The following is a 57,671-nucleotide window of genomic DNA, read 5'->3' as shown; positions in this document are numbered from 1 at the left end:
ATGACATACAAAGGAAAAAGACCTGTATAAAAGAAACTGTAACCCAGCTGACTGTAAACGTCCAGTGAAAAGTGCTGAAAAGTAGCCTATCGAGTAAAAACACTGCCCAACTGTGAATCAATTGCCACGATTACCGGGAATCGCTCCACCTCAAGACGGAGCAAAGCCTCTGGTCCTAGATCTGAAAAAGCCACTGTTGTGACAGCTCTTACGGTGGAAGCATAGAGTGCCCCACACCCTCCAAAGGCTTGTAAATACACTGCTTTGTTTCTTTCGATTGCCAAAGCCACCTCATCAGAACGAGGTCCCTTACCGATCATGACCTTGAGCCCCTGGTCAAGCAACAGAGGGCTGAAGGGATCCATCCTTGCACTGGTTGTGGGACCACAAGAACCAATCAGCTTGCCCTCTGGGGCCGGGCTCGGCCCCATATAATAGATAGTCTCACCTTCCAGGGAGATGGGAAGGGGTTTTCCCTGCTGCAGAAGGTCAAAAAGCCGTTTATGGACCTGGTCTCGACCTACATAAAGGGGGCCCGTCAAAAAGACTTGGTCATATGCCTTCAGGCTCGCAATATCCTCTTTACTCATGGGCAAAGCCAATTCACGCATCATCACCCTCCCAGACAATGGTTGCCTTTCGGTCGGCCCAGCAGTTGATTGACACTGCCAAAGGGAGTCCTGCAATATGGGTACTCTCATAGGCGATGGCTACATGGAGGGCTGTAATCATACCGCCAAGTCCTCCGCTGCCAATGCCAAGCCTTTGCAAGCGTGCGAGAATTTTTTCCTCCAATTCGGCATAGCGCTTTTCAGGGTGGGTAACCCGAACATCGCGGAGCAATGCACGTTTGCTCAAGTAGGCTGCCCGGTCCATTGAACCACCGAGGCCAACCCCCACAAAGATGGGAGGGCAAGGCTTGCCACCTGATTCGGATACGATCTCTTCCACTGCATTGATGATTGCCTCTTCTCCCCCAGTGGGATTGAGCATCCTAACCGAACTGCAGTTCTCACTACCAAAACCCTTGAGTAGTATCTGTATGGTCAAACCTCTCCCCTCCACGAGATTCCACCAGATTACTGGAGGGAGATTATCCTGTGTGTTGATCCGTTCGTATACAGGCTCAATCACGACAGAACGTCGAAAATGGGCTTTCTTGACAGCATCTGCACACCCCTCAAGAATCTCAGTCTCTATTTCAGCAAGAGCGAGTGGACATGCTTTACCTACATCCACAAAAACCAGGAACATACCTGTATCCTGGCACATGGGAAGTGATTGTGCCTTTGCCTGCGCAAGATTGTCCAGTATAGCGTTGAGTACAGCCAGACTGGCCTGGCTGCCACGTGAGGCCTCAGCTGCCGCTGATTCGATTGCATGGGCTTCCCGAATTTTCTCCAGAACTCCCTCATCAAGTTCAACTACTGCCTTCTGCAGTTCCTCACTGATTCGCTTTGAGAGTTTCATTCACTTCATCCTCCCAATTAGGGTCATACAGCCAAGGCCTGGTGACAAAGTAACTACCTACAGCTTTCAGCACCAACAGAGCGATAGCAAGCCCCACCACCAATCCCATGAAATCTGCAGCCAAATCCAGCCATTCCCGGCTTCTCTCAAATATCGGCTGAATCAGCTCAATCACGAGACCAAGCAGTGTACCAATTACCAGGGAGGCGATGACGGCACTACCGGACCAGGAGCTGAGGTGGAGTGTTGAATGGGGGACAGTTCCCTGCCTACGGGACTTCCCCGATCCAGGAATCTGCAGGAATGCAAAAAACAAGGAGAACCCAAGCGCAGCGTAAGCTGCCATATGGTCTCCCTTATCTGCAAAGGGAATCCAAGAAATTTCAAGGTATGATTCCTTTGGCATAAAGGATAAGACAAGGATAAAAACCACCACAATTGTGGAAAGGACGATTCCTGTCACTCGAACAATCATCTGTAAGGGAATTCTCTCTCTCATACCAAATCTCCTTGTACCCAGCCTCTCTCTTCCATCGTGCTTTTCAACTGCTGGAGAAATTGATGCTTGTCGGGGAAAGCACGAGGAGCGACAAGTCGATATTCGGGAGTTTCACATACCATGCGCTCTATGACAATAGAAGGATTCAAATGCCTCAAGAACCATATGCTCTGCTCAACATGCCTCCTGAAGGAAGCAGTGCTTACCTCACCCATTTCATACCAATCCTGCAGCCGGGTGCTCTGACAAATATGCAGATTATGGATTTTCACCGCTTCACTACCCACCACATTTACAATGGCAGCAGTTTGGACAATATCCCTGCGGTTTTCTCCGGGTAAACCGAGTATCACATGGGTACAAACACCAATATCGGCCAAATGTAACGAATTTGCTGCAGAAATATAGGAAGACACATCATGGTTCCTCCCAACAAAAGCCAAAGTCTCGTCATTGCCACTTTGCAAGCCCAGTTCAACCCAAACCTTTTTGACCTTATTCTGGTAGCTCTGCAACAAGGTGATTATCTCATCAGTAATGCAGTCAGGGCGGGTTGAGACAATCAACTCGACAAAGGGACCTTCCTCCAAAACTTGGTTGTAGAGCATGGTAAGATGTTCCAAAGTATCATAGGTATTGGTATAAGCCTGGAAATAAAGCGAGTACTGTTCGGCTCGGTATCTTCGCTTTAAAAAGCGTTTCCCATGCTCTATCTGCATCTTGATCTGACTGATTCGCTCTTCAATACTGGCCTGAGAGATTCCAACAAGCCTGTCCTGGGGGTTCTGGTACGCCGCAATGGTGCCGGTACCATCACAGAAAGCGCACCCCCCACTACCGTCACTGTTACGATTTGGACAGGAGAACTGACCATCCACCCCAATACGGTACAATCGTCCTTGATACTCCTCATGGAGATACGTGGCATACGATCTGTAGACCTCACTCATCAATACACTCCCAAGGAGAAAGAAACCTCTCCTTGGAGGCTGGCACCTAACGATACAACCACTTCCCCTATCGGGGTATCGAGACCAACCATGAGAGCCAGTCCCATATCCCAGAGACTGGAACTGAAATAGGCATCATCCACAGGAGGTAATCCACTATAGGGATCATACGTATCATACACTGCTCCATGCAATGAGAGTTTCCCAAACGTTGGATACCCAAGCAGTTCTGCAAGTCGGTGTTGCCAATCCACCCCCAGGTAGGTGATATCGCGACGGAGGAAGAGCGGTCCATAGCTGACCATATGATCTATTCCTCCCAGGTTTGCGTAGCTATTGATGAAAGGAAATGGTTCCCTCATCAAGGATAGATGGGCTGCATAGCTTATGCTGTCGCGGTATGAGAGCTCAAAGGATTGTTTCCATCCCAAGCGAAGAGTGTGGACCAAGCCTTGTTGATAGCCAAGACGCCCCAATGCTTCGAGACGAAACCCCGAAGTTGCAAAACGGGACTCTAGATTTCCATAGGAAAAAGTACCTTCTCCCACCGGGTATGCATAGAACTGCTTGGAGTAGGTAGTATCATTCACGGAAACAAGCAGATAGCTCCCCTGCAGGGTAGCTCTTCCGTACTTGCCGAACTTGAAGCGTAAGCTGGCATCCCCATCAAACATATGATCCAAAGGAGCACTTCGTCCCACATTGATTATCGCTGAAAGTGGTGTCAACGCTCCCGTTGCATAGCTGGCTTGCACCACTGCTTCGATAGTCCCTTTGCCCCCACTGAGCAGAGGATAGGAAAAGCCAAGAGTCATCCCTGAACGCTGGCCGAGCGTAGCATTAACGGAGAACGTGGAAGCCTGCTTCTTGCCCAATCCACCAATGGACGCATCAAGATATGCATCAGCACGATACCAGACAAATCCTGAGGGCAAGGCAGTCGAAAAGCCTGTATCAGCAGTAAACCCCATGTTGATGCTTCTATCCCTTCTCCCGAAGCTCCGAGCGTAGATGATCAGTTTCCCTTCGTTTGCCATTTCATAGCTGAGCGTAGTCAGATCATATGCGTTCTTGATTTCACGAAGTTTGAGATTTAACTCCCTTGCAGTTTGCGCATCAAGTACCCTACCAAGGAAATCAGAGAATAGAGAAGATTCAGGAATGATTGAACCGGGTTTCAACGAGATGTCTCGCACCTCTATTTGTAGAATTTTTGGGGAAGAAAGAAGGGAATAGGGGCCAACCCGTTTTTCGTCCATCACCGTGAGGGGACGAACCAAAGAGAGGGTATCCACAAGTTCATTGAATGATTCCTCCTGCTCATGCACGGCATCCCACCCAGCCTCGATAATCTCCTGATGTGCTGAGAAATCCAAGGTAAACGTACCTTTCAGCTCAGGCAGCACCAGTACATCAGCCGAGGGATGCTGGGCAGTAGCCTTTTCCTGGGTGAGCAGTACTATTGTCTGCATTGCCATTGCAGAGAGGCTCTCCAAGTCACCAACATCCTGTACTCCCTTGGCATTTACATCACTTGCTATGACGTACTCTGCACCAAGGCTGCGGGCAAGATTGATGGGAAGATTGTCCACAACACCTCCATCCACAGCAAGGGTGCCATCTCCTTGCGGATAGGGAGTAAACACGATTGGGATGGAGATACTGCTCCGGATTGCGGTAACCAGGGACCCCTGACTATGGACAATACGCTCTCCTGTAACTGCATTTGCAGACACACAGTAGAACGGGATGGGAAGTTCTGAGAAATCTATGGAATTGGGATATTTTGCAAACAAAAAGCCGAGAAGCTCCAGGATCCGTTGGTCTCCAATCAAGGCAGGGGCATTTCCCAAACCTTGTTCACCGAAACCCAAAGAGAAAACTTGGTTGTTTTGGTAGGAGAATACTTCACTCTCCCGCTCAATCTCCTCAAGAGGAGGAGAGGAGAACAAGCCAGCCATATCATACGTTTCCAATAGATTACGGATTTCCATTGGTGTGTATCCTGCACTGTAGAGTCCCCCGACCAAAGCTCCCATACTGGTACCAACAACCATATCGATGGGTATCCCTTGTGCTTCTACGGCTTCAAGTACTGCAATATGGGCCAAGCCTCGGGCTCCTCCACCCGAGAGGACAAGGGCAACCTTCCCTGTGGTAGCCGACAGCGGTAGAGCCAAGAGCACAAGGAGTGACAACACCACAAAACGTTTCATAATTCACCTCAGTTTGGATCCTAAGAAATTCTGATTACCATTGAGAAAGGACTGCCAATCCATCTCCTTGCGTTTTTCAAGTTGCAGACGTGTTACCCAAAGCAATCCTTCAGAAGTGGTAATGGCAATTCCTTTTTTCTTCTGCTTGGCCACCACGGTCCCTACAGGGACATGAACATCGGAGGGATCTTCTCCTGCTTCATCTAGAGTACCATGGACTCCGGTTATCAAGAGCGTCTGGCCCTGGTAGGTTGTCCTTGCCTTGGGCCAAGGCATCATAGCCCTGATCTGAGCATGCAATGCCTTTGCTGGATTTGAGAAATCCAACTCGGCCATTTCCGGGGTTATCAATTTCGTGTAGGTTGCTTCGCCGCTCTGGGGAGAGAAGACAGCAGTACCATCCTCCAATCTCCTGAGTGCCCTCACAGCAAGGTCAGCAGCTCGCTCTGCTACAAACAACGAGAGACTCCCCGTGGTCTCATCACCATTAAGTGGAAATTGCTCGGCAAGCAACAAGTCTCCGCTATCCATCGCTGAAGCAATCCTCTGGATGCTGATGCCGCTCTCACTGGCTTGGGAGAGTATTGCCCCCTGTATGGGACTTGGTCCACGGAGCAAGGGAAGCAAAGAGGGATGAATATTCAGTTGTTCAAATGGAAAAAGGCTGAGGAATTTTGGACCAAACAACCTACCATAGGCAAAACAGACAAGGGTGTCGCAAGTATACTTGCTGACGGTCTCCCGTGCCTCACGCCCAAGATGGTCAAACTGCAACACAGGAAGCCCCAATTCCTCGGCTGCTACCTTTATCGGTGGGGAAACAAGGGCATTGCCTCTTGCACCCCGCTTGTCGGTACTGGTAAGTACTGCAGCGATTTCATAGTGCTGTGACAATGCCTGTAATGAGGGAACTGCAATTTCGGCAGTACCGGCAAAGAGAATCCTCACCGCATTTTTCTCCTCTGGGATTTGTTTCGTTTTTCGTAGGCTTGTATCATTTTCTCACGTTCCTCATCATTCAGCCGATCGATGAACAAGACCCCGTTGAGATGGTCATTCTCGTGTTGGATGGCTCGGGCAAGCAACCCATCAGCCTTGACCTGGAATACCTTCCCTTCCACATCCTGTGCCTGTACAGTCACCCGGGAAGGACGCTGTACATCATGCCAGACTCCGGGGACGGAAAGACAACCTTCTTCGTCAGTCGAAGTCTCAATAGAGGTCTCAATAATCTGCGGGTTGATATAGGCACGTTTTTCACCACCTCGGATATGAATGACGAATAGACGCTGGGTCACCCCAACCTGGGGAGCTGCAAGTCCCACTCCATCGGCTTCATCCATTGTTTCGAACATTGCATCCACCAAAATCTTCAACGCATTATCAAATTTGGTTACTTTCTGGCACTTCTCTTGTAGTACCTCTTCTCCAAGTGTATATATATCTAACATAATATCAAACTATACCAACACCCTTTGCAATGGTCAACGTTATCACGAATATGTCCGAGGACAAGAGATTCCAATAGTTATTGTATACTGTCTATGAATAAATCTCTAGATGAGTTGCAAAGGATCGAGGTCTACCTCCAGATAGACTCCCCGAGCAGGAGTGTAATCAGAAAGTGCCTTGGCAACCAAGTGATGGGCAAGGGATGCTTGTACCCCAGAAACCAATAGGTGGTAACGCCAGTTAGAAGCTATTTTCTCCAGGGGGCACTCGCTGGAACATAACACCTCTGCTCCCCCATTGACGGTGAGCTGTTCAATATGGGCGGAAAATTTCTGTACCTCTTGCTCCACCTTTTGCTGATTACGGCCTCTAAACACCAGGTTGATCAAGCGACTATAGGGAGGGAATCCTGTTTGTTTTCGGATCTCAAGCTCCTGGGAATAAAACCCCTGGACATCAGAGCGTAGTGCATATTGGATTGCAGGATTCTCCGGGTGATAGGTCTGGATAATGACCCGTCCTTGATCATTATATCTTCCGGCTCTGCCGGAAACCTGAACCAAGAGACTGAAGGTCCTCTCCTGTGCACGGAAGTCAGGTATGTTCAACCCACTATCAGCAAGTACAATGCCCACCAACTCTACGAGGGGGAAATTGAGCCCTTTTGCCACCATCTGGGTCCCAAGGAGAATGTCAATTTCTCCATCTCTGAATGCCTTGATCACCTTCCCCACCTGTCCTTTTTTTTTGGCACTGTCAGTATCCAAGCGTGCAATACGGGCAGAGGGGAAAAGACGACGAACTTCTTCCTCCACCATCTCCGTACCAAATCCACTGTAATTGACATCGAGGGAATTGCACTCAGGACAGACCCTCATCGGCTTTGTACGATACCCACAGTAGTGGCAGACCATCTGTTCCGTCCCTTTATGATAGGTGAGGGCAACTGCACAATGAGGACATCGCAACTCATATCCGCAACTATTGCAGTGGAAGAAATAGGAGAACCCACGTCTATTCAGGAACAGGATGGCCTGCTTCTTCTTGTTCAGTGTCTCCTTGATCCTCTCTTGCAAGGTCTTGCTGATCAGATTTTTCTCATAGGAAAGATTCACCACTTCAATGACAGGCATGGTACCGCCACTGACCCGGTTTCGTAAATGGAGTGAACCTACCTCCTTGTTCTCTTGCATCAATGCCCAAGCTTCCAACGAAGGTGTTGCACTCCCCATGACAAGGGTAGCCCCTTCGCTCTGGCAGCGTCTCTGGGCTACTTGCCGGGCGTGATACCGTGGAGTGTTGCCGCTCTTGTAGCTGTTTTCATGTTCTTCGTCCAAAATAATCAGACCAAGATTGGGGAATGGGGCAAACACGGCACTTCGTGCCCCTATGGCAAGGTCTACCTCGCCAGCGATGATACGCTTCCACTCCTTGAGTCGTTGACTGGGTGTCAGTGCAGAGTGCAGGATTGCCACCCTCTGGGAAAAACGGTTGGTGACTTGCCGTGCCAGCTGGTGCGTAAGGGTAATCTCAGGCACCAGATAGATGACCGTCTTGCCCTCCCTGATGATTGCTTCAGCGGCACGAAGGAATACCTCACTCTTTCCACTCCCGGTAATACCATAGAGGTAGTACATCGGTTTTTCCCGCTTCAGGATGGTATCGATGGCATGTTGTTGTTCATCACTGAGTCTCTCAACCCGCCCAAAGAGAAGATCCTCCTCACTCTCCAATGCAGGAATACTGCTGTCTCTCCTGCCGCCTGGAATCATCATGCTTAACGCTTCTCCCCTGCTGCATAGGTAAAAACGGCTCATCCACTCGGCTAATGCAATGGTTTGTGTATTGTAGAGAGGGGTATCATCGATGACCCGCTTGATTTCCTTGATCGTATAGGTTGCTTCCACCTCATCCAGGGTCTCAACTACATAGCCGGTCATCTCCCTTCGTGCAAACGGGACGACGACCCGGTGCCCTATACGAGCCTTCTCTTCCATACCGTCGGGAATCTGGTAGGTGAAAGACCGGTCGATAGGGAGATCAAGCAACACCTCAACAAATTTGGGCATCACGACCTCCTGGGAAGCTGGATATTCAGATATGCTGCCACTTTCTTGAGGTCTTCCCAAACGGGTCTCCGATACTCAGGATTGCGTAACACTCCTGCAGGATGATAGGTAACCAGCACGGGGATTCCTTCATAGCGATGGAACCGGCCACGTAATTTGCCCACTCCTTCTGGAACATCCAACAGGGAGCGAGCCGCGACAGAGCCGGCAAGCAGGATTATCTCTGGCTTGATAAGCTGGACCTGGCGCTTGAGATAGCCTATGCAGGCTTGTACTTCATCTGGATGAGGATTGCGATTCTCCGGGGGACGGCATTTGACTATGTTGGCGATGTAGACATTGGTGGTACGGTCCATGGAGATGGAAGAGAGCCAGCTATCCAGATACTTCCCGGCCCGCCCTACAAAGGCGCGGCCACAAGCATCTTCCTCAGCACCCGGGCCTTCTCCGATAACCATCAGGCGAGCAGGTACCACACCCTCCCCGAAGACAGTATGAGTACGTCCTTCAGAGAGTCTGCACTTGGTGCACCGACTGACCAAGGCCTCAAGTTGTTTGAGATTTGTACCTTGTATGGAATCCTTGTCAACAGGAAGCGGAAGTACGGTATCAACCACAGAGGAAAAATCCACATGCTCACTATAGGTTACATCCTTGCCGGTGATTACCGCTTCAGCTTCGTCACATAGAGCGAGGAAATCCATCAGAGCGGAAGCCAACTGTTCTCGTCTCTCTTCACGTTCACTCATCATGCTTCTCCTCAAACCAAGCGTACTCGTTTTCATCATAGCTGATCTTGTACAGGTACAGCCCACATGCCTGTGCGGTTCGCCCCACCTTGTGCCGGTCCTTACTGGCAAGGATGGATGAAAATTCCTGCACCGGCATACCTATCTCGGCAAAATCCATCATCGAGCCGACCAAGGAACGTACCATCTTGTACAAAAAGGCATTTCCACAGATGGTATAGGTCAACAGCTGCTTACCCCACCTGTCTGTTTCCATCCGCCAGTAGGATTCATAGATATCACGCCATCTACTGGAAGAGACATCGCCGCTGGCGGTAAAGGTTGTGAAGTCATGGGTTCCCTGAATACAGGAAGCGTACCCATTGAGCAACTCAAGGGCGGGAAATCGTTTCACCTTCGCCACCAGACTCTGGTCGAAGGCTGTCATATCCTGTTCCCTTTTGAAGTAGTAACGATACATTCGTGCCATTGCGGTATAACGGGCATGAAAGGTGTTACCAGTTTCACTACTTTCCAATATTCTGATATCTGGTGGCAGCAAACGATTCAAAGCAAGGGCAAACTTTTCTGCTTTGACTTTCTGGTTCCGGATATCCATGTGACAGACTTGCCCAAGGGCATGCACCCCGCTGTCTGTTCTTCCACTTCCCACAATTTCCACTTCTTCCCCAATCATGGCCTTTACCGTCTCTTCCAGTACCTGGACAACGGTAAGGGCATTGTACTGCCGCTGCCAGCCACTGTAATGGGCTCCATGATACGAAACGGTCATGCGAATACGCCGAATGGAAGGATCGAGCTGTTGCAAGGGAGGTCGTCTCCAATCAGATCGTGGCATCACCAGCTCCTACAAGTACTACCATTGCAATGGCAACGGGGTCGTCATGGCTGATGGAGAGCATTGCAGTTCTCTTCCCTACCAATTCCTGGGCTCTTCCTTTACAGTGAAGTTCCGGCTTCCCGGAGGCAGCCCGTTCAACCCAGATATCCTGCAATGAGAGGTGGGCGAGGCCGATTCCTAGGGCTTTCCCCAACGCTTCCTTTGCCGCAAATCTTCCAGCAAGGAACTCAGCTTGGACTTCCTTTGCCATTGTCTTCGCCTCATCAAGCTCCCTGGGATGGAAAATCCTGGATTTCACATGATCTGAGAGACGTTCCATTCGTTGAATATTCACCACATCAACGCCAATACCACTGACCATCAGCGCGCACTCCCTTCTTTGAAGAGAATTCGATAATATTGGGGATTTGCCTGCAGAGCAATTCCTGCACTCTCAAAAACGTCCTCCTCGTACCTGAGAACCACGGGTGCTGTGGCAATTCCAGCCTTCTCAACTGAAGAAAAATCCAGACTGGCTTTGATGGATTCGGGATTGATGAGGTAGATAATATCCTCATTGCCTTGAATGCTTACCTCAATTGAGGATGGAACCAAGCTCTCTGCTTCCAAGGAGGTGGGTAGGTGCACCTCTATGGGGATGGAAACCACCCTATCCCCCATGGTGGAAAACTGGATGAAGGCATACACCAATATAGCAAGCACCAAGGACAATACCTTGGCAGGCCAGTTGTAGGTCACCGATTGCAGATAATTATTCAGCTTCATCGCTACCAGGCTCCTGTAACAAATCCTCTGGGGTTATATCATGATAACTGAAGAGGGCCAACAACATACGTTTGATCGTACCAGGATCCAGGTCATAGTAGAGGTTGGCATTATACGTCATACTGATTGCCCCGGTCTCCTCACTGACTATCAGGACAACCGCATCAGATTCTTCTGCCAGACCAAGAGCGGCTCGGTGACGCGTACCGAAACTCTTTTTGATATCAGTTTGCTCGCTGAGGGGAAGATAGCACCCTGCGGCCAAGATTCTTCCACCCTGTACAACCATCGCCCCATCATGCAACGGGGTGTCATGGTCGAACACGGTAAGGATCAAACTGGTGGACAGGTCGGCATTCAGCCTCGTCCCACTGTCAATAATGTTCTTGATTCCCAAGCGACGGGGGAACACGACCAAAGCTCCCCTTCGCTTGTTCACCAACACATTGCATGCGTTGAGAATTGAGTCAATCTGGTCACTGCTGGTGGTTTGGGTTCCTATGCGGAACAATCGACTTCGACCACTCCAAAGCTGGGTGAAAGAACGTCTGAGCTCGGGTTGGTAGACGATGCAGATAAAAATAGTCGCTGGAATGGATATATAGCTGAAGAACCAGAGCAATACATCCAACTTGAGAATATAACTCACTGCATAGAAAGAGAACATCACAACCAAGACCTTCACCAACTGCTGGGCCTTGGTCTGGGCTATGGTAATATAAAATCGATAGAACAACCATGCAAGGAAACCGACCTGCAACGCAGGACGGAACAATGAAAGTATGGATTGCAATGCATCGCCAACCAACAACAACTGCTACTCCTTATCCTCGCACTCCCAATCCAGGGTACGGTTCACCGCTTTTTTCCAGAATTGAATCTTCTGCTCACGTTCTTCCTCGCTCATGTTCGCTTCCCAACGCTTGCCTTCTTTCCAGTATGCAGATAGTTCATCAAAATCCTTCCAAACCCCAACAGACAACCCTGCTGCATATGCAGCTCCGAGAGCCGTGGTCTCCACAATCAAGGGTCTAATAACAGGGACACCCAACAAATCGGCCTGGAATTCCATCAGCGGTGTGCTGTTGGTCATTCCTCCATCGACTTTCAAACTAGGCATCACAATATGACTGTCCCCTTCCATGGCCTTATAGATATCATGGACCTGGAATGCAGTTGCTTCCAGAATAGCCCTGCACAGATGTGCCCTATTGACGTACCCGGTCAAACCGGCAATAACGCCACGGGCATCCGACCGCCAGTAGGGAGCAAACAAACCACTGAATGCTGGAACGATGTATACTCCGCCGCAGTCTGGCACACTGCAGGCCAGCTTGTCCAGTTCCTGGGGACTTTTCACCAACTTAAGGTTGTCGCGAGCCCATTGAACCAACGACCCCGCTACAGCAATGGAGCCTTCCAGGGCATATACAGGCCGTTGGCCTCCTATTTGATAGGCAACCGTCGTAAGCAGTCCATGGGTACTCTTGATCAGTTTCTCTCCAGTATTCACCAGCAGAAAGCCACCGGTACCATAGGTGCTTTTTCCCATCCCCTCCGTGAAACACGCCTGCCCAAAGAGGGCAGCCTGCTGGTCTCCTAGAATTCCGCAAACAGGAACCTCCGCTCTTAGCGGTCCACTGGGAGTGGTTGTACCATAGATCATTCCACTGGAAGGAACGATAGTGGGAAGTGCATGCTTGGGTATATCGAACAGTTCGAGTAGTTCGTCATCCCATGTGCAGGATTCGATATTCATCAAGAGGTAGCGGCTGGCATTCGATACATCGGTCACAATTGCTTTACCACCGGTTAGATTCCAGGTCAACCACGTATCCATTGTCCCAAAAACAGCATCCCCTTTCTCTGCGGCATCACGCAACCCTTCAACGTTTTCCAACAACCAAGCTATCTTTGAAGCAGCAAAGTAGGGACTGAAGATCAATCCGCTCCGATCCTGGAGATAGCTCGCTTCGACCTCCTCCTTGAGGCGATCAATCAGCTCTGATCCTCTGAGGTCCTGCCAGACTATGGCATTGTGCCAGACTTTTCCTGTCTTGGGATTCCATGCAACGACTGTCTCCCTTTGGTTGGTGATCCCTATGCCTTCTATATCGCTTCCTTTTAGATTAATCTCTTTGAGCGCCTTGCTGATGCATTCACAACTGTTGTCCCAGATTTCCCAGGGATCATGCTCTACCCAACCGGGTTTGACGAAGTTCTGTTCATGCTCCAACTGATACGAGGAGACAATGCTTCCCCTCTGATCAAAAATGATAAAACGGGTACTCGTAGTCCCTTGGTCCAATGCTCCAATGTAACGCACACCGCACCTCCTTACCAAAGCAGTATAGCCGTTCCGCCTGCTTTTTAAAAGCATTGTTTGTCAGTTAAGAATGAAGGGAGACAAGAAAGTCTCACAGGTGTCTGCTGCGATGGGTTACTACAACGCAACCGTAACGAGTACATTATAGGGGCCAAGCACGGCATACCCATTTCACCTGGAAACAGAGGATTCGGGTGCAGCATAATTACAAAGGGACCAACGGATAAAAGAAGTCGAGCATCTGAAGAACAACATGGGCACCGTGTGGAATATAACAAGCATGATGCCGAGGAGAAGAGACCGAAACAGGGGGTAAGACTGTGTCTTGGTTGAATTGGTGACCCAGTTGGACGTGCATCAGTGAGAAGACCCTGCTTACAGCGGCAAGCGTATCTCCACCAGGCCCAGAGTCGTATGGAACCCAGAATTGCTTGTTTCCCCTTACAGAACACAAGACCCGTTTCAAGATTACCACAGGACAGGAGTACCAAAGCCTTCAGGAAGATTGGTTTTACTTTAGTACAACACCCAAAGGGAAAAGGCTTGATGCAGCACAGAAGGAGCCCGATATGCTTGCAAGGCAACTTGAACCGGTGCTCTATTTCGCCATTGGTTCAGGAGCTTTGCACGCGGGATAAAGGAAAACCACAATGGCATCATCAGACAGTATGCACCATATAGGATTGGCTCAACTCCTTTCCCCGCAATATTCTCAAGGGCATGACCACAAGGATGGCGCCCCAAGCAAAGCTCGGACATAAGCTTTGCTTTCCTAGGATACTGGAGGTACATTACGTGAAAAAGAAAAAGCGTGCAATCTTCTTTAAAAAAGACCCCAAAATTTTTAGTTGCAAAAAATTCTTGACATCCAAAACGTTTTGGAATAGTGTATATCCATACCCAAAACGTTTTGGATTGATATTTTTGGGAGTAAGTGGATCTATACAATAAAGGAGATTTGTATGAAAAAAGCATTCTTGATACTTCTTGTTCTGGCCCTCCTGAGCACAGGGACACTGTTTGCTCAATCAAAGAGTGAGGTCAGGAAAGAAAAACCTGTGGAGATTGAATTTTGGACTACCGAGACACAGTCTGACCGGATGGCAACCATTCAAGTGTTGATTGATACATTCACAGCTTTGAATCCAAACATCAGCATCAATCTGATTCCTGTTAATGAGGACGACCTTGTAACGCAAGCACAGACTGCAAAAGCAACAGGCTCGCTTCCTGCTCTCTTTGAAGGACCAGCAGAAACTGCGGTCTCGTTCGGTGCACAAAACATGCTAGATATTTCGAGTGCAACTGAAATCATACAGGAGATTGGCGTTGATCGTTTTTATAGCGGTCCTCTAAAAGTACTTGAGACCAGCGCAAAGAATCAGTACTATGCGCTTCCCTATCATGGTTGGATCCAGGGTATCTGGTATCGCAGTGACTGGTTCAAGAGAGAAGGACTAAAGGCACCAACAACATGGGATGATGTACTTGTTGCAGCAAAACGGTTCTACAAACCCGAGATAAACCAATATGGAATCTTGGTAGGAACGCTACCTGAGTCCTACACAGAACAATGTTTCACTCCTATTGCCATGTCCAACGGTGCAGCTCTATTCAACGCTGATGGTGAACTGATTTTCAACTCCCCTGAAATGCGTGAAGCAGTGGAATTCTATGCAGAGTTGGCAAAATATAATCCACCAGGACCGCAAACATGGCGTGCTCGTGACTATTACCTGCAAGGAAAGATGGCAATGTTTTTCTACTCTACCTACATCATGGACGACTTAGCTGTCCAAGAGGCTGCTGCAGGTTCTCTAACCAGCGAGTATTTCACCGAACTGAAAGGATCAAGCTTTGACCCTGACCTTGTGAATAAGACAGAAGTAGCTTCCATGGTAAAAAAGAAGGTTCCTGCAGGATATGGCACCGTTGTTTCCTTTGGGCTATTCAATCAAAGCACACCAGAACAAACAGCTGCAGCAAAGGAATTCCTTCGTTATCTCTATACTCCGAATGCTTATATTACTTTCTTACATATGGCTCCCGGTGGTATGAACCCCATGCTGAAGGGAATTGCAACCGATGAACGCTTCCAGAATGATCCTCAAGGATTGTTCAAGCGATATGGTACGCAGAAAATGGCTGATATCATTGACGGTTTGGAAAATGTGCAAACCTTTAGCATCGTAGAAGGCAAACGCATTGAAGCTGCCAGTGAGATAACTGCAAAAATGATTATTCCTCAAATGCTTTACAAAATCACCCAAGAAAAAATGCCCATCGATTCGGCGATGAATTGGGCTGAAGAGGAAATGAGGAAGGTCCTTCAATAATGGCCCTATCCGAGGGGGGGGAGGAGATTACCCCCCCCTCTTGAAAAACCCAAAACATTTTAGAGGTATACAATGCAAACAAGTCCAAGAGCATCTACAAAAGTGAAGGCCCTAAAAACCCGAGCACAACAAGAACAACGCCTGGGATGGTTATTAGTTCTTCCATCGGTAGTAATCATCCTTAGCCTCATTCTGTATCCTATCATCTACAATATGTTTCTCAGCTTGTTTACCTTCGACTATTCAGGGCAGCGTTCTTTTGTAGGATTTGGGAATTACGCAAAAGTCCTTGCAGACCCAGAATTCAGAACAGCTCTGGGTACAACCATATTGTATGTAGTCCTGACAACTCTTGGAACAACGGTACTGGGAGTAGTGGTGGCATTAGCCTTGAACAAAGAATTTCCACTACGGGGACTTGTACGTAGCATCGTACTCCTTCCCTATGTGGCTCCAGTCATATCAGTGGTATTTGCCTGGCAGTTTGTTTTTGATCCCGTAAATGGTATATTCATGGACATCTTTCACTCAAAACTAGGCATCTTCGCTGAGAGGGTCAATATTGTAGGAGACCCCAATACCGCAGTATGGGCAGCGATTGTCTTCAGCATATGGAAAAACTTTCCATTTATCTATCTTATGGTTCTTTCTCGCTTGCAAGCAGTTGACAAAACACTCTATGAAGCAGCTGATGTTGATGGTGCTTCTTCCTGGCAACAATTCAAGGCGATAACCATGCCCGAAATCTATTATGTGGTAAGTGCGCTGATTCTTCTTAGGGTAATCTGGAATTTCAACAAATTCGATGAGGTGTATCTCTTGTCCAGTAATGTGAGAGTACTCTCTGTATATACCTATCTCAAGGCATTTACCGGAAGTATGGACTTTGGACAAGGAGCAACACTCGCAGTTTTGCAATTCTTTATCCTAATCGGCTTTATCCTTTTCTATGTCAAGAAGGTACTCAAATGGTAAAAAAACGAAATATTGTAAAAAGCACACTGTTCTTCCTCTTGATCATGGCAATCCTGTTTTTCTGCCTCTTCCCATTCGCTCAGATGCTGTCCTTATCGCTGAAATACTCCTGGGATTGGGGGAACCCTTCATGGATCCCTTCCAAGGTGAATCTAGAAGCCTACAAGGAATTGCTGAACATCGGGGGGTCGCTCAAGGATGTACCTGAGTCGGTTCGGCTACTGCTTAGCGAATCACCGGACCTCACTGAAACGCAAAAAGAGGCAATCCTTTCCAAATATCAAAGCACAGGGGACGTTTTCCCCTTCCTCAAATATTTTGCCAACTCTCTCATGGTTGCGTTCCTGGCATCATTAATATCCGTATGCCTCTCAATACTGGGAGCCTACTCGTTTAGCCGACTCGTATTCCGAGGACGGTCCGTTGTACAACGGGGCGTGTTGTTTGTGTATATGTTTGGGGGAGTCCTCTTGCTTATTCCTCTCTACCGCATATTTGCAGCATCAGGACTACTCGACACTCCAGCAGGCACCGTTGTAAGTTTGATTATTATCTATGTGGTACAAACCCTCCCTGTCTCCCTGTATATGCTGGGCAACTATTTCCGAACCATTCCCTATTCTATAGAAGAGGCTGCAATGATTGAAGGCCTCGGTAGATTCGGTATTATCATACGTATCATAATTCCGTTGTCCATTTCTGCCATCGTTACTGTATTCATCTACTGCTTCATGATTGCCTGGAACGAATATATGTTTGCATCAATTTTCCTGAAAAGCTACAAAGGCCTCTACACACTACCCATCGGATTAAAAACCCTCTTTGTATCAAAGAATGCTATTTGGGATAGAATAATGGCTGCATCAATGCTTACAGCTATCCCGGTAATGATTCTATTCATGTCCATCCAGAAAAATCTTACAGGAGGACTTGCTGCAGGTGGTGTAAAAGAATGATTAAAAATCGGCATGCATCTCTTTCGATTGGAATGATACACTTCAAGACAGGTGATACAGATGGCGTCTCCCTGGAAATGGACAAGTGGCGTGATGTGTTTCTTTCAGAAGGACACACTGTACATTACTGTTGCGGACAACCGCCGATGCAAGATAATCAGTGCACCGTCCTTCCCTCTCTTTCCTATTTCCGGGAGGAGGCACGTGCATTGAATAGAGGAACATTCGATAATCTCGAGGATTTCGGCAGTGAATCGGCCTATGAAAAAACCATGGAAAATGAGGTACTGACACTAACCAAAGAGCTGCTTTCTTGGATTGATTCCGTCACATTGGATGTCTTGATTGTGGAGAACATTTGGTCAGTGGGATTGCACCCAGCAGCCGCCATTGCGTTGGAGAACGTCATACACGAACGCAGGCTTCATGTGCTTGCTCATCATCATGACTTCTATTGGGAGCGAGTGACCCCTATTAGACTTACCTGTAACTCTGCTATGCGGATAGCTGACCAATACCTTCCTCCCCATGGCGGACAGTATGCACATGTGGTCATCAACTCAAAGGCCCAAAAGGCTCTTGCAGAACGCAAAGGTATCAACTCCAACATCATCCCCAATGTCTTTGATTTCAGCAAAGGCCCATGGGAAATAGATACATACAACAGTGATTTCCGAGAAGCTTTCGGTATCAATGAGCATGATGTGCTCCTGTTGCAAGCTACCAGAGTGGTAAAGCGCAAGGGGATTGAGCTTGCTATTGATTTTGCCCAGATACTGACAAAAAAACTGGAAGCATATAATGGAAAAGCTCTTTATAATGGAAAGATTTTTTCAGAAGCAAGCAAGGTTGTCCTGGTACTTGCCGGTAGCATTGAAAATGATGCGGGAGCGTACCTCGCACAACTAAAAGAAAGAGCTCGTAGCCAACATGTCAATTTGCTTTGGATAGGGGAACATATCGAACATACACGTACAAAAAAGGAAGAAGCCAAAATATACAGTCTGTGGGATGCTTATGCGCATGCGGATATGGTGACGTACCCTTCCTATTGGGAAGGCTGGGGTAATCAGCTGCTGGAAGCAGTGGTGGCAAAACTCCCCATAGTCTTGTTTCCCTATGAAATATACAATAGCGACATTAAAAAATCAGGATTCTCAATGATTGAGCTTGGGGATAGAGAGAGCCTTTCTTGGGATACCCAAGGGCTTGCTCAGCTTCCTTCCGTTCAGATAGAACAAGCGGCTATTGCTGCCTGTACCGTCCTTTTCGACAGACATGCACGATTGGATATGGTAGAATCAAACTTCAAGATAGGTCAGGAATCGTTTTCCTTGGAAACCCTCAGTACGCTTCTTAAACCCTATGTAACAACTTGGAGCAACACACTATGGTAACATTGAAAGATATTGCTGAGCGCTTACATATATCAATAACCACCGTATCCCGTGCACTCGCGGGATATTCTGATGTAAGTCCTGAAACTATTCGCTTGGTACGGAATACTGCAACCGAAATGGGGTACGTACCCAACAGTATCGCCCAACGGCTACAGAAGAAGGTAACTGACACCATCGGCGTCGTTGTTCCCTATTCTGCCAAAGGCTACGGAGAGCCATTCTTCAGTGAATTGCTTGCGGGCATTGGTAAAGAAGCCTCAGAGCAGGGATTAGATTTGCTTGTTGCCTACGCAAAAAGAGAGAAGGAACTTTCATTCTACAAGAAACTGATAGACGGGCGAAGGGTAGATGGATTTGTCATAAGCAGGACATTATGCCACGATGAAAGGATTGATTACCTGTCATCCATTGACTTCCCCTTTGCTTCTTTTGGCATGGTTGAAAACAAACAAGACTTTCCGTTTGTTGAAGAAGACAGTGATTACGCAATGGCTTGCGTGGTAGATCATCTTGCTGGGAAAGGACATACAAGGATTGCTTGTATTGCACCGCCTCTTTCGGTCATGTTCTCTGCTGTTCGCTTACGGGCTGTAAGGAAACATATGGAACTCATCGGGTTATCACTTCCTGATGAGATGGTATGCATCGGTAGTTTTGACCAGAAAGATGGGTATGTACAGGCACACAAACTGCTTGATCTTCCTCATCCTCCGACTGCTATCATTTGCTTCAATGACAGTATTGCATTCGGGGCAATTAATGCAGGAAAAGAGCGAGGTCTTTCCATTGGGACTGATCTTGCCATTACCGGATTTGACGATGTACCCATGGCAGAGCTGTACAGGCCCCCTCTCACAACTGTCCGGCAACCTATCGCAGATATCGGTTCCCTGGTTACTAAACTACTTATCAAGGCTATACAGGAGAAGCATCCAACGTATAGGGCAAAAGCTGATGGCATAGAAAAAATGCAAATTATCCTATGCCCGACACTTATTATCAGAGAGTCATCATGAGTAACATGAATTTGCAGAATTTGGTCATCACCCATTTGACTGAGATATATGGAAAGAGGGAAGCAGAACACTATCGTGATGCATTCATATCATTATTGGAAAAATATCGAGGAGAACTTCAGCAGAAACTCCCAAAACCAGAGATACCACTGGAACAACATACCTCCATTCTTATAACGTATGCAGATTCCCTCGTAGCCGAACCAAACTGCCCAACGCTCCCTCTCCTGCGAGCATTTCTGCATGAGTATATCGGCTCAACCATTTCAACGGTACATCTGCTTCCATTCTACCCTTCCAGTTCAGATGATGGTTTTTCCGTTATTGACCCTGTCGAAGTAGATCCCGTCTTTGGAAGCTGGGAGGATATCCACGCTCTTCAGAAAGACTATCAACTTATGTTTGATTTTGTGGCAAATCACCTCTCACGTGAGAATACTTGGATCCAAGCATCCTTGAAGGATACTGCTCCGTATAAAGACTTCATCATCGAATTGCAGGGCGAGGAGGATATCAGTTCTGTATTCAGGCCACGTGCGTTGCCATTGCTGACCAAGATTGGAGAAAAACTGGTTTGGACCACATTCAGCAGTGACCAGGTAGATGTCAACTATCACAATCCCAAAGTCCTCCTCATGATGACAGAAATCCTGCTCATATACCTGGTACACGGTGCATCGGTAGTCCGCCTTGATGCCGTTGCTTTTCTTTGGAAGGAGTTGGGTACACGGTGCATCCACCATCCGAAGACTCATGCAATCATACAGTTTTTTTCGCAGATTCTTTCTTCTCTTTCACCCGATAGTCTTTTGATTACTGAGACCAATGTACCCCATAAAGAAAACATCTCCTACTTTGGAAATGGACACAATGAAGCCGCAATGGTTTATAATTTTTCACTACCCCCTCTTGTGTTCCATACATTCCTCTCGCAGGATGCTACTGCTCTATCCTCATGGGCGAAAACACTTCTGCTCCCTTCAAGCGAAGTAACATTTTTCAACTTCCTTGCCTCCCATGATGGCATCGGATTGATGCCGGTACAGGATCTTCTTTCAAAAGCTGAAATTGAGGCGATGGCTCAGCATACGCAAAAGGAAGGAGGTTTCATCTCAAGAAGAAATGAAAACGATGGTTCGACTAGCCCGTATGAACTGAATATCAACTACTTTTCTGCCCTCTCAAACATTATTGAGGATGAACCTGAGTCTCTTGCCATAAAACGATTCATTGCTGCTTCTGCAATAATGATCTTCTTCAAGGGAGTTCCAGGTATCTATATCCATAGCTTGATTGGCTCAAAGAATTGGACTGATGCACCATCGCTCTCGTTGAATCCAAGAAAGATTAATCGTGAAAAAATTGAAATACAATCTTTGAGAAATGAACTTTCGGACCCTCATAGCAGACGCTCTGTCATTTTAAAAAGTATGCTTGCACTCTTGGAAATCAGGAAACATGAAGCAGCGTTATCTCCACTTGCCGACCAAAAAATTATAGATACAAACAATCCAGGATGTTTTGCATTCCTTCGTACCGCAAGAAAAAAGAGAGAAAACAACAAACCCTTGGAAGAGATTTTAATTGCAGTCAATATCAGTGCTGTTCCACAAAGCATCCCACTTCATTGGTATGAAACCTCAAAAGAAAAAGAATATATGGATCTGATCACCAATAGGACAAACGCCGTATCAGAATATATACAGCTTGATCCATATCAGGTGATGGTATTACTGCGTAAGAATTAGTTGGATATGAATTTGTTGCATGCATTTGTGTTCAAAGGGAATTATGAGCAAGAATTCCCATGTACCCTATCGTGATACATACTGTCCATGGTATACTCATTCTCATGAAGCTTAAAGATATTATTGCATGTGTAGATGGACACTTGATCTGTGGAGAGTCACATCTCGAAGATGAGATTACACGGGGATTTGCCAGCGACCTGATGAGTGATGTGTTGACCATTCTTGAGGACGACATTCTTCTCATCACAGGACTCTCGAACAACCAGGCGATCAGGACAGCAGAGATGAGCGACATTAAAAACATCCTATTGGTAAGGAACAAGAAGCCAAGCCAGAACATGATCGATATGGCACAGGAGCTGAACATTTCCCTCTCTTACACTTCCTACTCTCTGTTCAAAGCCAGTGCACTGCTCTTCAACGAAGGATTGAAACCGGTATATTGAGATGCATCAAGAGTATACCGTACCAGCCCAAGATTTCTCAGTAGCCGGAGTTGCCTCAAGTAACTTCAAGCGGTTGCTTAAACAGTTGAATCTCCCCCCGAAGGTAATCAAACGAATTACCGTTGCCGTCTTCGAAGCCGAGGTCAACGTCATTGCCCACTCCTATGGGGGCAAGATTGTCTGTGAGCTGAGTGAAAACACCATTACGGTAGAAGTCATCGATACCGGTCCAGGTATCCCTAATCTTGACCTTGCTATGAAGGAAGGGTGGTCTACGGCCACCGAAGAGATCTTGGAGCTAGGGTATGGAGCTGGTATGGGACTGCCGAACATCAAGAAGAGCTGTGACCGGCTCTCAATCAAGACCCAAGCAGGAGGGCATACCCATATAACCATGGGGTTCGACCTGAAGGAGGAGTCATGAGTGACCAGATATTTCATCACGCTATCAGGGTCATCACCTCCTCCTGCAAGGGATGTACCCATTGCATGAAGCGGTGTCCAACCCAGGCTATTCGCATCCACCACGGGAAAGCGGAGATCAGCGGGGAACTCTGTATTGACTGTGGCCAATGCATGGCAGTCTGTCCCAATGACGCCATCAAGGTAGAACAGGACCCCTTCGACCAATTGGAGGACTACCTGGTCCGTGTTGCCATCATCCCTGCCGTATTCTTAGCCCAATTCCCTGACACTATCACGTTTGGCGAAGTGTTAGGGGCGTTGTACGCAATCGGATTTACCCATATCTACCTTGCTGAGACCGGTGTAGATATCCTGGACGTCCTTGAGGCAGAGGAAGGAACACCTGAATTGCCTTTGATAAGCAACTTCTGCCCTGCTGTGCAACGCTTGACCCAGATTCGTTTCCCCCTCTTGGTAGACAACCTGAGCAGGCTGCGTCCCCCCGCCCAAGTAGCTGCCATCTTTGCAAGAAGCGAACTTGCTGAACTATCAGCAAACCCAGGAATATTCTATTTCACCCCGTGTGCAGCAAAGATTGCCCAATTCAAGACTGAGGGTTCAGAAGAGAACCGATTATTTGATGGCATCATCAATATCGATACTGCGTATAATCTGGTAAGCACCTATCTTGCAAAGCATGACCAGGTCCAGGAAGGCAGTTTTACCTTTGCCATGTGCACCAAGCAGGCACTGCTCTGGAGCTTGGTGAAAGGCCAGATTCCCTCCCATGACGGGCGTACCCTTGCAGTTGATGAGATGCATAATGTCATTGAGTTCTTGGAAATTCTCGAAGAAGAAGAACAGACGAATCTGCAATTTCTCGAATTGGAAGCATGTGCTGAAGGGTGCGTGGGAGGAATTCTCACAGTGAGAAACCGATTCCTTGCCTCAGAACGGCTCAAGCACTACTCCCAGCAACTTCCTGAGGTGCTTGATGAACCATTTGTCAATCGTATCCGTAGCCAGGCAGAAGCCTTCCGTGAAAACCCCATGTTGCCTCCTTTTAAAGCAACAACGGCGATGGGTCTCGATGCAGATCGTTCCAGAGCTTTGTATAAACTCCAGAAAGTGACCGATATCTTGAAAGTCCTACCTGGTATCGACTGCGGACTTTGCGGAAGTCCCACCTGTAAGAGTCTTGCAGAGGATATTGCGCGTAACCAAGCAAGCCTCAAACAGTGTGTGGTGCTCAAACTGAGAAACGCACAGACCGCTCCCTCACTTTCCAGAATCTGGGGAGACAAAGCTAGAGCGGAAGACGTATCGAAGGACGATCGAGGATAGGGTGCTTCTCTTTTTCTGCTTCCAGCAGCTGGGCCCCACTGAGCACAACATAGGAGTCTTCTTCCTTTGCAGATCGAAGCAAGGCTTTCGCTCCTTCGTTGAGTTGTTTGCTGTCCAACTGCAACAAATGTTGGCGTCTCATTGCCCTGAACTCATCACTGATATGGTAGAACAACCGCCTGAACGCAAGAATGGAATCCTGGCTGGGTGACAGTGGCTTGAGTTCACTCCCAATGGTTGCAATCAAGGCATTCTCAATATGTCCTGGATCAATATCAATTTGGGCATATTTATTGAGAATCTTGATGAAATCGCGATAGGTACCGGCAATGCGGGGGTCCCTGTAGGTAGAAAATACACAGATTTCTTCCATGACATCAGCATTTGCGGCAACACCGTAGGCACCACCCTGCCCTCTAATGACTTCCCAAAGATCATTTCCCGTCAGGATATTTGCAAGGAGAATCTGGGCGGCCTGCAACACAGTACCCCGTTTCTCAGTTCGCATGGCCCATGCTGCATAGCTGACCGTTGCAGGAAGTCGGTAGAGTTGTACTTCATGAATGGTTCCTTTGCTTACCTCTTTGTATGAGCGTGGTACCGGTTGCACTACTCCCTGGTCACTGAATGCCTTCGTGAATGCTTCATACACTGGAACAAACTCTTGAACCAACGCTTCATCACAGCTGAGATGCAGGAGCAATCTTCTGCGGTTGGAAAGCTTTCGTTGCAACTGTTCCAGTTCCTGGGCAATAGAGGGAAGATCTTTCTCTTCTATCGATTCCAAGAAAAACCACTGATGTAGGCCTGAAAGTTGCTCCCCTTCCCACTGGATGGGGGAAAACACACTTGCAGCACAGAGGCTTGCAAAGCTATGGGCACTGTAGGTAACACTGTCAGCAAAATCAGTTTTATAGTTGTTCAATACCAACTTCAATTGCTTCAGGTCGCCCATATTCGCACCGGTGAGCAGTTCCTGGACGAACTGCATAGCAGGCTCAAAGTCCTCTCTGAGCGTCTTTACCCTGCACATCAGCATCAAAACATCACGTTCGTTGCATGAACTACCCATTTCTGTATAGACGTTGAAATCACCGGTCAAGTGCTTCAGTCTGGTCGCCACCTGTGCATAGGTAAGGTCCCCCAACCCTGTGGTCTGGAGCAATCGGGTATACAAAGGCAACAGGATCAGCTCTCGTTCACTAAGATCCTCCACATTGAACGCGAAATCGGCGTATACAATCTGGTTACAGAACTGTGGTCGGATGTAGAGTGGCTGCCCTGCACACTGCATCGTTTGGTGCGTATTGGGACGAATTGTAGAGGGAAGGTCCTCCAGATGGAGACGTGGGATTGTAGCCAATGCCTCAGGAGTATCTCCTTCCATTTCAAACTGAAGGAAACGCTGGTTCTGGTCTTGCAAGAGCTTGACCCCTTTCTTGTCCAGAGACGCAGTGACCTGTGTTGCATATCGAGCGATGGCATCTGTCTGTCTTTTCTGATGTTCGCCATCTGGTTTTACCGTAACCAAACAACGGTGCGGATTGTCCAGAAGATGGCGTTTGATCCAATTCTCAAAGTAACGAGAATCCTTGTGGAGTGCATCCTCCAAAGCTTCGAGAGGTTTCCCCGACTCAATGGTTGCACAAGGGGATAGATCATAGAGCCACCCACGTAGACTTCTGTTCAAGGCCCTTAGCCCGTTGGGAACACCTCCCGGTATTTCCAGCTGCTTGAAACGAATCCGTTTCAAGGAAGAGGCAACCATTTCAGGTTCCAATCCCTCTTTGACGATTGTCTCCAAAGCTTGCAAGATACATGCTTTTGCATCTTCTGCCAATTCCGGTTTGATCCCCTTGAATCCTACCAGGAACGGCATCTGCCTGAAATCTGCACTCATGCCACTCTCAGGAGAAATGTCGATACCCAGCCCACTATCGAGCAATGCTTTGTACAAGGGGGCTGCCTGATTACCAAGCAGCAGATCAACAAGGGTGGAAAGCGTGATGACCTGCAGAGGGTCACTCACGTCAGTGGTTGCCCAGGAAAGCACTACCGAGGCACTTTCCTTTGTCTGCCCTTCTTCCATGGGACTGGTGAGAGTGACACTTCTCTCCTTCTTCCATGGTTCGGCTACAGGACAGAGGCTGTTCACCTTGAGAGAACCACGTGTTTTCAGGTATTCCTCATCAAGGTATGAGAGATACTCCCCTACCTCAAGATCCCCATACAAGAAAAGCTTGCAATTGGAAGGGTGGTAAAACTGGCTATAGAAGGAGCGAAACTGTTGGTAATCCAACCGAACAATCTGCTCTGGATCGCCACCCGATTCAAAGGAGTACGGGGTGTCGGGAAACAGAGAGCGGATGCTGCCCTTGCCGACGATTGAATCATGGTCAGCACTATCACCCAGCATCTCATTGTAGACCACTCCTTCGAAGTGGCAACGCTCCTCTTCGCAAACCAGGCGTACGCCTTCCTGCCAGAACGTCTCCTCACGAAGCAGAGGAGCAAATACAGCATCTGTATATACATGGAAAAGATTCTCAAAATCCTTCTGTAAGGGACTCGCACCGGGATAGAGGGTTTTATCCGGATATGTCATTGCATTCATGAAGGTATTGGTACTTCCCTTGAGCAGGGTCATGAAGGGATCCCTCACAGGATAGCGTTGGCTACCTGCCAGTACACTGTGTTCCAGGATATGTGCAATACCACAATCATTATTGGGAAGTGTCCGAAAGACATAGCTGAAGAATCGTTCTCTATCAGAATTGATGAGCTGAAAGACCTCCATATTGGTCTCGATATGTCGGAACAAATATCCGGTTCCCTTATACTCATCAAGCTGGGTGATTTCCACCAGTTGGAAGCCCGCGAGCTCATCCCCTAAGGCCCATTGCCGTTGTATCATGCTCTTTCGCTCCTTTGTAAGGTGGACACTATCACGAGTTCTCATGATTGACAACCCTTGCCTCAAGCTCTACCGTTCTCCTATGCATACCATAGGACCACATACCAGTATTGCCGGAGGAGTACACAACGCAGCCATACAGGCAGCCAATTTGGGAGCCAATGCATTCGGGATGTTCACCAAGAACCAACGGCAATGGAAATCCAAGGACTTGGACAAGGAAGCTATAACACTGTTCAAGTCCACGATGGTGGAGAAGGGTTTCACAGCACAACAGGTGCTGGTACACGATAGCTATCTTATTAACCTAGGTAATCCAGACCCTGAAAAGAGAAAGAAGAGCTTGGAAGCCTTCATCGATGAACTGCGACGGGTCGATCAATTGGGCTTGAGCCTGCTCAACTTCCATCCAGGCTCCCATTTGGGACTCATCGATCCCAAGGAGAGCCTCTCTCTGGTTGCCCAGAGCCTCGACATTGCCCTCAGTGAAACAGATCATGTGGTTGCAGTCATTGAGAACACAGCAGGACAGGGCACAAACCTGGGTTCTTCCTTTGAGGAACTTGCATATCTCTTCGAGCAGTGCACGCAGAGAGAACGCATCGGTTTTTGTATCGATACCTGTCATGCTCATGCTGCAGGATACTCCATGAGCAGCCCCGAGGAGTTCAATACAGCCATAGAACAATTCGACACCCTCCTTGGCCTCTCCCATCTCAAGGGGATGCACCTCAATGACGCAAAAAGTAATGCGGGCAGTCATCTTGACCGACATGCAAGCCTGGGCATGGGAAGTATTGGATGGGCCACCTTCGAGTACATTGCATGTGACGCACGATTTGAGAACATGCCTCTGATTCTTGAAACGGTGGATGATACGCTCTGGAAGGATGAGGTTGCCCATCTCAGATTCGGAGGCAGGCGATGAATCGTGTATTCAGCAAACCTCTGCTGTTCGGACACAAAGGCTCATCAGCTGACCACCCAGAAAATACACTTCCCAGCTTTGCTGACTGCCTGGAGCATCACATTGATGGGATAGAACTGGATGTACAACGTTGCAGAAGTGGTGAATTGGTTGTAATCCACGACTATGATCTAATGCGTGTGGCAGGCCACCCAGGCAAGGTAGCTGAACTCTCTTATCAAGAACTCAAGAAGATCGACATCGGAGGGGGAGAGCATATTCCCTTGCTTGCCGATGTTTTTGCCTTGGGAGGCAAGGCTCTTTACTATGATATTGAGATCAAGGCTCCTGGAGCGAAGGACTTGGGACTGGAGCAACTACTGCTGGAGAAAATCTATCAATCTGGCATGGAGTCCCGTTGCTTTGCAAGCTCATTCAACCCAATCAGTTTGCTCAGATTCAAACGCAAGAGCAAAGGGTCCATCCCGACTGCCTTGATCTATGGTGATAATCCTGGGGTACCGAGAATACTTCGCCATGGTTTTGGAAAATATCTCACCCGCCCTTCCTATTTGAAGCCATCCAAGAATCGGATTAAGGAGGCTCAATCCTTCGGTTACCAGCTGTGCGCTTGGACCGTCGATGAGAGAGGAGATGCCGCATCGCTCCTCGCACAGGGGGTGATGGGAATCATCAGTAACAACCCAAAAGCACTACAGGACTTGTTTAGCGTTTGAACAGCCAAGCACTCTGGAGATATGCAGCAATGGAACCAAAACGGGAAAAGGCAACACGCTGTGCCTGCTCACGGGTTTGTCCTGAACCAACTGCCTCCAAGGAGAGTGTGTCAAAGAGCAAGGCTCCGCTATTCAGATCATAGAGGCCGACATTTCCACTAGCTACCACCACCCAATGGTCTCTGACCTGTTGCTGGCTTGCCACCCCGACACTTCCAAGAAAGGCGAGGTCAGCCTCTCCCTTCAACTGGGAGAGCTGATCTTCTGTATCGGTTGGTTTGAGATTGATCTCTTGCACCAGGATATCATCAAGCGCAAGTTCCTGGTTGAACACTTTCAGTGCCTGATCCCCGCTGATAAGAGATCCCTCGAGAGAGAACTCCTGGATTTCACACAGTATGCTTTTGCCGGATAGTGAAGCAGTGAGGGTATAGGGAAAGGTTATGGAGACCTGTGAGACTGCTTCCTGGACTCTTTCAACCTGCTCTTGAGAAAGCGTCTTCTCAAGTTTTGCGATGGTCGATGAGAGATCCAGTGAAAATATGATCTGACCATCCTTTATCAAACCTTGGTTATAAGGGACGAATAAGAAATACCCATCGCTGGCAGTATTGAACTGCAGGAAATCGGTATACGTCTCAGAGATGCTGTTCCTTGCTTGGAATGTCGCATTGATGGGAGCGTTGAGCACCTTTGGGGAGAGCAACCGGCTCTTTCTCCGTAGGTACACAGTTACCTTCGCTTCTGTGCTCACTGGGTTACGGAGACTGAACCGAAGAGCTTCAATAAAGGATATGGCTTTATCCAAGAGTGTTTCAGTCTCATATTTCCTCTCACTGACAGGGCCTTCTGCTGACAGCATGGCAGCTTCCAGATACTGTTTGATAGCGCCAGTATCATCATTGGAACGATAGGCTTGGCCAGCTGTATTCAACATTGCTTCAATGGTCCTTTCCCGTTCTATCATCTGATTGTAGACACTGGTGCGTTTCCCACTGAGCAATGCTTCATCCATGCGAGCAAGCAGATAGACATCGAAACCAGTCCTTCCTTCGCTGACGGTATATTCACTTGCAATGGTCAGATTGAAATCTGCAATGGCATTTGTTGTGGTGAGTTCTCGATAGTACATATCATAGACATCTTCACCTACATATGCTGAAATCTGGTCCAAGATATCCTCATACGCCAACAATCGTGCATTATAGCTGACTGGGGCGGTTCCCTTGCCTACAAAAGCAACTTCCCCACTCCGTTGTTGGGGTGAGTATGCCCAGGAAGGAAGCCCCTCTAGCTGTGCTCGTACCAATGGGGAAAGTGAGGAACAGGAGATAAGCATCAAACTCAATAGGAGCACAAGACATACTCCAAGGAATGGTCGTTTCATAGTGTATAAGTGTACGCTGTTGTGAGCTTGAGGAAAAGCCCTTGTTCAAGAAGCAGGGCTTCACTTGCAGCAACGCGATTTCCAAGCGCTAGGGAGAGTGTCCAGTTGGAGAGGGCACATGCAACGCCGACTTCACCGGAAGCTTGATAAAAACTATCCTGCAATGATGTATCGTAGCCTGCTGAAAACAAGGCTGTAGCATCAAGTGAAAGATTTCTTACCAGAGCATTCTGAGCGGAAGAGAATTGACTGAGTGGGAGCTTCGCCGAGAGCCCTATACTGCCATGGATGCGGCTCGTCAAAGTTGCCCCAAGGCCAAATTGAGCAGAAAAAGGATGCATGGCAAGCGGCCAGGTAAGCATAAGATCAACAGCAGAAGCAAGATTCTTGTTGAGAGAAAAAGAGAGTGCCACACTCTTGTTTCCCTGCTCCTTGAGCTCCATACCCAAGAAGAGCGGTTTTCCCGAAAGCTGGGAGAGCAACAACACCCCCTCCTCTTCAGCAACGCGGGTCACCACCACTACTCCCTGGGCTCTTCCTTTTGCATCCAAAACGGTGAATCGATCACCTTCTTTGTAGGAGTGTTCGTCAACCTTGGCCCCAAATTCACGACCAGAAAAGGAGGTCAGACTGAGCGAGGGCAAGGTATCAAACAGGGAAAGACCATCATAATTGAGCGCAGTAGCAAGGCGTTTTTCATACTCCTTTGCCTCTCCAAGGAGGGTATAGGTAAGTTGCCTCTCTCCATAGGAAAGTACAAGGGAGAACTCCCCCTGTCCTCCGCCTTCCAGTACAGCGCTCAGCACGCCTTCTTCAGGCAATCGCTCCACCAGAGCATCCTCTAGTGCACGCTGTACTCCTTCTACCACCTCCTGGGGCACATCTGCATCATGCGTAAATGCAAGTTGCGCAGAGGAGAGCGGAAGCATGGCAAAGGCAAAGACCAACAGGGAGAGTACCAGCCTCATGTAGCGGCTCCAACTTCGATGATCTTGAGGATCAAGCGAGTTGCATCCTCCATTGCAGGCAAGGCAGCCCACTCAAACTGGGAGTGAAGATTATGCCCACCGGTAAAGATGTTCGGGCAGGGAATATTCCTTTCATTGGCCATGCGAGCCCCATCGGTTCCTCCCCTGATCAAGGTTTGCTCAAGCTTGAATCCCAGCTCATCACCAGCTTTCAGGAGATTCTCCATGGCAAAGGGTTTGTTCTTTGCAACCAAGGCCATATTGTAGTAGATGTGTTTAGCATCAACAGAAACGGTTCCCTTTGGATACAGCGCCTCTGTAGCTGCTGCCAACTGCTTGATCGCCTCAATTCTTCTATCGAGAATCTCCAGATCAAAATCCCTGAGGTATAGGGTCAGGTCAACCTCGGTGTTCGTTCCGCTCATGCTCTGTGCACAATAATATCCATACCGTTCATCAGTGGCCTCCGGACTTTCAGCTTGAGGCAGGGCATTGACGAAGAAGGCGGCCATGGTCAGTGCATTGACAAGCCGACCACGGGCAGCACCAAAGTGGTAACTCACTCCACTGAAGTGAACGTGAAGGGTTGCAGCATTGAAGCATTCGCTTTCAATCTCAAAACGCCTTCCCCCATCGATGGTATAGCAGTAGTCACAGCTGATCTTCTCATATGGAAAGGTATCCATCCCCGCACCGGTCTCCTCATCGCTGGTGAAGATACACTCCACCACTCCATGCTTGAGTTCAGGATGAGTGAGTAAATACGCTGTGGCACTCATGATTTCAGCCACACCAGCCTTGTCGTCACTGCCTAGGAGCGTAGTTCCATCGGTAACAACGATTGTCTCTCCCTTGTAACGCAACAACTCTGGATTATCCTCAACCTTGAGGGTGTACTCTTCATTGAGCGGGATGTCTTTTCCATCATAGGCTTCAATGACCCTGGGTTTTACCCCATTGCCAGGAACATCATCTGCAGTATCTACATGGGCCATGAAGGCCACGGTGGGGACAGCATGGTCAATGTTGGAAGGGATTCTACCGATGACCACCCCATGCTCATCAACCTGGATGTCTGTGATCCCCAGCTCCCGTAATTCTTGTTCCAGCAACCTGAGAAGATCCCATTGGCCATCGGTGGAGGGGTGTTTCTCCCCTACTTTCTTGTCATCACTCATGGTATCTATGACTGCATAGCGCAGAAACCGTGTCAGGATAGTATTTGCAAATGTATTGGGCATTGGCCTCTCCTCTTATTTGAGTATTCCAATGCCCAGTATTTCACAAAGTGGTCTTGCAGGCAACCAAATCCACGCTATTTAGATAGTGAAGTCATAGCTCTTCAACATCGGCTTGACCATATCAACCACATTGTAGAGTGCAAACACACAGATGATGATTCCCGTGACCACAGGTCCTCGCTTGAGGGTCTTCCCCACCGAGATGACACTGGCAGTCATGGCACTGGAGAGTTCCGGCTCAGTGGTCACCGTCTTCAACCAATCACCGAAGGCTTCATCGGGAGTACCTCCAAATTGATAGTATCTCCAGATGGACATGACCGTGGTGGCGACCACTCCGCTTGCAATTGCGATGGCAGTTGCTGCTGAAATCTTTCCCCAGAAGACGGTGTTTGGGATGCAGGCATAGACCACCCCGGCGGTAAAGAGTACCAGTGTCCTGGTCACCAGCTTCTGCATATCCTTCCAGAAAGCAGCACGTTGACTGGGAGCCAAACCACGGGCAAGCGACTCCCCCTTTGCCTGAAGCAAACTCCTCCTTTGGTTCAGCTGTTGGTCTAGTTCAATCTGCTCCTCTTCACTGAGGAGGGTGTGTGCGAAGGAGACCACCGTCTCAACGTCCTCCTCACCCTGTGGGTCACCTACTGCATAACAGAACTCCAGATATTCCCTTCCCTGGTTTTCAGAGAGGGTGTTACTGACAATCTGCTTTCCAGAAGGCTGGCTCGTTCCCAATGCACGACTTACCTCCTCTTCCAGATACGGCCATACAACATCCTTCTGTTGCTCGATCATCTCAGAGACAGCTGGCAAGAGCTGATCATCTGAAACCTTTTGCTTCTCGATTGATTGCAAGCCCATCGAACAACCAGAAAGTTGTACAATGAGCAACAATACCAGAACCTGGGTACCAATGCGTTTTTGTATCATGTTCCTTCCTCCTCTTGGATATCTGTCTGGTCCGTTTTCCTCAGGGGAAATGTCCACCCCACAAGTAATGAGAACCGAATCATGGGAAAGCGGGAAAAGCGCAGCGAAAGCGTGTTGTATGCAGAACTGAACACACCATTGGGGTCACGCAGGATTACTCTCGGTTCAACACGCAATCCCTTGTAGGGAGTGATGGTCCAGCCGAAAGCCATTTCATTGAGAAACGTGAGAGGGTCCTCCTTATCGTCATACCAGTCATTGAAAAGAAACCCAACCTGAATCAGGGAAACAGTGAGATGCAGCCCACAGTCCAAAGGATAATAATCCAGGAAAAGTCCACTTTCCAACAATCTCGGACCTCCTATCTCACGCTCAGCAGCAAGGCTGATCGGGAGACGAAGGGCAAACTGCTCATCGAGGGAAAGTCCTACCTCCACACGAGCGAGCACTGTCTCCTCCCACAGCGCATCAATAAGTGTGCTATCCACAGCGCAGAACAAGCTATGTCCTGCTCCGAAGATGGGGCCGCAAATGATGAGGACGGGAATGAGAATCATCAAGGTACGCACGAAATTCCTCCGTATGCTGAAGCTATCACGGAGAGAAAGGATGGGATATTCACCAGATTGGGTACCAAAGGCGTGTGGGATTCATATCTCTTCATGAGAAAAACAGGAATTCTTCTCATTAATGGGCGTAAGTCATGGTAAACTTGTACACAAACTATGACCTTTATTGTTATAGTTACTGATAAGGAGTCTGTTGTGAACAAGATTTGGTCTGTAGTATTGATTGTCATTGCTGTCCTATCTGTGGCTGCAGGTACCTACTGGTACGTTGAATTCAGGCCTTTGGCTGGACAAAGTGAGACAGAACAAACAACAACCAGTGAGCAAACACAGAAAAGTGAGTCCATCCAGGTCCCACCGGTTTCCTCTGTACAGAAAGATGAACCACCACAAACAGCAGAAATCCCTTCTGAGTCTCTGCAACAATCCTCTGAAGAGCCTCCAGTACAAGAGGTCCCTAGTGTACCTGTGATGAAGGTTGAGGCCCAACAATCTGTGCTACAGGTGACAAAGCCGATGCCACTTCCGGTAGACCCCTTGATCACAAACGGAATCCTCAAACTCCCAAGGCCGAAGGGCCCTGTGGTACAGATTCCTTTCGCACCTCCAATTGTTGCAGAAACAGATCATGCAGGAGAAGGCTTGGTACAAGAAACAACGCCAGTCCTTGATATGGAAGAAGAGCCAAGAAAGAAGGAAGAACAGGAAACTATCCCATTGCCTGAAGAAGAAATACAGACGGTAGTGCTCAAACCGAGTACCCCACCAATAGCTTCCAGCAATGTATCCTTCGACCAAGAGGCTTTCCAGTGGTCAGTCAACTCCTCGGTCTCGTTCCTTGACTATCAGTACCCAGGTGGAGACAAAGGCTTCGACATCCAGGTGGATCTCCTCAAGCATGGGGAAGGAGCCTTCAGGTTTGGAGGAACCCTTGAATATGCGAAAGTCGAAGATGATCATGAGATAAGCGTATTGGGAAAGGTGCAGTGGAACTTGCGAAATGACAAGCCGCTCTCCTTCCCACTTTCGATCTCACTTGGTCCTACGGTTATCATACCGTCCAGTGGCAACAATGAGTTTGGCGTGACCGGGAAGATCCAAGGAGGCATCTCCTATGCGTTGACTGAATGGATGCGTGTCTTCTACGAGGTAGGGGTACAGGCACAGTGGAACATCACTGCAAATGATTTCACCACCCAGCTTGAACCAATGCGCATTGGATTTGGATTTAGTTTTTAGAGATCTTTGAAGGATGGAGCCTGACTGGCTTCTTCTCCTACCCCAACACCCTCAGGAGGCCGACTCCAGCCGAGAGCTGCAGTAAGGGCCTCCTTCTTTTTATGAGCACGAGAGACCACAAACTTGGCTTCGCCCCGACCCTTCGCCTTGAATGTAACCCCACTGCGTACAGAAAGTACCTTCCCAATAGAGAACCCTTCGATATCAGCAATAGCAAGACGATATGCTTCTTTCACCGGTTTACTTCCATCCCTGCGATAGAGAATGATTTCGTCCTCGGCAATAATCAATCTACCTCTCTGCAGATCTCCCTCCCCTAGTGGAGGAACCATTGCACAGAACAGTGAGTAGTGGAAGGGCTCGTCTACAGCCTTACGAACTTCTTTTTCAGATACATAGTAGGTAATTCTGTAGAACAGCCACACCAATAGAAACAAGAGGGGAAACATCGAATAATAGAGCCCCTTCCCGATATACGAGGGATTGATAAAAACCAAGAAGAAGGTCAATGCCAAAAGAATGAGTTTGATGAGAGCTTGCATGACCCCAATGTACTTGCTCAAAGAAAAAAAGAAAAGCCATGAAGCAAAGACTTCCCATCCGCCTCTTCTTTTGTGGAGGCTACTATGAACAGAATATCACAATGTTCACGCTGGCTTTGGATCCCCCTTCTTTGTTGCTGCATGTGTTTTACCTTTGGGGGATGCAAAGAAGAGAGCGCAGGCCGCTCCTCCTTGCATGTAAGCATGGAGAGACGGTCTGGTGCTGAGAAGACCTTGTTGCCAAACGACACTCCCCTGGAAGTGTCTCGTTACGTAGTGGAAGGTGTAGGACCCCAGGATACCACCTTCAGTGTCATGTCCAACACCAGTGCTGTGGATGTGGATGGTCTCTTGATCGGCAACTGGGATATTACAGCTGTTGGACGGAACAGCCAGGGCGTTGATTTAGTCACTGGTTCCGTTTCGGTAAACCTGACAAAGGATCCCTTGGAAACGGTGATCACACTGGATGCGCTCAGTGGGAACGGCATGATGGATATTCATCTCCAGTGGGATGCAAGCAAGATAAACAACCCCAACCTGGAGGTATGGCTTACCGACCCAGAGGGAACCACAATCTCACTCACTCCCACTACAAACAACATGGAAAACGGTTCTGTTGTTTTCAACGGTTCTTATCCTGCAGGCTCCTATTTGCTGAGGGTAAAGCTGTACAGCGGGGCGACAGCAGTCGCTGGATGTGCGGAGGTGATTAGAATTGTGGGCAACAAGACCACCGAAGGAACAGTTGCATTGACGCTGGATAAGTACGCGGATATCCCAGCAACCATTACCTTGGTAGATAACCTGGGAGTGCCTGTCGAGTGCAGCATCCAAGGAGTCAGTGAAGTCATGCAGGCTCAAGTACCCGCAACCGCAACACTCTCCTCTGGGGAGTCAACAGACCTGGAGGTGAGTTGGTACCTTGATGGGGAGGAAGTAAGCAATGCCCTCTCCTGTTCATTCACCCCTGCGAGCGGACAACATCGATTGGATGTCATTGCAAAAGGAGCACTTCTGGCTAGTACTGGGTCGGCCAGCATCACTTTCAAAGCAGCCGTCGAGGGAACCGCAGGAGTTCCCAAAATCGTCGGATTGGTAGAGGACACTACCGGTGGCTTGTATGTCGGAAAGAATGCACATGTTGCGTTCCTGCCCGATGGAAAGTTGGTGCTGGCCAGCAATCAACACCAGACCATTCAAATATGTAGAATTGTCCGAGACACCCTGGAAGTGGTTAACACCTATACCGCTGCTGATGGCTTCAATGCAGTACAAGTGACCGATATCTATGTCGACCCGTTTACAAAACTTGTTGCCATTGCTGATGCAAGCATACCAAGCCTCAGCGTCTACCAGTATGATTCAAAGAATGCAACACTCAGCAAACAGTTTGAACGAAACAACACCTACTACACGAACAGCAGTCCAAGCAAGACCTTTACAAGCTTGCATCATTTGAGCAAGGATGCAACTACTGGAATACTCTACGCCTTGATTCCTGACGCATCCCATGTAGTGGAGACAAACCTGTATGCTCAGACCGCAGAAAGTGCTGATCCCAATGAGTATATATGGTGGTTCTCAGACCCACCAGTCTTTGACACCCTGGCTATCTCTGAAGGAGCCCAGAGTGCAGCTCTGGCAGATACGGCTACTGGATTCCTAAAACTGTGCCGTAAGAATGACATGGGTGCCCTCTTTGCTCAGGATGAGCACTTTCAGAGTGTTGATACACCCTATCTGAACAATATCGCTTCCTTGGAATTCATCAATGATGATCAACTCATCTATGCAACGGATAACGACATTGGAAGGTTTGCCTATACGAGTACCACGTGGGCACAGAAGGAAGTATTTACCTCCTCCCAGAATGATATCGGGGTAATGGAGGGAATCACGCAACTGATCACCAACCAGAATGATACCATGCTCTATGTGCTTGCAAAAAACAGCAAGAACATCATCTCATTCTCGTTAGATGGTTTCGGGAGGCCTCTGTTCCTGAGAAACAGTACCCTTGGGGATTTTGCTCCGGCAAGGATGGCAATCTCACCCAGTGAGGAGCATCTTGCCATTGTCTCAGACACGAGTGACTCCCTGGTACTGTGTGCCATCCCTCAAGTTTGACGCCTATACCGAGCGCACGAGATCGAGACCCGGAATTTGTTCGGGTCTCTTTTACGTGGAAATGCCCGGCCTGTCGGGGGCCGGGCAAATTGGATACTGGCCAACTATCAGGCCTTGTAAACAGGAATCTCCTGATAGGTGGTATGTAAGAGATGATGAGATTTTTTGCTGAGCGGCTTGTCCAGGAACTCCTCGTACAGTTGCTTGATCGATTCGTTCTGGTGTGAACATCTGACCTTGCTCTGCTTGTCATCGGAGTAGAGACCGGCAGCACGCTTTGTACGTAGGACGTCGGTGGCTCCGTAAGGCTGTCCACCTCCGGCAATACAACCACCTCGGCAAGCCATAACCTCGATGAATTCATACGGCGCCTGCTTGCCCTCTGCACGGGCAGCCCTTACCTCATCCAGTACTTCTGCCACATGGGAAAGCCCATGTACTACGGCTACACGAACCGGCGTTCCATCGAAGTCAACCGTGCCCTTCTTGATCTCATCAAGACCACGTACTGATTCAATTTCAACATTCTCCAGCTCTTTTCCGGTAACAACATGGTAAGCGGTACGAACCGCAGCTTCCATGACGCCACCGGTGGCACCAAAGATGGTACCCGCACCAGAGTATTCACCAACCGGATTATCAGCCGCCTCTTCTTCAAGATGGAGAAAATCAATGCCGGTTGCCTTGATCAAGCGGGCAAACTCACGGGTGGTAAGGACAAGATCCACATCCTGATACCCGCTTGAGCGCATACTCTCGTCTCGGTATGCCTCATACTTCTTCGCAGTACAGGGCATGATTGCAACGGTATACATCTTCGCTGGATCCATATTCTGCTTCTCGGCAGTATAGGTCTTCTCTACAGCTCCCACCATCTGCATCGGGCTCTTCGCACTGGAAACCATGTCCAAGAGATCCGGATAGTATTTCTCAACGTAGTCAACCCAAGCCGGACAGCAAGAGGTGAACTGGGGAAGTGCTCCTCCCTTGGTCAAGCGGTGCACCAGTTCGCTTCCCTCTTCCATGATGGTAAGGTCAGCGCCAAAGTTGGTGTCATGCACTGCATCAACGCCAAGTCTGCGAAGCGCAGCATAAATCTTGCCAGTCGTGACGGTTCCAGCAGGAAGGCCGAAGGACTCAGAAAGCCCTACTCGGATTGAGGGAGCAATCTGGACAACCACCTGCTTTTCGGGATCAGCAACTGCTTCCTGGAAGGCAGCAACCTCATCCTTCTCATAAATGGCTCCAACAGGGCAGTGCGCAGCACACTGACCACAGCGAACACAGGGACTATCCTCAAGTTGCAACATTGCAGCAGGAGCCATGCAAGTTCCATCTCCACGCCCAATGAACTCAAGGGCGAAGACACCCTGCAGATCCTGACAAACCTGGACACAGCGTCCACACTTGATGCACTTCTCTGGATCAAGGACGATGGAGGCAGAGGATGTGTCCTTAGGCCTATCGCTCAAACGGACATCAAAGGGTTGCTCACGAATCCCGAACTCTGCAGCCAATGTCTGCAGTTCGCACTCTCCATTACGGATACAGGTAAGACAGCTGGACGGATGGGTACTCAAGATCATTTCCAAGATGGTCTTACGTACCTGGTACAACTCCGGGTCATGGGTAATGATGCTCATATGCTCGGCAGCAGGGGTAGCACAAGCCCTAAGGATTTTGGCATTACCCTCCTGTTTTACGATACACAGACCACATGAGCCAAACGGCTTGAGGTCATCATGGTAGCAGAGGGTTGGGATGGTTACCCCAGCCTTCCGGGCTGCAAGCAATATAGTTGTCCCCGCTTCAACCTCTACGGGAATGCCATTTATCTTTACATGTACGATACTCAATTGATTCCTCCTAACCTGATCCTAGTGGATTTCAACGGCGCCAAACTTACAAGTCTCCATACATACACCACACTTGCTGCAGATGGACTGGTCAATGATGTGAACTTGTTTTTTTCCGCCAGAGATTGCTGCGACAGGACACTTTCGTGCACAAGCCGTACAACCGTTACATTTCTCGGGATTGATCGAGTACCTGACCAACTTCTTGCAGGTACCACTGGGACAGTTCTTGTCCACAATGTGGGCTATGTACTCATCCTTGAAATGCTTGACCGTTGATAGGACCGGATTGGGAGCAGTCTGCCCCAAAGCACACAAGGAACCCTTCCTCATTGCTTCGCCGATGGTCTCCAGTGTATCCAAGTCCTGCAACGTGCCATTTCCGGAGGTAATCTTCTCCAGGATGTTGGTCAAGGACCGGCCACCGATTCTACACGGTGCGCATTTTCCACAGGATTCATCAACAGTGAAGTTCAAATAGAACTTTGCAACGTCTACAATACAGTCATCCTCATCCATGACGATCATACCACCGCTTCCCATCATGGAACCAATCCTTACCAAGGAACCGAAATCAATCGGGGTATCCAGATCAGCATCGGTAATGACACCGCCGGAAGGACCACCTGTCTGTACTGCCTTGAACTTCTTGTCGTTGGCTATTCCACCGCCGATGTCGTAGACAATCTCACGAAGGGTGGTGCCCATCGGGACTTCCACAAGACCGGAGTTGCGAATCTTGCCGGTGAGGGCAAAGACCTTGGTTCCCCTGCTGTCTGGAGTTCCAATCTTGCTGAACCAGTTGCCCCCCTTGGTAAGGATGACAGGGATATTCGCCCATGTCTCAACGTTGTTGATGACAGTCGGCTTGCCCCAGAGTCCCTTTACAGCAGGGAAAGGAGGACGGGGTTGCGGCATACCACGCTTGCCTTCGATGGACTGCAAGAGTGCAGTCTCTTCACCACAAACAAATGCACCGGCTCCAAGGCGGATCTCAATATCAAAATCAAAACCACTGCCCAAAATATTATCTCCAAGAAGACCGTATTCACGAGCTTGCTGCATGGCAATCTCCAGACGATGGATTGCCAAGGGATACTCTGCGCGAATGTAGATGAAACCTCTCGTTGCTCCAATCGCCTTCCCGCAGATGGTCATTGCTTCAAGCACGCTGTGCGGGTCACCTTCGAGCGTTGAGCGATCCATGTAGGCACCTGGATCACCTTCGTCCGCATTACAGACAACGTACTTGACGTCATCTTCTGCCTGGCGGGAGAAGTTCCACTTCATCCAAGTGGGGAAACCAGCCCCTCCACGACCGCGGAGCCCTGCTGTTTTCAATTCTTCGATGATATCCTCGCTTGTCATCTCGAAGAGAGCCTTCTCCAAGCCCTGATACCCTTCACGGGCAATATATTCGTCAATATTTTCTGGATCAATGAATCCACAGTTGCGAAGCACAATCCTGAACTGCTTCTGGTAGAATTTGATATCCTCTACCTTTGCATTCTTTCTGCTTGCTTCTTTGTCATACAACAGTCGGGTGACTTCACGGCCCTTGATGATGTGCTCACTGATAAGCTCTTTTGCATCTTCGGGTTTAACTTTCACGTAGAAGGAGTCTTCTGGCAAGATCTTTACAATCGGTCCCTGCTCACAAAAACCGAAACATCCGGTCTTTACAATCTGTACCTCGTCCGCAACTCCCTGAGCCTTGCACTCTTCTAAGAGGTTCTGGTAAATCTGGTCCGCGCGGCTCGATTCACACGCTGTTCCTCCACAGACCAAAATGTAGTTTCTGAACGCCATTATTTACCCCCATCCTTCTTGATGATGTCAGCTGCAGGACGATCGAACATATGGTCGGTTACCAGCTGCTTCCCGATAATATGCTGCTCAACTATCTTGCGTGCCGTCTCTACATCCACCTTCCCATAGATGACATCGGGCATACCGGGAACGATAACCTCGATGGTCGGCTCCACATAGCACAGTCCCATGCATCCGGTCTGGGTGACCGAGACATTGTCTATTTTCTTCTCGTCGAGGACTTCTAAAAAGGTATCAAGTACCGGCTTTGCACCGGCTGCAATACCACAGGTCCCCATGCCAACGATAATACGGGCATCCTTGCCCTCGATATCGCGCTTCTGGATTTCATTCTGCTTCTTTTCACGGAGCTTTCTCAGCTCTTCAAGTGTCATTTTAGCCATGTTCACATCTCCTGTTGTCTGGAAGGTGACGTATTTCTTCTGTGCATATCCAGCAAATTCTCTTCGCGGTACTGTTCCAGCTCTTCCTCCTGAGAGGAAAGGTACTGCCTGAGCAGTGCCAATGTACCGCTGGTCTCAAATGGTCCAAGGACCGCTTCAAGCTCGCTTTTTCGAAGCGTATACGCCTCTCCGCCCTTCCCTGTTTCCAAACTCCGCTCAATCACCAGCTCTTCACAGAGAGGATGGCTGAGTAGTGCCAGGAAAGTGGAAGCCACATTCCCCATAGGAGGGGCATCTATGTGGTCCAGGCGGAAAGAGAAGGAAACCGTGGTTCCAATCCCCTCTTCCGATTGCAGGGCAAAGGTCCCATCGCAGGCATCGCATGCCTGAGATAGAAACGGTAAGCCCAGTCCGACCTTTCGCTTCTTGTGCTTCTCCCCATCTGAATAGAACGGGTCCAGCACACGTCTCTGGATCTCTGCATTCATTCCCTTTCCGTTGTCTCGTATCTCACAGAAAAGATTGGTTCCCGTCTCAGCAAAGGTGAGTTCCACAAGGGAACTGCCTGCCTCAAACGAGTTCTGTACGATATCCAACAGATAGTCATCGATGCAGATATGCATAGAGAGATACCTCTCTCCTTTATCTGAACTTCGCGATGATTCCGGCAACTTGGTCCTTGGTGACCTTACCGAAAACCTCTCCACCAACGGTCATGACCGGGGCAAGCCCGCAGCAACCGACACAACGTACTGCCTCCAAGGAGAAGTTCCCATCTTCTGTTACTGCTCCTACCGGTAAATGCAGTTGCTTATCCAACTCGTCAATGATCGCCTGACCACCCTTGAGATAGCAGGCCGTTCCCATGCACACTTGAATATTGTGTTTGCCAGGCTTGGTCAGCTTGAAGAAGTGGTAGAATGTTATGACACCCCAGATGGTTGCCAAAGGCACATCAAGCAATTCAGCTACTGTATCTGCCGCTTCGCGGGAGATGTAGCCTTGTTCTTGCTGTACCTTGTGGAGCACCATAATGAGATTACCCTGTTTGGTTTTCCATTCTTTGATGAATGCTACCAATTCGGGTGAGAACGTGACTTTGTTAATGTCCGACATGTAACCTCCAGTACCCAATTTACGTTTTGTGGTATCCTAACACTTTTCTGGAGATTTTGTACATATCTATTTCCTTGTAAATTCTTTTTTTCAAGGTGTTAAAGGATTTTAATTTAAGTATATTGACCATTTTATCGAGTTAATGTACATTATTTCACATAAATAGGAGATTTTACCATGAACAATGACCAGCTGGTACGGATCACAAGATACTATCGCTCCCTTAATCGTCTCAAGACCATCGGACTTGAGAAAGTGTTTGCCCACAACCTTGCCGATGCAGCAGGCGTTTCAGCCGCCATTGTACGCAAAGACTTTTCCCAGTTGGGCATTCATGGCCAAAAACGCGGTGGGTATGAAATCCATGATCTGCTCAAAGGGCTTGGAGAGATTCTTGGAAAAGGGGACAGCCAGAACTGCATCATCGTTGGATGTGGAAGAATCGGGAAAGCCCTGATGCACTACAATGGGTTTGAACCCGATGGCATCAGGATAGTGGCAGGCTTTGACAGCGATCCATTGGTCTACAGCGATGCGTCTCACCCAGTCCCCGTCTACCCCATCAGTAGGATCGATGAGGTTGTTGAGGCTCTCGAGGTAACCGCAGGTATCATCACGGTACCTGAGCAGGCTGCACAGGACAGCTATGAGCGTCTGCTCGCAGCAGGCGTCATGGGAATCCTCAACTTCAGCCCCATCACCCTCAAGTCCCAGAAGCAGGAAGATGGACGTGCTCCAGTGGTCCACAACATCAACATTGCCCTGGAGCTGGAACAGATTTTCTACGAATTGAAGTTCCCCAAAAATAGTTGAGGCTTCTAACGCCGAGTGAGGGTCAGCAATACTGGAAGGTGGTCGCTGACCCCATTTTTTATCCCCAAGTCCCATGCATTTGGAGTCCCATCACTATTCAGTAGGGATGGAAGTGCACAGATGGAGAATGCATCATACTCCCAACCCAATCCATCAAAGAGATAGCCATTGGAGAGTATCAGGTCATAGCGAAGCCACTGCCCTGTCCAACAGCAACTGCCGGAAGGAGAGAGAAACTCGTACTGTGCATCCAAATAGGGCGTATACCAACGGGACGGTCCAACCTTTTCCTGATCACCGGTAACTGCAAGGGAGCCGCTCTGTATGAATTGACTGCTCTCAGGGTGGGAAATATCCACCAAGGCGGTCTGCCTTCCCTCAGAGCCCCATACAGCATCAGGATTCTCATTGAAGTCTCCACAGAGCAGGGTCAGCGTTCCTTCATGATTCTTTGCCGCCTGGGTGAGAGCCCCAGAAAGCGCAATCCGTCTTGCTTCGGTCTCCTCATCCCCTCCAATTCTGCTCTTTGCATGCAGAGCAAAAACCACCACATCTCCCCTGCTGGTTTCGACGGTCGCTTCCAGGAACGGCCGACACCCAGGGGCAGCATGTACAACAGCATTGGAGACAGGATGTCTACTGATTATGGCCACGGCGATGGGACTCTCCTCTCCTTTGCTGACGGCATACCATCGGTATCCCCTCCGGGAGAGATGGTAGGACAAAAGATCATGCACAACAGGAGAACCTTCTACTTCTTGCAGCACAATAATGTCCGGTAACGCAAGAGAAGGGTCCAGGAGGACGTTTGAGAGTGTCTTGAGTCGAAGGCGATAGGAGCCTTCATCCCAGCTATCGGGGTCTTGGTACTCCTCGTATTCAGAGCCTTCGAGTGTTGCGTCAAAGAGATTTTGTACGTTGTATGAGAGCACAGCAAACGTCTTTTCGTCAGGGGAGATGGTTGCATCACAACCAGAGAACAAGAGGATAAAAATACTGAGCAATAAGACTATCATGCCCTATAAGTGCGCAATGTTTCACCATTGCTTCAGTTCTGTGCGTTCTTCCCTAAAGAATAACTGAAGTAGAGCATGGCCACTGCATCCTGTTCGTCAAAAGCCTCGATATCCATCTCCTTCGCTTTGAGCAACCCTTGCTTGAGATTCTCAAAACAGGGGTCGAAGGAAACATCACTACTCTCAAGAATATCCATGCAGAAAGACCTAAGCGACTCCCAATCCTTCTTTTCAAAGTAGGAAAGTACCGTCTTGTAGGCTTGGTCGATCTGATGCAAATCCCTTGCCTCTGAGAGGAATGGGGAGAGAAAATCCTTGGGAGAGCCCAGATTCATCTGCTCATACAGAAGAGAAAGGCGGGGCGAGCCAAACTTCAGGAATGTTGCAATGACCGCGTAGCGGGTCTGCCGGAAGGTGGCACTACGCCCTTGCTCTACTGAGATGAAGAACTCTTGGTAGAATGTTCCTTCCTTGTCCATGAATCGCTTGGCGATGAGATAGTCAATAATCTCATCAATATGCTTCGCTGAATGGCTCAGTTCATTGACCAAGGGAAGATACTCAGTGCCTTCGGTTATGTGGGCGAGCGATTTGCTGGCCATAGAACGTACCGAAGACCACCTCCCGTGCAGCATCAAGTTGACCAAAGCATTCTTCGCTTTCTCTTCCTTTCTGTACGCACCGAGCGAAGCGATGGCATCAAGCTGTACGTATGAGTCATCATCCTGTGCAACCATGATCAGGTCATCGAGCAATGCTTTTCTCGGTCGGTCACCGAGAGCCCTCACTGCATCCCGTTTATCGGGGGAGAAGGGACTCCTAAGAATCAAACGAAGTTCACTGGTGGCAAGATTATTCAGGTTCCCCCCAAGGGAGAGCATCAGGAATTTACGTTTGGCAGGGTCACGGGTCCTCTCAAGCTTCTCAATCATGGAGACTGCCCTGAGTCCATGCATACTGAAAATGACCTGTGCTGCCTGTTGTGAGCTGTATGCGCCGTACTCCTGCAGCCGGGAAGCAACCAGGATTTCCACAGCAGTGAGCCCGATGGCAAAGAGAAACACCAAGGTGTATCCATTTCCTGCAGCTATTCCATTGACCACGAACAAGTCCCTGGAAATGTGTCCCAGATCCCCTAACAGTCCACTGATCAAGCCAACAAAGAAAGCTATGATGGCAACAAAGAAATTGACCATCGAGTTGAATGCAACCGTCTCATCATCAGGCATCACCTGGGTGATCAACCGATAGACAAGCATACCGATCAGGGCAATAAAAAAGTTGGTAAAGAAACCAAGGACAAAGAACCAGACGGGGTTTGCCTCTGGGGTGATCAAAGCCCATGCCATGAAAAAGAAGAGGGAGAAGATTGAGGAGAAAAGCACCAGAGGTCGGCTTCCCAAGCGGTCAGAGAACTGCTTGCTGACGAAGCTCGCCGCCATGACCGAGAGTCCCAGAACTACCGAGTAAACAACAACCAGGGAGTTGGAAAGACCAAGCTCGACGCGAAGGAATGGAGTGGTAAGGGCAAAGACAACTGCCACAGCGGTGGACAGCCATCTCAGGTAGAGCCTCCTACTGAAAGCTGCTTGCTTCATCGCTTCCTTGAGGAGAACGAACACCCCTCTCCCCTTCTTGTAATCAACAGTACTGCGGCTGGGGATGCGTGCCATTTCATAGCTCGCCATGAAGTTCACCAACACGCCAAGGATCTGCATGCTCACCAGGCCAACCAATCCACTGAAACGCTGTATGCTTAGCACCAAGGCTGAGATACATCGTACCACCAGAGAGGAACTCTGGTAGGCTGTATTTACATTTGCAACGACCTTGCCACGGTTGGCAATGCTGCTGATATTCTTAAGTGTGGAGTCATTGAGGGCAATGCCGATCATCCTGAACACATTGAAGAGGGTGTAAACAGAGAGCAGGAGAATCACCGCCCAGTCTCCGCTGAGGAAGAACAGTCCAAGATACCCGAAGGAGACAAGTCCACGGAGAATCCAGACTAAGGACTGTACCTTTATCTGGTTTCTTCCCTTGAAAATCTGAGGGACAAAGGGTAGCACAATTCCTGCAATATAGCTTGCAGAAGCGATATACCCCAAGGCGATGTTGCTGGCGCCGAAATAGATAGCGAGCAAATACACAATTGTATCGCCGAGGAGGCTGTAGGCTATTCCGTTATACAGCTCTTGGCGATACATGTGTTTTCTTCCCAGTGTTTTTTCCTTTTCACTGAGGAATCTTGTCTTGGGCATGAGTACTTACAATTCACTCCGTTGTGTAATAATTCTGCTGACTAGACCATAGCTGAGTGCTTCATCTGCACTAAGCCAATGATCCCGTTCGGTATCGTTACGCACTTCCTCCAAGCTCTTGCCTGTTTCTTGTGCTATAAGTTTGTCGAGTTTCTCTCGCAGTTTTTCCAGATGCAGAGCGTGAATTTCAATGTCAGTTGCAACTCCTCTCATACCGCTCATCGGTTGGTGGATCAGATAGGTGGAGTTGGGAAGTGCAATACGCTGTTCTTTGGGAACAGCCAGAAGGACCAAGGCAGCAGCACTTGCCACCAAACCCATTCCGACCATGGTGACGGGGGCATTGATGAAACGCGCCATATCGAAGATTGCATAGCCTGCATCGACATCCCCACCGGGGCTGTTGATGAAAATCTTAATCGGTTCACTGCTCTCACCTTCAAGAATGAGCATCTGCTTGATAACCGACTCTGCGCTCTCCTTGTCAATCTCTCCTGAGAGAATGATGGAACGGGTTTTTAGGAGTTTTTCCTGTATCTGTGGATCCTGCGTTGCAGGCTTTTTTTCTTCTTCTTGTGGCATGGGCCCCTCACTCAAACTGGTTTTGATGCAGAACATCAAAGCAAGTATACACACATACTCTCATTCTTGCAAAGGCATAGCAGGCAAGAAAGAGGGGATGTAGGCAGAAAGGATGTGAATCAGTATACTGAAGCTATTAGGAGAACAGTGTATGAAATGTGCTACGGTTGCCATTATCGGCAGACCATCAGCTGGAAAGAGCACCCTGCTCAATACAATTTGTGAGATGAAGGTCTCCATTACCGCCAGTACCCCACAGACTACCAGAAATGCAATCAGGGGTATCTATACAGACGAGCGAGGCCAGTTGATCTTCACTGATACACCTGGTTTCCACCTCAGTGAAAAAACGTTGAACAAGCGACTGCAGGAAACTGCCTTGAGGACCCTTGAAGAGAATGATGCAGTTCTCTACCTCCTGGATGCAAAACGCAGTGCAGGAGAAGAGGAGAAAGCCCTTGCCTCCCATATTGCCAAGTTGAAGACTCCGGTCATCTGCGTCATCAACAAGACCGACATTCTCAAGGAACAGGAGCTAGCCGATGCCCAAGCGTTTCTTGAAGAGATGCTACCTGGGAAGACGGTACTAGGAGCTTCTGCAAAACTTGATGAAGGGGTCGATGAAATCCTCATCGAGCTGTTCAAGCATGCACCGGAAGGAGAACTGCTCTACCCTGCTGACGCATACACCGACCAGAACCTTGAGTTCCGCATCAGTGAGATCATCCGAGAGAAGGCGATCAACTTGGTGACTGAGGAGATTCCTCATGCCATCTATGTCGAGATTGCCGACATTGAATACAGCGAAGAAAACAACACAGTTTGGGTGAGGGCGTTCATCGTCGTGGAACGTGATACGCAGAAGGGAATTGTGGTGGGTAAGCGCGGAGCAGGCATCGCGAAAATCCGAAAGGGTGCGGAGCCTGAGATCCGCCAGATCTTTCCCGGGAAGAAACTCCGTCTCGACCTTCGGGTCAAAGCCCAGGACAAGTGGAGAAACAACTCCATCATCCTGGACAGGATCCTCCGCTAGCGGATGAAGTTGGTGGCAATGCGTTTTTCTGGAACGGGCTTCTTCACTGAGTCCTTTCCTGCATCGATGCAGGAGAGCAACCAAGCGAGGTTCGCCCCCAGATAACGCATGACCTGCAATCCTTCCAAGTCCTGCTCCACCTCCTGGACAGTATTGCCATGTACGCTGTTCCAGTACGTGGAAGAGACCACCGGCATCTGGCTGATAGTGAAGTACTTGTTCAATTGATCGAAGGTAGTACTTGCTCCACCCCGTCTACAGGAGACCACCGCTGCTCCTGGCTTGAGTGCCATCTGCTTTGAGGCAACACGGAACAATCGATCAAGGAAGGCACTACCGGCCCCCGCTGCAGAGGCATAGTGCACCGCTGAACCAAGGACCAAGGCATCTGCTTCAACAGCCTTCTTTGCAGTTTCATTGACCGAATCATCGGTAAACGCACATGAGCCATGCTTGAAGCAGTATTTACAGTCGACACATCCATGCAAGGGCCCCTTACCGATCCAGAGAATCTCACTGTCAATATTCCACGTGTGCAACACTGATGCCACCTCTTGTAGTGCACGATTGGTACAACCTTTCTCATGGGGGCTGGTGTTAATCATCAAAACGTTCATCTAAAACTCCTTTGTCTCTGGTCTCATAACGGCAAACAGGGAGCCCAGAAAGCTCCCTGCCCAACAAAAATCCAACGAACTTAGTAGCGTTCCAGGATGGAAAGCACCTTCTCCTTGCCACAGGTCTGGAGGAAAGGTCCAAGCTTTGGTCCCTGGTCTTTCCCGATCATAATGCGATAGATAAGCTTGAAAAATGCTCCGGTGTCCAAACCGTTGTCCTTTGCCGAGTCATAGAGGCGAGTGGTGTACTCTTTGTTCTCAATCTGGTCCATGACCTTTACCACTTCCCGCAGGGCGTGTACAGCAGCCAGTTCCTGGTCTGTGAGTTCAACCAAAGGGTCGTTCTCATTGGACAGGCGATACTTGAAATCCTCAGGGGCAAAGGTGGTGATCCAGTTCCAGGCACACTTGCAGCGCTCTCTGAGTCTGTCCCTCTGGCTGTCGGTCATCTCGTCCAAGGTTGAAATTGCCCTTTCAATATCCCCTTCATGGAGCTGCAAGAGGTTGCAGAGGTGGCGGAATGGAATCTGGTAGCTAGGCTCAGAGGGAATGCCATGTACCTGACTGAGCTCATAGATCCGCTTCTCTTTTGCCTTGCGCTTCTCATTTACTTCCTGCAGGCCGAAATAGATTCGTTCACAGGTGTCATAGTCCTCGTAGATCTTCAGGACATCGAGGTCGAAGGAGATGGCAAACTCTGTGTTCGGCCGGGTTCCGGCGAACATGTAGCGTGTCACCTCAGGAGTATAGACTTCCAGGACATCATAAAGTGAGACGACTTCGCCGCTGGAGGACGAGATCTTTCCACCACGCCCTTTGATGCTGATGAAGTCGTACTGGAAAGAAACAGGTGCTTCCCCACCAAATACCCGGACCATCTTACGGGAGGTGTCGAAGGAACCGCCTTCACTGTGGTGGTCCTTCCCTGCAGGTTCAAAGTCCACCTGTTCATGTGCCCAACGCATCGGCCAGTCAATTCGCCACGGCAACTTGGCACAGCTGGTGGTTCTGAGGTCGACGGTTTCCGTCTGACCGGTTTCATCATCCCGGTAGGTGATGTTCCACGCTCCGTCCCAATCGAGTACGGTGGTGGTATCCTTGTCGGTGAAGTTGGAGAAGACCGAAATAGGCCACCAATTCTTTTCCAACGGTTCAGTGCGGAACTCATTCAGGATGGCGCGAATCTCATCACGTTTCTCCAGGGCGAGACGCATACCTTCAGCGTACTCACCTGCGCGGTACCGCTCTGCCTGGTAGATGTACTCAGGCTCCACCCCGACAGTGGGAAGAATGCGCTCTACATCCAGCTCGTTGCCACGTGCATAGTTCTCAGCCCGCCCAAGGGTATCGGGAACGAGGGTAATGGGCTTTCGGAGGTAGGTGGCAAGCATCTCTGGATCTCTCATGTTCTTGGGAACTTTCCGGAATACGTCATAGTCGTCCCAGCTGTAGATGAACCGGACGTTTTTCCCTTTCTCACGAAGAGCTCTCACCACCAGTTCAACCGAGATGATCTCCCGGAAGTTTCCTATATGGACTGTGCCAGAAGGAGTAATGCCGGAAGCACAGGTATAGCGTTCCTTCTCCCCTTTCTCACGAATAATCTTGTCGGCGTATATATCCGCCCAATGTGTAGATACGTTCTTTTCGCTCATAACCGTCGATTATAGTGAAACACTGACATCAGTTCAACTGCTGGTTGCCAAAACAAAGAGCGAGAGCGTATACTCTTGAGTATGAAACGATTGATGGCTTTGCTAGTGGTACTGCTTCTTTGCTCAAGTTTCCTCTTTGCGGAAGAGGAAGCGAAGTTTGAACCAGGAACGGTGATAGAGAAAGGGATAGCTTCTTGGTACACCAGTGACAAGAGCGAGAGCCTTACAGCCAATGGGGAAACATTCGACCCTACCAGCCTTTCGGCCGCCCATAAAAGCTTGAAGTTCGGCACCATCGTCAGGGTGACCAACAAGAAGAATGGGCGGAGTGTCGATGTCAGGATCAATGACAGGGGGCCATATGTTGATGGAAGGATCATCGACCTGACCCCAGCAGCCGCAGAACAGATCGATATGCTCGAAGCAGGTGTTGCCAATGTTGAACTGACGCTGATCTTTGAGCCTGAGATTCCAGAGTCAAAATACAAGCGGGCTGGTGATACCGGGTGGTACCAGATCCAGGTTGGCGCTTACTCTTCCCTGCTTACCGCCTATACACAGTATGACAGACTGCTCAACGCAGGGCTGAAGCCTTATGCGGAGCAACTCCCCGAGAGCAAGGCAGTACGACTTACTGTCCGGTGGATCCCTGCCTATCAGCTGCAAAGGACAATGCAGGCACTCTCAGCATTGGGATTCTCCGAGAGCAATGTGTTGAAGAAGAGTGAGGACAATCCGTACCGATAACACAAGCATACAGGACGCCGTGTGTTGTCTTTGGGCGACCTTGCAAAGGCGGTCGGTATGTCCAGCCCCTCATTTGTGGCAATAACCAGGAGTTCTCCACTACCCGATTATGGCAATCCTGGCAGTTCCCAGTGTAGTGCATAATCCACCTGGTTTACGGCTACGTGAGATTGATAGGAAGTTTGCTATGCCTGCCCTATGATTACCTGTTTGCGCCACAGCATTTCTTGAATTTCTTGCCACTGCCACAGGGACATGGATCATTGCGTCCGACACGAGGGGGAGCTATAAAAGGAACATCTTTCTCAACCTCTTCTTCAGACAAAATCATTTGTAGATAATTCATGAACATCAGCCGAAGACCGGCATGACGTTTTTTATAAATGCGAGCATAGTGTGGTGTGGCTTTCATGAAGGAAGCGATAAGCCTCCGGTCAAGGGTATCACCGGCTTCAAGCGGAAGGAAGCGGTCTTTCTGATAGTCCAATACGCAATTCATAAGTGGCATCTGCTGAATGTTTTCCTCTGCTTTATAGAAGGATAGAATAACTTCCTTGCAAGAACATTCAGGATTCAAGCAGTACTGATCGATTACAGCGAATAAAGCGCCTTCATGCTCAAACATAAAGGGATCTGCATTGGGAAAGACTGTATCATAAAAGATGTTGCCTTCTTCAATGGTAATTTGTGAGAAGTCATACGAAAGTTGAGCATAGTCCTCAATGTTATCAGTTATGATACTCTTCTGTTCATGATACCAAGAAAGCAAGAACTCCCATTGTTCATCGGTCAGGGTTTCTGCCACCTTCTGGGAGATTTCTCTCTCCGCTCCTAGATTATCTACAAACCTTTTTCTTGTGACATCCAAGGCTACAGTTGCATCATCGAGCGTAAACTCAATGGTGCCACAGTCACATACGGGATTAGGACATATCCCAATCTTTTCTATCTGATACTCTTTGTCATTGAGAGTAAGTGTAACTATTTCCATACTGCTCCTACCTAGTAACGGAGATGGGCAATCAACTCCCCTACCATGGTCTTCCCTGGTTGCATGGGGTTGCTCCCTACTATAAGGTATGCCATTTGGTAACCTATGTCCATGTAGGAAAGGAGTGAGTAGGTAACAGATACCCCAGCGCTGGAGAGAAACGTCTGGGAAGAGATGGAAGTGTTTACCAGCTGTCCAAAGCCATAACCAATATCAAAGAAGAGGACAAGACGGGGATAGAAGCCTTTGGTAAAGGGTTCTGGTCCGTTGAAGCAGAGGGAGAGCCGGTTTGCCAATGCTCCGTCCAAAGGGTACTGGCAATAGCCGTATCCTCTGACAAGGCTTCCAAGAGAGGTCTCCTTTAAAACAGAAAAGGGAATATGACTGCCCAATGTATAGGTAAGCTGGAGACTGTTACGGAGGATGATGGAATAAAGGTTGTGCTTCTTGTCATCGAGTTCTTCATACAACAGGAGAGAACCTATTCCTTCGGCAGAGAGAGAAGCATAGGATGCATTGGTATTCAGAAGCTTGGGTCCTAAGAAGAGGGTACCTTCAAAGGCCAAGCCATCAAGAAGTTCTTCTTGCCGGTTGTAATAATAGTTGAGCACCAAGCTCGTTCCAATTCCTGAGAGTGCTCCATAGAGGGTGTTTCCTCCATAGGAGGAGAACCAAGGGTTAATGCCCAGGACTGTTCCGCTGTCCAATACATCGCCTTCTATCATGGAGTCCAATGCTTGTTCATAGGAGCCTCGGTACCCCAAAAAGATGTTTTGCTTGGAACCAAGGCTTTGTTTGACTCCTATGGTCCAGTCGAATTGGAGGAGGTCAAACAAGAGAGGGGAACTAGAGAGAAGTGAGCCATTCACAGGGTGTTGCCAGAGGACTCTTTCATGAAAGCCTGCTTTGGCTAAGAGGACAAGGTCTGTTTCCCAACCAGAGAAGATTGGGTCCAAGTCTCCGGTAACGCCAGAGCGGATACCGGTTGGGACTAAGGAAGAGCCTATTCTTGGATGCCCTTCCCAACTGTCATAGGTAAAACTCCAGGAAGCAAAGGCACTATGGGAAGACAGTATAAGCATAATCAAGCATAATACCACTCTATACTTCTTACTCATTGTCTCCTTCTCCCAAGTACGGTAATAGTAGCATGGGCACAATTTATTTCCAAGGAAAAGCATGGCTTTCAGCACAATAAATAAGACTAACCGATATCAACGAAAAGATTCTTTACATTCTTGCAAAAATCCTTTAGATTACATACAGCTTTAGGGCCTATAGCTCAGTTGGTTAGAGCATCGGACTCATAATCCGTGGGTCGTAGGTTCAAGTCCTACTGGGCCCAAAGACAAAACCTCCTTGCAATGCAGGGAGGTTTCGTTGTCTTAGGGGCTGCTTTGCCGCTGAACCAGCCTAAGCTAATCAGCGATTTCTTTTGGTTAACAAAAAAACCAGAAGACAAAGTTTCAGGTTCAACAAGAAGTACGTTTCTTTCGGTAAGCACCACCTTTCGGCACCACTTCCTACAACCAAGGTGCGGTACGTACAAACCCTTCACAGCTCAGCAGGCACTGTATCTTGGCCCAATCCCTGCATCATCGCAATCACTACTGGTCTTGCCAGCAATGAGTAGGACTCCTGCCCTACAACGATAGTATGGGCATGCAGAAAAGACATGTCAACCATAAATCTGTAGATGTCTTTTCCTAGATTCTTTTCGCCTTACACGGAGTATGAGCAAGATAGGTAACGTGCTCAATGTAGTTCATGGATCATCAATTATTGAATAAAACCATAACGGCTACTCAGATACTCCTTATCCCAGACTTTGAAATAGGAAAGCTCTAGTAGCGTCATTTCATCTTCAAATGAAAGGTATCAATACCCCAGGGCAAGCCATGGACTCAGGAGGCGTTGCCTCCTTTCCCGCCCCAAGGGACGGGGTATCTCACCTTGTTTTCCCGGAACTCGCTCCAGAGAGGAACCATCATGCTGATTCCTTTCCTCTCGCTCCGTTGGGGAATGAGCTGGTCTCGAACAATGACTATCAGACAAGTATGGAAAGTTATGCATCTTGTGCAAAACTCTTAGCCTCCGCCTCTCGGGCGGCAAGCTTTTCGGCCTTGACTTTCTGGGAAGTGTTCCACAGTTCATTTGCAACTGGAGCCCATTCCTTTGCATATTCGGTGCACTTTCCGCACAGATGGTCGACATCTTCAGGCGATTCGAGATCAGTTGATTTTGCGCCGGATTCCTTGACCATCTTCGCCAGAAATCCAGGATTCTCAAGCATCGGACATGGCCGAAGGTGATTTTCATTGAACGCTTGGTTTTTATAATATGCCTTGAACAACGGTTGCTGCAACGACTCGAGCAGAGAAACTTCCTTGATATTGGCGGTCGAATAATGGATGAACACGCATGGTTCTACATCGCCGTTCGCATTGATGTGCAAATAGTTTTTCCCACCTGCGATACAACCATGGACAAATTCTCCGTCATTTTGGAAATCTAGCGGAAATATTTGTTTTGGATTGTCCATTTCGCGTATCTCGCGGATTCTCTTATACATATAAGCACGTTGATTCGGTGTCAAGAGCAGGTCAGGAGACGCATTGTTGCCAACAGGCATATAGTGGAAGTACCAAGAGAACTTGCAACCTTTTTCGATTAGGAGATCAAGGAAATCATCAGAAACAACACTCTTATAATTCTTGCTAGTATAGCAGATTGACGTACCATAGAGTAGCTTTTTGGCTTTCAGCATGTCCATTGCCTTCAGAACCATGTCGAAATTGCCTTCGCCTCGCCTTGAGTCATTCTCCTCGGAAAATCCTTCGAGACTGATATTGAGAAAGATATTCCCCACTTCCTTCATATCGTCGCAAAATTTCTCATCCACCAATGTGCCATTGGTAAAAATGCCGAAGGTGCAGTCCTTATGGTCTCTGGCAAGTCTGACAATGTCAGCTTTACGTACCAAAGGTTCACCGCCAGTCATCATGTAAAAATAGGTACCTAGCTCCTTACCCTGATTCACAATGTCATCCATCTGCTGGTAGGTTAGGCTTTTTGTATGACCATACTCCGCAGCCCAGCATCCGGTGCAGTGCATGTTGCAGGCGCTGGTCGGGTCAAACAGGATGATCCACGGGAAATTTGACTGATACTTGTCCCGGAGTGTCCTAGTCTTTTCCAATCCGCTGTATCCTGCCTCATAACCGAGATTCAAAATCAAGGATTTCATGACCTTCGAATCGATATCCGTGAACAGCGAGGTACCATATCGAACCCACTTGGAGGAAGGATCCTCCACGAAACGCCGAAAATTAGAGAATGCATTCCCTGTTTTCGTATACACTGCATCGTGCTTGGTAGATGGCATATATTTCTCAATCATCTCCACCATGTCCAGAAGTCCATTGACGGGATCTTTTTGAACACGCTTGATTGCATAATCGATTCCGGTCGAAAGTGCCATGCGACCTGCAGTATGTTTAATGGTAGCCATTTCATTCTCCTTGTACGACCTACTATATAGCAGGGTAGATATGGTTTCTTGAATTAGAATTTTCTATTTCAGTCCCATTCAATAATTTGAGCCAAAAAGACAAGAAAATCAATATACAATATCAAAGAATTATCCAATAGTTCAACAAAAGGTAATGGATGCCCATATCATTGCCAGAATTTTTCCATATCGGCCTATTGATCGGTCAAAGACAGCAAATCGTAGTGAAAAGAAGGAAAGCAAAAATAATCCTCCCAAAGCCTTCGGTCATCCATCAAACCGGGGAAACGTACCCCTAGACCGTTCTGACTGAGATGCGCATTACATCGGCGTTTTCTTTGTTGATCCACTCTTTTGCGATCAAGGAAAGAAACCGTCGGTCCCATTACACGATTTCTTCCTTCCTGGAATGCCTAAATATTGACCCTCATAATTCATAGCTGATCTATCATCCATATAACTGCATCAATTACTGGCACTTGGAAGATACTGTAACCATAGAGTATTATCTCTCACAAACGTGAGTCATCGATTAGACACTAATCCATCTATTCTTACTGAGAACACAATGAACCGTCCTCAAGATCAAACAAGACCTGTGGTGTGCTTTTTACACCAATTGAATACTCCATCAATAAGGTAACCAACTGTTCCCCATTCATGAGTGCAATGGGTGTCTTGTCTGTTTGGATGGCCTCATTCTTAGCACCTTTGCTGAAATCACTCGTGGTGATAATCAGTCCTTGTTCATGGGCCCCAAGGGACCCTCTCATTTGCTGTACAGCAGGTGCCTGCACATGGTACTTCCAACGCTTTGCCTGGACAGCCATCTTCATCCTTACCACATCACCGATCACCAAGACACCCCGAACATCAATTCCTCCATCTCCGCTATACCTTGTAACTTCAACCATCTCAAAGCCCATAGCAGTAAGCAGGCGGGAAACCACATCTTCAAAGTCCACCGGTTCCATGGAATGGAGCTTGGACAGCAAGGCCTTTCTGGTTTGCTTGTTGTATTGTTCAATCTCTGAGATAACCGTTAGCTGTCGGGTTGGTGAGGGATGCAGCGGGAATTTTTCGAAAATCTTTGCCGACGGTCTCTAAAAGAGTTTGCAGACATCCGTGCTCCAAAAGCTCACCACCCCCCAGGATTCCAGAGCATTGAAAGCTTCCTGCCGGTTTCCAATCGAATTACCCAAAGTCTGTGAATTTAGAAATGTAAAGAGCCAATTGCAAAATAGGTTTTCAAGAACCTCGTAATGCATAAACATACAAAACCACCACTCACATACCCCATACCTGCTACTGGCTCATGTGACTGACAGAGCTCTGTCTTGTTTTTACTGATAATTGCATGATGGATATAGAAAAAAGGACCTTTTTCTGTTACTGTTTAGTTACTACACAAAACAAACAAAAGAGGTCCTTCTTATGCACCATACTACACCAACCCCCCTGGTTCTTCAATCCCTGCTCTTCTCCCATGAAGACTTTTCACCCTGCCTTTTCCGCAGACCGAGCGAGCGTGAGAATGAGTTCCTCAGCTTCTTCCAAGGGGTGCAATCCCTGCTCACTTGCGACGAATTGCACAGGTTGCAGAGGAGCCACCGCAGGGGAAGGCTCGGCTACGACCTGCTGCCGATACTGGGCATCATGCTGCTCAAGCTTCACTACCAGGTACGGACGGTGAAGGGGACACTGGCTCTCCTTTGTGAGAACGGGAACCT

Annotated in this window: 54 protein-coding genes and 1 tRNA gene; 18 read left to right on the top strand and 37 right to left on the bottom strand. The window is 48.5% G+C overall.

The window, feature by feature from the left end:
- Positions 1–86 precede the first annotated feature (86 nt).
- The 14 genes from DYP60_RS01810 to glpK form a co-directional block, all read right to left on the bottom strand.
- Positions 87–611 carry a FumA C-terminus/TtdB family hydratase beta subunit gene (locus DYP60_RS01810; RefSeq protein WP_202384332.1) on the bottom strand — a complete coding sequence of 175 codons (525 nt, stop codon included), beginning with the start codon at positions 609–611 and terminating at the stop codon, positions 87–89.
- Positions 604–1,470, bottom strand: a complete 867-nt coding sequence (locus DYP60_RS01805; protein ID WP_117329164.1) for a fumarate hydratase — start codon at positions 1,468–1,470, stop codon at positions 604–606. Before DYP60_RS01805 ends, DYP60_RS01810 begins: the two co-directional genes overlap by 8 nt.
- Complete coding sequence (locus DYP60_RS01800) at positions 1,445–1,969, bottom strand: VanZ family protein (RefSeq protein ID WP_117329163.1); 525 nt, start codon at positions 1,967–1,969, stop codon at positions 1,445–1,447. Before DYP60_RS01800 ends, DYP60_RS01805 begins: the two co-directional genes overlap by 26 nt.
- Positions 1,966–2,919: a tRNA modification radical SAM protein MnmL/YtqA gene (mnmL, locus tag DYP60_RS01795; RefSeq protein ID WP_117329162.1), complete on the bottom strand. Its 954-nt coding sequence runs from the start codon at positions 2,917–2,919 to the stop codon at positions 1,966–1,968. Before mnmL ends, DYP60_RS01800 begins: the two co-directional genes overlap by 4 nt.
- Positions 2,919–5,135: a patatin-like phospholipase family protein gene (locus DYP60_RS01790; RefSeq protein WP_117329161.1), complete on the bottom strand. Its 2,217-nt coding sequence runs from the start codon at positions 5,133–5,135 to the stop codon at positions 2,919–2,921. The genes mnmL and DYP60_RS01790 overlap by 1 nt, the downstream gene beginning before the upstream one ends.
- A 3-nt stretch (positions 5,136–5,138) precedes the next feature.
- Positions 5,139–6,083: a methionyl-tRNA formyltransferase gene (fmt, locus tag DYP60_RS01785; protein WP_117329160.1), complete on the bottom strand. Its 945-nt coding sequence runs from the start codon at positions 6,081–6,083 to the stop codon at positions 5,139–5,141.
- Positions 6,080–6,586: a peptide deformylase gene (gene def, locus DYP60_RS01780; RefSeq protein WP_117329159.1), complete on the bottom strand. Its 507-nt coding sequence runs from the start codon at positions 6,584–6,586 to the stop codon at positions 6,080–6,082. Before def ends, fmt begins: the two co-directional genes overlap by 4 nt.
- Positions 6,587–6,691: 105 nt before the next feature.
- Positions 6,692–8,656: a replication restart helicase PriA gene (gene priA / locus DYP60_RS01775; RefSeq protein ID WP_117329158.1), complete on the bottom strand. Its 1,965-nt coding sequence runs from the start codon at positions 8,654–8,656 to the stop codon at positions 6,692–6,694.
- On the bottom strand, positions 8,656–9,405 hold the full coding sequence (locus DYP60_RS01770) for a uracil-DNA glycosylase (protein ID WP_117329157.1): 750 nt from the start codon (positions 9,403–9,405) through the stop codon (positions 8,656–8,658). Before DYP60_RS01770 ends, priA begins: the two co-directional genes overlap by 1 nt.
- Complete coding sequence (truA, locus tag DYP60_RS01765; RefSeq protein ID WP_117329156.1) at positions 9,398–10,243, bottom strand: tRNA pseudouridine(38-40) synthase TruA; 846 nt, start codon at positions 10,241–10,243, stop codon at positions 9,398–9,400. The genes DYP60_RS01770 and truA overlap by 8 nt, the downstream gene beginning before the upstream one ends.
- The gene (gene acpS / locus DYP60_RS01760; protein WP_117329155.1) at positions 10,230–10,607 is read right to left on the bottom strand and encodes a holo-ACP synthase; all 378 of its coding nucleotides are present in this window, start codon (positions 10,605–10,607) and stop codon (positions 10,230–10,232) included. The genes truA and acpS overlap by 14 nt, the downstream gene beginning before the upstream one ends.
- Entirely contained in the window at positions 10,607–11,011 is a 405-nt protein-coding gene (locus tag DYP60_RS01755; RefSeq protein ID WP_117329154.1) for a YbbR-like domain-containing protein, read from the bottom strand. Before DYP60_RS01755 ends, acpS begins: the two co-directional genes overlap by 1 nt.
- The gene (gene cdaA, locus DYP60_RS01750) at positions 10,998–11,825 is read right to left on the bottom strand and encodes a diadenylate cyclase CdaA (protein ID WP_237446187.1); all 828 of its coding nucleotides are present in this window, start codon (positions 11,823–11,825) and stop codon (positions 10,998–11,000) included. The genes DYP60_RS01755 and cdaA overlap by 14 nt, the downstream gene beginning before the upstream one ends.
- Positions 11,826–11,828: 3 nt before the next feature.
- A complete protein-coding gene (glpK, locus tag DYP60_RS01745; RefSeq protein WP_240622809.1) occupies positions 11,829–13,337 on the bottom strand; it encodes a glycerol kinase GlpK in 1,509 nt (502 codons plus the stop codon).
- 431 nt (positions 13,338–13,768) lie between these two features.
- Between glpK and DYP60_RS01740 the strand changes: the two genes are divergently transcribed.
- From DYP60_RS01740 to DYP60_RS01695, 10 genes are all read left to right on the top strand, one after another.
- Positions 13,769–13,975: a hypothetical protein gene (locus tag DYP60_RS01740; protein ID WP_117329152.1), complete on the top strand. Its 207-nt coding sequence runs from the start codon at positions 13,769–13,771 to the stop codon at positions 13,973–13,975.
- Between the two features lie 324 nt (positions 13,976–14,299).
- On the top strand, positions 14,300–15,673 hold the full coding sequence (locus DYP60_RS01735; RefSeq protein ID WP_117329151.1) for an ABC transporter substrate-binding protein: 1,374 nt from the start codon (positions 14,300–14,302) through the stop codon (positions 15,671–15,673).
- A 72-nt stretch (positions 15,674–15,745) separates the two neighbouring features.
- Complete coding sequence (locus DYP60_RS01730) at positions 15,746–16,648, top strand: carbohydrate ABC transporter permease (RefSeq protein WP_117329150.1); 903 nt, start codon at positions 15,746–15,748, stop codon at positions 16,646–16,648.
- Positions 16,642–17,604, top strand: a complete 963-nt coding sequence (locus DYP60_RS01725; protein ID WP_117329149.1) for a carbohydrate ABC transporter permease — start codon at positions 16,642–16,644, stop codon at positions 17,602–17,604. The genes DYP60_RS01730 and DYP60_RS01725 overlap by 7 nt, the downstream gene beginning before the upstream one ends.
- The gene (locus tag DYP60_RS01720) at positions 17,601–19,001 is read left to right on the top strand and encodes a glycosyltransferase family 4 protein (protein WP_117329148.1); all 1,401 of its coding nucleotides are present in this window, start codon (positions 17,601–17,603) and stop codon (positions 18,999–19,001) included. Before DYP60_RS01725 ends, DYP60_RS01720 begins: the two co-directional genes overlap by 4 nt.
- Entirely contained in the window at positions 18,995–20,020 is a 1,026-nt protein-coding gene (locus DYP60_RS01715) for a LacI family DNA-binding transcriptional regulator (protein WP_117329147.1), read from the top strand. The genes DYP60_RS01720 and DYP60_RS01715 overlap by 7 nt, the downstream gene beginning before the upstream one ends.
- Before the next feature lie 5 nt (positions 20,021–20,025).
- Entirely contained in the window at positions 20,026–21,768 is a 1,743-nt protein-coding gene (locus tag DYP60_RS01710) for an alpha-amylase family glycosyl hydrolase (RefSeq protein WP_165849465.1), read from the top strand.
- 104 nt (positions 21,769–21,872) lie between these two features.
- Positions 21,873–22,217 carry a DRTGG domain-containing protein gene (locus DYP60_RS01705; RefSeq protein ID WP_117329395.1) on the top strand — a complete coding sequence of 115 codons (345 nt, stop codon included), beginning with the start codon at positions 21,873–21,875 and terminating at the stop codon, positions 22,215–22,217.
- A gap of 1 nt (position 22,218) precedes the next feature.
- The gene (locus tag DYP60_RS01700) at positions 22,219–22,641 is read left to right on the top strand and encodes an ATP-binding protein (protein ID WP_117329145.1); all 423 of its coding nucleotides are present in this window, start codon (positions 22,219–22,221) and stop codon (positions 22,639–22,641) included.
- On the top strand, positions 22,638–23,966 hold the full coding sequence (locus tag DYP60_RS01695) for a [Fe-Fe] hydrogenase large subunit C-terminal domain-containing protein (RefSeq protein ID WP_117329144.1): 1,329 nt from the start codon (positions 22,638–22,640) through the stop codon (positions 23,964–23,966). The genes DYP60_RS01700 and DYP60_RS01695 overlap by 4 nt, the downstream gene beginning before the upstream one ends.
- Here the strand turns inward: DYP60_RS01695 and DYP60_RS01690 are convergent.
- Positions 23,929–26,880 (bottom strand): insulinase family protein, encoded by a 2,952-nt coding sequence (locus DYP60_RS01690; RefSeq protein ID WP_117329394.1) that lies wholly within the window; start codon positions 26,878–26,880, stop codon positions 23,929–23,931. The two genes, DYP60_RS01695 and DYP60_RS01690, sit on opposite strands and share 38 nt — an antisense overlap.
- An 82-nt stretch (positions 26,881–26,962) precedes the next feature.
- On the opposite strand from DYP60_RS01690, the gene nfo reads away from it, so the two are divergent.
- Complete coding sequence (gene nfo, locus DYP60_RS01685) at positions 26,963–27,808, top strand: deoxyribonuclease IV (protein WP_117329393.1); 846 nt, start codon at positions 26,963–26,965, stop codon at positions 27,806–27,808.
- Positions 27,805–28,524: a glycerophosphodiester phosphodiesterase gene (locus DYP60_RS01680; RefSeq protein WP_117329143.1), complete on the top strand. Its 720-nt coding sequence runs from the start codon at positions 27,805–27,807 to the stop codon at positions 28,522–28,524. Before nfo ends, DYP60_RS01680 begins: the two co-directional genes overlap by 4 nt.
- Here DYP60_RS01680 and DYP60_RS01675 read toward each other — a convergent pair.
- The 5 genes from DYP60_RS01675 to DYP60_RS01655 form a co-directional block, all read right to left on the bottom strand.
- Positions 28,514–29,911, bottom strand: coding sequence for a hypothetical protein (locus DYP60_RS01675; RefSeq protein ID WP_133299268.1), 1,398 nt, complete (start codon positions 29,909–29,911; stop codon positions 28,514–28,516). The genes DYP60_RS01680 and DYP60_RS01675 overlap by 11 nt on opposite strands.
- Complete coding sequence (locus DYP60_RS01670; protein WP_117329141.1) at positions 29,908–30,879, bottom strand: hypothetical protein; 972 nt, start codon at positions 30,877–30,879, stop codon at positions 29,908–29,910. Before DYP60_RS01670 ends, DYP60_RS01675 begins: the two co-directional genes overlap by 4 nt.
- Positions 30,876–32,120, bottom strand: coding sequence for a peptidase T (gene pepT, locus DYP60_RS01665; protein ID WP_117329140.1), 1,245 nt, complete (start codon positions 32,118–32,120; stop codon positions 30,876–30,878). The genes DYP60_RS01670 and pepT overlap by 4 nt, the downstream gene beginning before the upstream one ends.
- A gap of 78 nt (positions 32,121–32,198) precedes the next feature.
- Positions 32,199–33,050, bottom strand: a complete 852-nt coding sequence (locus DYP60_RS01660) for a hypothetical protein (protein WP_165849464.1) — start codon at positions 33,048–33,050, stop codon at positions 32,199–32,201.
- A complete protein-coding gene (locus DYP60_RS01655; RefSeq protein WP_117329139.1) occupies positions 33,047–33,619 on the bottom strand; it encodes a hypothetical protein in 573 nt (190 codons plus the stop codon). Before DYP60_RS01655 ends, DYP60_RS01660 begins: the two co-directional genes overlap by 4 nt.
- Before the next feature lie 195 nt (positions 33,620–33,814).
- Here DYP60_RS01655 and DYP60_RS01650 point away from each other — a divergent pair, with 195 nt between their 5' ends.
- Positions 33,815–34,858, top strand: coding sequence for a hypothetical protein (locus tag DYP60_RS01650; RefSeq protein WP_117329138.1), 1,044 nt, complete (start codon positions 33,815–33,817; stop codon positions 34,856–34,858).
- Here DYP60_RS01650 and DYP60_RS01645 read toward each other — a convergent pair.
- Positions 34,855–35,400 (bottom strand): hypothetical protein, encoded by a 546-nt coding sequence (locus DYP60_RS01645; protein ID WP_133299267.1) that lies wholly within the window; start codon positions 35,398–35,400, stop codon positions 34,855–34,857. The genes DYP60_RS01650 and DYP60_RS01645 overlap by 4 nt on opposite strands.
- A gap of 84 nt (positions 35,401–35,484) precedes the next feature.
- Between DYP60_RS01645 and DYP60_RS01640 the strand changes: the two genes are divergently transcribed.
- Positions 35,485–37,530, top strand: coding sequence for a hypothetical protein (locus DYP60_RS01640; protein WP_133299266.1), 2,046 nt, complete (start codon positions 35,485–35,487; stop codon positions 37,528–37,530).
- A gap of 107 nt (positions 37,531–37,637) precedes the next feature.
- Here DYP60_RS01640 and DYP60_RS01635 read toward each other — a convergent pair whose 3' ends face one another.
- The 5 genes from DYP60_RS01635 to DYP60_RS01615 are packed head-to-tail and all read right to left on the bottom strand — an operon-like array spanning position 37,638 to position 42,715.
- A complete protein-coding gene (locus DYP60_RS01635; RefSeq protein WP_117329135.1) occupies positions 37,638–39,386 on the bottom strand; it encodes an NADH-dependent [FeFe] hydrogenase, group A6 in 1,749 nt (582 codons plus the stop codon).
- Positions 39,387–39,407: 21 nt separating this feature from the next.
- Positions 39,408–41,195, bottom strand: a complete 1,788-nt coding sequence (locus DYP60_RS01630) for an NADH-quinone oxidoreductase subunit NuoF (protein WP_117329134.1) — start codon at positions 41,193–41,195, stop codon at positions 39,408–39,410.
- On the bottom strand, positions 41,195–41,599 hold the full coding sequence (locus DYP60_RS01625; protein WP_117329133.1) for a (2Fe-2S) ferredoxin domain-containing protein: 405 nt from the start codon (positions 41,597–41,599) through the stop codon (positions 41,195–41,197). The genes DYP60_RS01630 and DYP60_RS01625 overlap by 1 nt, the downstream gene beginning before the upstream one ends.
- A gap of 2 nt (positions 41,600–41,601) precedes the next feature.
- The gene (locus tag DYP60_RS01620) at positions 41,602–42,222 is read right to left on the bottom strand and encodes an ATP-binding protein (protein WP_117329132.1); all 621 of its coding nucleotides are present in this window, start codon (positions 42,220–42,222) and stop codon (positions 41,602–41,604) included.
- A gap of 19 nt (positions 42,223–42,241) precedes the next feature.
- Positions 42,242–42,715 (bottom strand): NADH-quinone oxidoreductase subunit NuoE family protein, encoded by a 474-nt coding sequence (locus tag DYP60_RS01615; RefSeq protein ID WP_117329131.1) that lies wholly within the window; start codon positions 42,713–42,715, stop codon positions 42,242–42,244.
- 177 nt (positions 42,716–42,892) lie between these two features.
- On the opposite strand from DYP60_RS01615, the gene DYP60_RS01610 reads away from it, so the two are divergent.
- Positions 42,893–43,528: a redox-sensing transcriptional repressor Rex gene (locus DYP60_RS01610; RefSeq protein WP_117329130.1), complete on the top strand. Its 636-nt coding sequence runs from the start codon at positions 42,893–42,895 to the stop codon at positions 43,526–43,528.
- A 5-nt stretch (positions 43,529–43,533) separates the two neighbouring features.
- On the opposite strand, the gene DYP60_RS01605 is transcribed toward DYP60_RS01610, so the two are convergent.
- Genes DYP60_RS01605 through DYP60_RS01595 form a run of 3 tightly spaced genes read right to left on the bottom strand, consistent with a single transcriptional unit; the run spans position 43,534 to position 47,387 of the window.
- Complete coding sequence (locus DYP60_RS01605) at positions 43,534–44,544, bottom strand: endonuclease/exonuclease/phosphatase family protein (RefSeq protein WP_117329129.1); 1,011 nt, start codon at positions 44,542–44,544, stop codon at positions 43,534–43,536.
- A 32-nt stretch (positions 44,545–44,576) separates the two neighbouring features.
- The gene (locus tag DYP60_RS01600; RefSeq protein WP_237446257.1) at positions 44,577–46,805 is read right to left on the bottom strand and encodes an MFS transporter; all 2,229 of its coding nucleotides are present in this window, start codon (positions 46,803–46,805) and stop codon (positions 44,577–44,579) included.
- A gap of 6 nt (positions 46,806–46,811) precedes the next feature.
- The gene (locus tag DYP60_RS01595) at positions 46,812–47,387 is read right to left on the bottom strand and encodes an ATP-dependent Clp protease proteolytic subunit (RefSeq protein ID WP_117329390.1); all 576 of its coding nucleotides are present in this window, start codon (positions 47,385–47,387) and stop codon (positions 46,812–46,814) included.
- Positions 47,388–47,538: 151 nt separating this feature from the next.
- Between DYP60_RS01595 and era the strand changes: the two genes are divergently transcribed.
- Complete coding sequence (era, locus tag DYP60_RS01590; RefSeq protein WP_117329128.1) at positions 47,539–48,420, top strand: GTPase Era; 882 nt, start codon at positions 47,539–47,541, stop codon at positions 48,418–48,420.
- Here the strand turns inward: era and DYP60_RS01585 are convergent.
- Both DYP60_RS01585 and lysS read right to left on the bottom strand, forming a co-directional pair.
- Entirely contained in the window at positions 48,417–49,037 is a 621-nt protein-coding gene (locus tag DYP60_RS01585; RefSeq protein WP_117329127.1) for a flavodoxin family protein, read from the bottom strand. The two genes, era and DYP60_RS01585, sit on opposite strands and share 4 nt — an antisense overlap.
- Before the next feature lie 80 nt (positions 49,038–49,117).
- The gene (gene lysS / locus DYP60_RS01580; RefSeq protein WP_117329126.1) at positions 49,118–50,692 is read right to left on the bottom strand and encodes a lysine--tRNA ligase; all 1,575 of its coding nucleotides are present in this window, start codon (positions 50,690–50,692) and stop codon (positions 49,118–49,120) included.
- Positions 50,693–50,773: 81 nt separating this feature from the next.
- On the opposite strand from lysS, the gene DYP60_RS01575 reads away from it, so the two are divergent.
- Positions 50,774–51,439 carry a septal ring lytic transglycosylase RlpA family protein gene (locus DYP60_RS01575; protein WP_117329125.1) on the top strand — a complete coding sequence of 222 codons (666 nt, stop codon included), beginning with the start codon at positions 50,774–50,776 and terminating at the stop codon, positions 51,437–51,439.
- A 202-nt stretch (positions 51,440–51,641) separates the two neighbouring features.
- Here the strand turns inward: DYP60_RS01575 and DYP60_RS14500 are convergent, their stop codons facing one another.
- Entirely contained in the window at positions 51,642–52,430 is a 789-nt protein-coding gene (locus DYP60_RS14500; RefSeq protein WP_240622808.1) for a YecA family protein, read from the bottom strand.
- An 11-nt stretch (positions 52,431–52,441) separates the two neighbouring features.
- A complete protein-coding gene (locus tag DYP60_RS01565; protein WP_117329124.1) occupies positions 52,442–53,548 on the bottom strand; it encodes a BamA/TamA family outer membrane protein in 1,107 nt (368 codons plus the stop codon).
- 153 nt (positions 53,549–53,701) lie between these two features.
- On the opposite strand from DYP60_RS01565, the gene DYP60_RS01560 reads away from it, so the two are divergent.
- Positions 53,702–53,775, top strand: a tRNA-Ile gene (locus DYP60_RS01560).
- Between the two features lie 209 nt (positions 53,776–53,984).
- Here the strand turns inward: DYP60_RS01560 and DYP60_RS14605 are convergent.
- The 4 genes from DYP60_RS14605 to DYP60_RS14095 form a co-directional block, all read right to left on the bottom strand.
- Positions 53,985–54,107 (bottom strand): hypothetical protein, encoded by a 123-nt coding sequence (locus tag DYP60_RS14605; protein ID WP_276308950.1) that lies wholly within the window; start codon positions 54,105–54,107, stop codon positions 53,985–53,987.
- Positions 54,108–54,495: 388 nt separating this feature from the next.
- Complete coding sequence (locus DYP60_RS01555; protein ID WP_117329123.1) at positions 54,496–55,941, bottom strand: radical SAM/SPASM domain-containing protein; 1,446 nt, start codon at positions 55,939–55,941, stop codon at positions 54,496–54,498.
- 554 nt (positions 55,942–56,495) lie between these two features.
- The gene (locus DYP60_RS01550) at positions 56,496–56,915 is read right to left on the bottom strand and encodes a restriction endonuclease (protein ID WP_117329122.1); all 420 of its coding nucleotides are present in this window, start codon (positions 56,913–56,915) and stop codon (positions 56,496–56,498) included.
- Between the two features lie 523 nt (positions 56,916–57,438).
- A partial coding sequence (locus tag DYP60_RS14095) for a hypothetical protein (protein ID WP_165849463.1) occupies positions 57,439–57,671 on the bottom strand: 233 nt, incomplete at its 5' end.

The organism is Sphaerochaeta halotolerans (assembly GCF_003429665.1).
Classification (GTDB): domain Bacteria; phylum Spirochaetota; class Spirochaetia; order Sphaerochaetales; family Sphaerochaetaceae; genus Sphaerochaeta; species Sphaerochaeta halotolerans.
The sequence above is the reverse complement of the archived record's forward strand: the minus strand, read 5'-3'. Positions and strand labels throughout refer to the sequence as shown.

What these genes read in the sequence shown, in the direction of transcription:
- def (WP_117329159.1), bottom strand. Translation starts at nt 6,586, where the DNA reads ATGTTAGATATATATACACTTGGAGAAGAGGTACTACAAGAGAAGTGC.
- DYP60_RS01600 (WP_237446257.1), bottom strand. Translation starts at nt 46,805, where the DNA reads ATGCCCAAGACAAGATTCCTCAGTGAAAAGGAAAAAACACTGGGAAGA.
- DYP60_RS01670 (WP_117329141.1), bottom strand. Translation starts at nt 30,879, where the DNA reads ATGAGGCTGGTACTCTCCCTGTTGGTCTTTGCCTTTGCCATGCTTCCG.
- DYP60_RS01675 (WP_133299268.1), bottom strand. Translation starts at nt 29,911, where the DNA reads ATGAAACGACCATTCCTTGGAGTATGTCTTGTGCTCCTATTGAGTTTG.
- DYP60_RS01700 (WP_117329145.1), top strand. Translation starts at nt 22,219, where the DNA reads ATGCATCAAGAGTATACCGTACCAGCCCAAGATTTCTCAGTAGCCGGA.
- lysS (WP_117329126.1), bottom strand. Translation starts at nt 50,692, where the DNA reads ATGAGCGAAAAGAACGTATCTACACATTGGGCGGATATATACGCCGAC.
- DYP60_RS01695 (WP_117329144.1), top strand. Translation starts at nt 22,638, where the DNA reads ATGAGTGACCAGATATTTCATCACGCTATCAGGGTCATCACCTCCTCC.
- DYP60_RS01730 (WP_117329150.1), top strand. Translation starts at nt 15,746, where the DNA reads ATGCAAACAAGTCCAAGAGCATCTACAAAAGTGAAGGCCCTAAAAACC.
- DYP60_RS01645 (WP_133299267.1), bottom strand. Translation starts at nt 35,400, where the DNA reads ATGCAAGCTCTCATCAAACTCATTCTTTTGGCATTGACCTTCTTCTTG.
- DYP60_RS01755 (WP_117329154.1), bottom strand. Translation starts at nt 11,011, where the DNA reads ATGAAGCTGAATAATTATCTGCAATCGGTGACCTACAACTGGCCTGCC.
- DYP60_RS14500 (WP_240622808.1), bottom strand. Translation starts at nt 52,430, where the DNA reads ATGGAAATAGTTACACTTACTCTCAATGACAAAGAGTATCAGATAGAA.
- DYP60_RS01605 (WP_117329129.1), bottom strand. Translation starts at nt 44,544, where the DNA reads ATGATAGTCTTATTGCTCAGTATTTTTATCCTCTTGTTCTCTGGTTGT.
- mnmL (WP_117329162.1), bottom strand. Translation starts at nt 2,919, where the DNA reads ATGAGTGAGGTCTACAGATCGTATGCCACGTATCTCCATGAGGAGTAT.
- DYP60_RS01705 (WP_117329395.1), top strand. Translation starts at nt 21,873, where the DNA reads ATGAAGCTTAAAGATATTATTGCATGTGTAGATGGACACTTGATCTGT.
- DYP60_RS01640 (WP_133299266.1), top strand. Translation starts at nt 35,485, where the DNA reads ATGAACAGAATATCACAATGTTCACGCTGGCTTTGGATCCCCCTTCTT.
- pepT (WP_117329140.1), bottom strand. Translation starts at nt 32,120, where the DNA reads ATGCCCAATACATTTGCAAATACTATCCTGACACGGTTTCTGCGCTAT.
- DYP60_RS01790 (WP_117329161.1), bottom strand. Translation starts at nt 5,135, where the DNA reads ATGAAACGTTTTGTGGTGTTGTCACTCCTTGTGCTCTTGGCTCTACCG.
- DYP60_RS01725 (WP_117329149.1), top strand. Translation starts at nt 16,642, where the DNA reads ATGGTAAAAAAACGAAATATTGTAAAAAGCACACTGTTCTTCCTCTTG.
- DYP60_RS01565 (WP_117329124.1), bottom strand. Translation starts at nt 53,548, where the DNA reads ATGAGTAAGAAGTATAGAGTGGTATTATGCTTGATTATGCTTATACTG.
- DYP60_RS01715 (WP_117329147.1), top strand. Translation starts at nt 18,995, where the DNA reads ATGGTAACATTGAAAGATATTGCTGAGCGCTTACATATATCAATAACC.
- era (WP_117329128.1), top strand. Translation starts at nt 47,539, where the DNA reads ATGAAATGTGCTACGGTTGCCATTATCGGCAGACCATCAGCTGGAAAG.
- DYP60_RS01770 (WP_117329157.1), bottom strand. Translation starts at nt 9,405, where the DNA reads ATGAGTGAACGTGAAGAGAGACGAGAACAGTTGGCTTCCGCTCTGATG.
- DYP60_RS01595 (WP_117329390.1), bottom strand. Translation starts at nt 47,387, where the DNA reads ATGCCACAAGAAGAAGAAAAAAAGCCTGCAACGCAGGATCCACAGATA.
- DYP60_RS01630 (WP_117329134.1), bottom strand. Translation starts at nt 41,195, where the DNA reads ATGGCGTTCAGAAACTACATTTTGGTCTGTGGAGGAACAGCGTGTGAA.
- DYP60_RS01680 (WP_117329143.1), top strand. Translation starts at nt 27,805, where the DNA reads ATGAATCGTGTATTCAGCAAACCTCTGCTGTTCGGACACAAAGGCTCA.
- DYP60_RS01610 (WP_117329130.1), top strand. Translation starts at nt 42,893, where the DNA reads ATGAACAATGACCAGCTGGTACGGATCACAAGATACTATCGCTCCCTT.
- priA (WP_117329158.1), bottom strand. Translation starts at nt 8,656, where the DNA reads ATGCCCAAATTTGTTGAGGTGTTGCTTGATCTCCCTATCGACCGGTCT.
- DYP60_RS01555 (WP_117329123.1), bottom strand. Translation starts at nt 55,941, where the DNA reads ATGGCTACCATTAAACATACTGCAGGTCGCATGGCACTTTCGACCGGA.
- DYP60_RS01800 (WP_117329163.1), bottom strand. Translation starts at nt 1,969, where the DNA reads ATGAGAGAGAGAATTCCCTTACAGATGATTGTTCGAGTGACAGGAATC.
- acpS (WP_117329155.1), bottom strand. Translation starts at nt 10,607, where the DNA reads ATGGTCAGTGGTATTGGCGTTGATGTGGTGAATATTCAACGAATGGAA.
- DYP60_RS01690 (WP_117329394.1), bottom strand. Translation starts at nt 26,880, where the DNA reads ATGATACAACGGCAATGGGCCTTAGGGGATGAGCTCGCGGGCTTCCAA.
- DYP60_RS01615 (WP_117329131.1), bottom strand. Translation starts at nt 42,715, where the DNA reads ATGTCGGACATTAACAAAGTCACGTTCTCACCCGAATTGGTAGCATTC.
- nfo (WP_117329393.1), top strand. Translation starts at nt 26,963, where the DNA reads ATGCATACCATAGGACCACATACCAGTATTGCCGGAGGAGTACACAAC.
- DYP60_RS14605 (WP_276308950.1), bottom strand. Translation starts at nt 54,107, where the DNA reads ATGTCTTTTCTGCATGCCCATACTATCGTTGTAGGGCAGGAGTCCTAC.
- DYP60_RS01625 (WP_117329133.1), bottom strand. Translation starts at nt 41,599, where the DNA reads ATGGCTAAAATGACACTTGAAGAGCTGAGAAAGCTCCGTGAAAAGAAG.
- DYP60_RS01620 (WP_117329132.1), bottom strand. Translation starts at nt 42,222, where the DNA reads ATGCATATCTGCATCGATGACTATCTGTTGGATATCGTACAGAACTCG.
- truA (WP_117329156.1), bottom strand. Translation starts at nt 10,243, where the DNA reads ATGCCACGATCTGATTGGAGACGACCTCCCTTGCAACAGCTCGATCCT.
- DYP60_RS01585 (WP_117329127.1), bottom strand. Translation starts at nt 49,037, where the DNA reads ATGAACGTTTTGATGATTAACACCAGCCCCCATGAGAAAGGTTGTACC.
- DYP60_RS01710 (WP_165849465.1), top strand. Translation starts at nt 20,026, where the DNA reads ATGAATTTGCAGAATTTGGTCATCACCCATTTGACTGAGATATATGGA.
- DYP60_RS01550 (WP_117329122.1), bottom strand. Translation starts at nt 56,915, where the DNA reads ATGGAACCGGTGGACTTTGAAGATGTGGTTTCCCGCCTGCTTACTGCT.
- DYP60_RS01720 (WP_117329148.1), top strand. Translation starts at nt 17,601, where the DNA reads ATGATTAAAAATCGGCATGCATCTCTTTCGATTGGAATGATACACTTC.
- DYP60_RS01660 (WP_165849464.1), bottom strand. Translation starts at nt 33,050, where the DNA reads ATGATACAAAAACGCATTGGTACCCAGGTTCTGGTATTGTTGCTCATT.
- DYP60_RS01575 (WP_117329125.1), top strand. Translation starts at nt 50,774, where the DNA reads ATGAAACGATTGATGGCTTTGCTAGTGGTACTGCTTCTTTGCTCAAGT.
- DYP60_RS01810 (WP_202384332.1), bottom strand. Translation starts at nt 611, where the DNA reads ATGCGTGAATTGGCTTTGCCCATGAGTAAAGAGGATATTGCGAGCCTG.
- DYP60_RS01735 (WP_117329151.1), top strand. Translation starts at nt 14,300, where the DNA reads ATGAAAAAAGCATTCTTGATACTTCTTGTTCTGGCCCTCCTGAGCACA.
- DYP60_RS01805 (WP_117329164.1), bottom strand. Translation starts at nt 1,470, where the DNA reads ATGAAACTCTCAAAGCGAATCAGTGAGGAACTGCAGAAGGCAGTAGTT.